This window comes from Bacillus sp. sid0103 (genome assembly GCF_019219025.1).
The window spans coordinates 1-57,671 of the sequence record NZ_JAHUWN010000009.1; the positions used below are offsets into that span (position 1 = coordinate 1).

Annotated in this window: 59 protein-coding genes, 1 other RNA gene and 1 other annotated feature (1 of these 61 running past the window's edge); of the genes, 8 read left to right on the plus strand and 52 right to left on the minus strand. The window is 39.3% G+C overall.

The window, feature by feature from the left end; genetic code table 11:
• Positions 1–138: 138 nt before the first annotated feature.
• From KW850_RS11555 to KW850_RS11590, 8 genes are read right to left on the minus strand one after another with little or no spacing between them, the layout of a single operon-like run.
• Complete coding sequence (locus KW850_RS11555) at positions 139–888, minus strand: class I SAM-dependent DNA methyltransferase (RefSeq protein WP_218347729.1); 750 nt, start codon at positions 886–888, stop codon at positions 139–141.
• The gene (rsfS, locus tag KW850_RS11560) at positions 885–1,241 is read right to left on the minus strand and encodes a ribosome silencing factor (RefSeq protein WP_218347730.1); all 357 of its coding nucleotides are present in this window, start codon (positions 1,239–1,241) and stop codon (positions 885–887) included. Before rsfS ends, KW850_RS11555 begins: the two co-directional genes overlap by 4 nt.
• 3 nt (positions 1,242–1,244) lie before the next feature.
• The gene (gene yqeK / locus KW850_RS11565) at positions 1,245–1,811 is read right to left on the minus strand and encodes a bis(5'-nucleosyl)-tetraphosphatase (symmetrical) YqeK (protein ID WP_218347731.1); all 567 of its coding nucleotides are present in this window, start codon (positions 1,809–1,811) and stop codon (positions 1,245–1,247) included.
• On the minus strand, positions 1,801–2,370 hold the full coding sequence (locus tag KW850_RS11570) for a nicotinate-nucleotide adenylyltransferase (RefSeq protein WP_218347732.1): 570 nt from the start codon (positions 2,368–2,370) through the stop codon (positions 1,801–1,803). Before KW850_RS11570 ends, yqeK begins: the two co-directional genes overlap by 11 nt.
• Positions 2,371–2,394: 24 nt before the next feature.
• Entirely contained in the window at positions 2,395–2,685 is a 291-nt protein-coding gene (gene yhbY / locus KW850_RS11575) for a ribosome assembly RNA-binding protein YhbY (protein WP_218347733.1), read from the minus strand.
• Positions 2,679–3,518 (minus strand): shikimate dehydrogenase, encoded by an 840-nt coding sequence (gene aroE, locus KW850_RS11580; RefSeq protein WP_218347734.1) that lies wholly within the window; start codon positions 3,516–3,518, stop codon positions 2,679–2,681. Before aroE ends, yhbY begins: the two co-directional genes overlap by 7 nt.
• A 33-nt stretch (positions 3,519–3,551) precedes the next feature.
• Complete coding sequence (gene yqeH, locus KW850_RS11585) at positions 3,552–4,658, minus strand: ribosome biogenesis GTPase YqeH (protein ID WP_218347735.1); 1,107 nt, start codon at positions 4,656–4,658, stop codon at positions 3,552–3,554.
• A 3-nt stretch (positions 4,659–4,661) separates the two neighbouring features.
• Positions 4,662–5,177, minus strand: coding sequence for a YqeG family HAD IIIA-type phosphatase (locus KW850_RS11590; RefSeq protein WP_218347736.1), 516 nt, complete (start codon positions 5,175–5,177; stop codon positions 4,662–4,664).
• 466 nt (positions 5,178–5,643) lie between these two features.
• On the opposite strand from KW850_RS11590, the gene KW850_RS11595 reads away from it, so the two are divergent.
• Positions 5,644–5,784, plus strand: coding sequence for a sporulation histidine kinase inhibitor Sda (locus KW850_RS11595; protein ID WP_088089055.1), 141 nt, complete (start codon positions 5,644–5,646; stop codon positions 5,782–5,784).
• 65 nt (positions 5,785–5,849) lie between these two features.
• Here KW850_RS11595 and KW850_RS11600 read toward each other — a convergent pair whose 3' ends face one another.
• Positions 5,850–6,635 carry a phosphatidylserine decarboxylase gene (locus KW850_RS11600; protein WP_218347738.1) on the minus strand — a complete coding sequence of 262 codons (786 nt, stop codon included), beginning with the start codon at positions 6,633–6,635 and terminating at the stop codon, positions 5,850–5,852.
• A 129-nt stretch (positions 6,636–6,764) separates the two neighbouring features.
• Between KW850_RS11600 and pssA the strand changes: the two genes are divergently transcribed.
• Positions 6,765–7,304 (plus strand): CDP-diacylglycerol--serine O-phosphatidyltransferase, encoded by a 540-nt coding sequence (gene pssA, locus KW850_RS11605; RefSeq protein ID WP_218347739.1) that lies wholly within the window; start codon positions 6,765–6,767, stop codon positions 7,302–7,304.
• 182 nt (positions 7,305–7,486) lie between these two features.
• Positions 7,487–8,200, plus strand: a complete 714-nt coding sequence (gene sigK, locus KW850_RS11610; protein ID WP_026563502.1) for an RNA polymerase sporulation sigma factor SigK — start codon at positions 7,487–7,489, stop codon at positions 8,198–8,200.
• A 42-nt stretch (positions 8,201–8,242) separates the two neighbouring features.
• On the opposite strand, the gene KW850_RS11615 is transcribed toward sigK, so the two are convergent.
• Complete coding sequence (locus KW850_RS11615) at positions 8,243–9,214, minus strand: F510_1955 family glycosylhydrolase (RefSeq protein WP_218347740.1); 972 nt, start codon at positions 9,212–9,214, stop codon at positions 8,243–8,245.
• A 35-nt stretch (positions 9,215–9,249) separates the two neighbouring features.
• On the minus strand, positions 9,250–9,930 hold the full coding sequence (locus KW850_RS11620; RefSeq protein ID WP_218347741.1) for a response regulator transcription factor: 681 nt from the start codon (positions 9,928–9,930) through the stop codon (positions 9,250–9,252).
• 181 nt (positions 9,931–10,111) lie between these two features.
• Here KW850_RS11620 and KW850_RS11625 point away from each other — a divergent pair, with 181 nt between their 5' ends.
• On the plus strand, positions 10,112–11,908 hold the full coding sequence (locus tag KW850_RS11625; RefSeq protein WP_218347742.1) for a M3 family oligoendopeptidase: 1,797 nt from the start codon (positions 10,112–10,114) through the stop codon (positions 11,906–11,908).
• A 454-nt stretch (positions 11,909–12,362) separates the two neighbouring features.
• Here KW850_RS11625 and KW850_RS11630 read toward each other — a convergent pair whose 3' ends face one another.
• The 6 genes from KW850_RS11630 to mtnN form a co-directional block, all read right to left on the minus strand.
• On the minus strand, positions 12,363–12,503 hold the full coding sequence (locus tag KW850_RS11630; RefSeq protein ID WP_218347743.1) for a YrzI family small protein: 141 nt from the start codon (positions 12,501–12,503) through the stop codon (positions 12,363–12,365).
• A 51-nt stretch (positions 12,504–12,554) separates the two neighbouring features.
• Positions 12,555–12,695 (minus strand): YrzI family small protein, encoded by a 141-nt coding sequence (locus KW850_RS11635; RefSeq protein ID WP_218347744.1) that lies wholly within the window; start codon positions 12,693–12,695, stop codon positions 12,555–12,557.
• Positions 12,696–12,739: 44 nt separating this feature from the next.
• Positions 12,740–12,880: a YrzI family small protein gene (locus tag KW850_RS11640; protein ID WP_218347745.1), complete on the minus strand. Its 141-nt coding sequence runs from the start codon at positions 12,878–12,880 to the stop codon at positions 12,740–12,742.
• Positions 12,881–13,375: 495 nt separating this feature from the next.
• Positions 13,376–14,512, minus strand: coding sequence for a bifunctional cystathionine gamma-lyase/homocysteine desulfhydrase (locus tag KW850_RS11645; protein WP_218347746.1), 1,137 nt, complete (start codon positions 14,510–14,512; stop codon positions 13,376–13,378).
• A gap of 1 nt (position 14,513) precedes the next feature.
• Positions 14,514–15,437, minus strand: a complete 924-nt coding sequence (locus KW850_RS11650) for a PLP-dependent cysteine synthase family protein (protein ID WP_218347747.1) — start codon at positions 15,435–15,437, stop codon at positions 14,514–14,516.
• A gap of 10 nt (positions 15,438–15,447) precedes the next feature.
• Positions 15,448–16,146: a 5'-methylthioadenosine/S-adenosylhomocysteine nucleosidase gene (mtnN, locus tag KW850_RS11655; RefSeq protein WP_218347748.1), complete on the minus strand. Its 699-nt coding sequence runs from the start codon at positions 16,144–16,146 to the stop codon at positions 15,448–15,450.
• Positions 16,147–16,463: 317 nt separating this feature from the next.
• Here mtnN and KW850_RS11660 point away from each other — a divergent pair, with 317 nt between their 5' ends.
• Complete coding sequence (locus tag KW850_RS11660; RefSeq protein ID WP_218347749.1) at positions 16,464–16,667, plus strand: DUF2536 family protein; 204 nt, start codon at positions 16,464–16,466, stop codon at positions 16,665–16,667.
• 49 nt (positions 16,668–16,716) lie between these two features.
• Here the strand turns inward: KW850_RS11660 and KW850_RS11665 are convergent, their stop codons facing one another.
• The 22 genes from KW850_RS11665 to cymR all read right to left on the minus strand — a co-directional run bounded on the left by KW850_RS11665 (position 16,717) and on the right by cymR (position 37,962).
• Positions 16,717–17,403 carry a YrrS family protein gene (locus tag KW850_RS11665; protein ID WP_218347750.1) on the minus strand — a complete coding sequence of 229 codons (687 nt, stop codon included), beginning with the start codon at positions 17,401–17,403 and terminating at the stop codon, positions 16,717–16,719.
• A gap of 115 nt (positions 17,404–17,518) precedes the next feature.
• Positions 17,519–19,279: a peptidoglycan D,D-transpeptidase FtsI family protein gene (locus KW850_RS11670; RefSeq protein ID WP_218347751.1), complete on the minus strand. Its 1,761-nt coding sequence runs from the start codon at positions 19,277–19,279 to the stop codon at positions 17,519–17,521.
• 88 nt (positions 19,280–19,367) lie between these two features.
• On the minus strand, positions 19,368–19,844 hold the full coding sequence (greA, locus tag KW850_RS11675; protein ID WP_218347752.1) for a transcription elongation factor GreA: 477 nt from the start codon (positions 19,842–19,844) through the stop codon (positions 19,368–19,370).
• A gap of 162 nt (positions 19,845–20,006) precedes the next feature.
• The gene (gene udk / locus KW850_RS11680) at positions 20,007–20,642 is read right to left on the minus strand and encodes a uridine kinase (RefSeq protein WP_218347753.1); all 636 of its coding nucleotides are present in this window, start codon (positions 20,640–20,642) and stop codon (positions 20,007–20,009) included.
• Position 20,643: 1 nt separating this feature from the next.
• A complete protein-coding gene (locus tag KW850_RS11685) occupies positions 20,644–21,915 on the minus strand; it encodes a peptidase U32 family protein (RefSeq protein WP_218347754.1) in 1,272 nt (423 codons plus the stop codon).
• A gap of 15 nt (positions 21,916–21,930) precedes the next feature.
• Positions 21,931–22,860, minus strand: a complete 930-nt coding sequence (locus KW850_RS11690) for a peptidase U32 family protein (protein ID WP_218347755.1) — start codon at positions 22,858–22,860, stop codon at positions 21,931–21,933.
• Complete coding sequence (locus tag KW850_RS11695; RefSeq protein ID WP_218347919.1) at positions 22,857–23,507, minus strand: O-methyltransferase; 651 nt, start codon at positions 23,505–23,507, stop codon at positions 22,857–22,859. The genes KW850_RS11690 and KW850_RS11695 overlap by 4 nt, the downstream gene beginning before the upstream one ends.
• A gap of 302 nt (positions 23,508–23,809) precedes the next feature.
• Positions 23,810–24,946 (minus strand): endolytic transglycosylase MltG, encoded by a 1,137-nt coding sequence (gene mltG, locus KW850_RS11700; protein ID WP_218347756.1) that lies wholly within the window; start codon positions 24,944–24,946, stop codon positions 23,810–23,812.
• A gap of 274 nt (positions 24,947–25,220) precedes the next feature.
• On the minus strand, positions 25,221–25,532 hold the full coding sequence (locus KW850_RS11705) for a DUF1292 domain-containing protein (protein ID WP_218347757.1): 312 nt from the start codon (positions 25,530–25,532) through the stop codon (positions 25,221–25,223).
• A 12-nt stretch (positions 25,533–25,544) separates the two neighbouring features.
• Positions 25,545–25,961, minus strand: a complete 417-nt coding sequence (ruvX, locus tag KW850_RS11710; RefSeq protein WP_218347758.1) for a Holliday junction resolvase RuvX — start codon at positions 25,959–25,961, stop codon at positions 25,545–25,547.
• 3 nt (positions 25,962–25,964) lie between these two features.
• The gene (locus KW850_RS11715) at positions 25,965–26,231 is read right to left on the minus strand and encodes an IreB family regulatory phosphoprotein (RefSeq protein WP_066257787.1); all 267 of its coding nucleotides are present in this window, start codon (positions 26,229–26,231) and stop codon (positions 25,965–25,967) included.
• A 141-nt stretch (positions 26,232–26,372) separates the two neighbouring features.
• The gene (gene alaS / locus KW850_RS11720; protein WP_218347759.1) at positions 26,373–29,009 is read right to left on the minus strand and encodes an alanine--tRNA ligase; all 2,637 of its coding nucleotides are present in this window, start codon (positions 29,007–29,009) and stop codon (positions 26,373–26,375) included.
• Positions 29,010–29,489: 480 nt separating this feature from the next.
• On the minus strand, positions 29,490–30,581 hold the full coding sequence (locus tag KW850_RS11725) for an AI-2E family transporter (RefSeq protein WP_218347760.1): 1,092 nt from the start codon (positions 30,579–30,581) through the stop codon (positions 29,490–29,492).
• 90 nt (positions 30,582–30,671) lie between these two features.
• Positions 30,672–30,806 carry a YrzQ family protein gene (locus tag KW850_RS11730; RefSeq protein WP_218347761.1) on the minus strand — a complete coding sequence of 45 codons (135 nt, stop codon included), beginning with the start codon at positions 30,804–30,806 and terminating at the stop codon, positions 30,672–30,674.
• Positions 30,807–30,889: 83 nt separating this feature from the next.
• Entirely contained in the window at positions 30,890–31,081 is a 192-nt protein-coding gene (locus tag KW850_RS11735; RefSeq protein ID WP_218347762.1) for a hypothetical protein, read from the minus strand.
• Between the two features lie 11 nt (positions 31,082–31,092).
• Positions 31,093–31,566: a PRC-barrel domain-containing protein gene (locus tag KW850_RS11740; RefSeq protein WP_218347763.1), complete on the minus strand. Its 474-nt coding sequence runs from the start codon at positions 31,564–31,566 to the stop codon at positions 31,093–31,095.
• Between the two features lie 33 nt (positions 31,567–31,599).
• The gene (recD2, locus tag KW850_RS11745; RefSeq protein WP_218347764.1) at positions 31,600–34,047 is read right to left on the minus strand and encodes an SF1B family DNA helicase RecD2; all 2,448 of its coding nucleotides are present in this window, start codon (positions 34,045–34,047) and stop codon (positions 31,600–31,602) included.
• Positions 34,048–34,080: 33 nt separating this feature from the next.
• Entirely contained in the window at positions 34,081–34,734 is a 654-nt protein-coding gene (locus KW850_RS11750) for a tetratricopeptide repeat protein (protein WP_218347765.1), read from the minus strand.
• Between the two features lie 273 nt (positions 34,735–35,007).
• On the minus strand, positions 35,008–36,126 hold the full coding sequence (mnmA, locus tag KW850_RS11755; protein WP_218347766.1) for a tRNA 2-thiouridine(34) synthase MnmA: 1,119 nt from the start codon (positions 36,124–36,126) through the stop codon (positions 35,008–35,010).
• A gap of 5 nt (positions 36,127–36,131) precedes the next feature.
• Entirely contained in the window at positions 36,132–36,329 is a 198-nt protein-coding gene (locus tag KW850_RS11760) for a hypothetical protein (protein WP_218347767.1), read from the minus strand.
• A 25-nt stretch (positions 36,330–36,354) separates the two neighbouring features.
• Positions 36,355–37,497, minus strand: coding sequence for a cysteine desulfurase family protein (locus KW850_RS11765; protein ID WP_218347768.1), 1,143 nt, complete (start codon positions 37,495–37,497; stop codon positions 36,355–36,357).
• Positions 37,498–37,542: 45 nt separating this feature from the next.
• Positions 37,543–37,962, minus strand: a complete 420-nt coding sequence (gene cymR / locus KW850_RS11770; RefSeq protein WP_218347769.1) for a cysteine metabolism transcriptional regulator CymR — start codon at positions 37,960–37,962, stop codon at positions 37,543–37,545.
• 340 nt (positions 37,963–38,302) lie between these two features.
• Here cymR and KW850_RS11775 point away from each other — a divergent pair, with 340 nt between their 5' ends.
• Positions 38,303–39,577: a replication-associated recombination protein A gene (locus tag KW850_RS11775; protein WP_218347770.1), complete on the plus strand. Its 1,275-nt coding sequence runs from the start codon at positions 38,303–38,305 to the stop codon at positions 39,575–39,577.
• Positions 39,578–39,629: 52 nt separating this feature from the next.
• On the opposite strand, the gene KW850_RS11780 is transcribed toward KW850_RS11775, so the two are convergent.
• Positions 39,630–40,574, minus strand: a complete 945-nt coding sequence (locus tag KW850_RS11780) for an ABC transporter permease (protein ID WP_218347771.1) — start codon at positions 40,572–40,574, stop codon at positions 39,630–39,632.
• Positions 40,567–41,496 (minus strand): ABC transporter ATP-binding protein, encoded by a 930-nt coding sequence (locus KW850_RS11785; protein WP_218347772.1) that lies wholly within the window; start codon positions 41,494–41,496, stop codon positions 40,567–40,569. The genes KW850_RS11780 and KW850_RS11785 overlap by 8 nt, the downstream gene beginning before the upstream one ends.
• A 219-nt stretch (positions 41,497–41,715) precedes the next feature.
• On the opposite strand from KW850_RS11785, the gene KW850_RS11790 reads away from it, so the two are divergent.
• On the plus strand, positions 41,716–42,624 hold the full coding sequence (locus KW850_RS11790) for a nuclease-related domain-containing protein (protein WP_218347773.1): 909 nt from the start codon (positions 41,716–41,718) through the stop codon (positions 42,622–42,624).
• Positions 42,625–43,089: 465 nt separating this feature from the next.
• Here KW850_RS11790 and KW850_RS11795 read toward each other — a convergent pair whose 3' ends face one another.
• The 5 genes from KW850_RS11795 to KW850_RS11815 all read right to left on the minus strand — a co-directional run bounded on the left by KW850_RS11795 (position 43,090) and on the right by KW850_RS11815 (position 47,910).
• Positions 43,090–43,857, minus strand: a complete 768-nt coding sequence (locus KW850_RS11795) for a tRNA threonylcarbamoyladenosine dehydratase (protein WP_218347774.1) — start codon at positions 43,855–43,857, stop codon at positions 43,090–43,092.
• A 161-nt stretch (positions 43,858–44,018) separates the two neighbouring features.
• A non-coding RNA gene (ssrS, locus tag KW850_RS11800) (6S RNA) lies at positions 44,019–44,216 on the minus strand.
• Positions 44,217–44,281: 65 nt separating this feature from the next.
• Positions 44,282–46,051, minus strand: coding sequence for an aspartate--tRNA ligase (gene aspS / locus KW850_RS11805; RefSeq protein ID WP_218347775.1), 1,770 nt, complete (start codon positions 46,049–46,051; stop codon positions 44,282–44,284).
• 13 nt (positions 46,052–46,064) lie between these two features.
• Positions 46,065–47,336 (minus strand): histidine--tRNA ligase, encoded by a 1,272-nt coding sequence (gene hisS / locus KW850_RS11810; RefSeq protein WP_218347776.1) that lies wholly within the window; start codon positions 47,334–47,336, stop codon positions 46,065–46,067.
• A 94-nt stretch (positions 47,337–47,430) separates the two neighbouring features.
• Positions 47,431–47,673 (minus strand) — a binding site (T-box leader).
• A gap of 60 nt (positions 47,674–47,733) precedes the next feature.
• Entirely contained in the window at positions 47,734–47,910 is a 177-nt protein-coding gene (locus tag KW850_RS11815; protein WP_218347777.1) for a hypothetical protein, read from the minus strand.
• 161 nt (positions 47,911–48,071) lie between these two features.
• On the opposite strand from KW850_RS11815, the gene KW850_RS11820 reads away from it, so the two are divergent.
• The gene (locus tag KW850_RS11820; protein WP_218347778.1) at positions 48,072–49,607 is read left to right on the plus strand and encodes an N-acetylmuramoyl-L-alanine amidase family protein; all 1,536 of its coding nucleotides are present in this window, start codon (positions 48,072–48,074) and stop codon (positions 49,605–49,607) included.
• Positions 49,608–49,657: 50 nt separating this feature from the next.
• Here KW850_RS11820 and dtd read toward each other — a convergent pair whose 3' ends face one another.
• From dtd to secDF, 6 genes are all read right to left on the minus strand, one after another.
• The gene (gene dtd, locus KW850_RS11825; protein WP_218347779.1) at positions 49,658–50,101 is read right to left on the minus strand and encodes a D-aminoacyl-tRNA deacylase; all 444 of its coding nucleotides are present in this window, start codon (positions 50,099–50,101) and stop codon (positions 49,658–49,660) included.
• A gap of 11 nt (positions 50,102–50,112) precedes the next feature.
• The gene (locus KW850_RS11830; protein ID WP_218347780.1) at positions 50,113–52,311 is read right to left on the minus strand and encodes a RelA/SpoT family protein; all 2,199 of its coding nucleotides are present in this window, start codon (positions 52,309–52,311) and stop codon (positions 50,113–50,115) included.
• 131 nt (positions 52,312–52,442) lie between these two features.
• Positions 52,443–52,631: a hypothetical protein gene (locus KW850_RS11835; protein ID WP_218347781.1), complete on the minus strand. Its 189-nt coding sequence runs from the start codon at positions 52,629–52,631 to the stop codon at positions 52,443–52,445.
• A 51-nt stretch (positions 52,632–52,682) separates the two neighbouring features.
• Positions 52,683–53,195, minus strand: a complete 513-nt coding sequence (locus KW850_RS11840) for an adenine phosphoribosyltransferase (protein ID WP_218347782.1) — start codon at positions 53,193–53,195, stop codon at positions 52,683–52,685.
• Positions 53,186–55,549, minus strand: coding sequence for a single-stranded-DNA-specific exonuclease RecJ (gene recJ, locus KW850_RS11845; protein WP_218347783.1), 2,364 nt, complete (start codon positions 55,547–55,549; stop codon positions 53,186–53,188). The genes KW850_RS11840 and recJ overlap by 10 nt, the downstream gene beginning before the upstream one ends.
• A 101-nt stretch (positions 55,550–55,650) precedes the next feature.
• Positions 55,651–57,671 carry the 3' portion of a protein translocase subunit SecDF gene (gene secDF, locus KW850_RS11850; protein WP_218347784.1) on the minus strand. The gene runs 244 nt beyond the window's last position, so 2,021 of the gene's 2,265 nt are visible here — the last part of the coding sequence; the start codon falls outside the window, past its right edge; the stop codon is at positions 55,651–55,653.

A 57,671-nucleotide genomic window follows, 5' to 3' on the forward strand; every position in this document is an offset into this window, starting at 1 on the left:
TCGAAGAGTACAATAATGATCGTTACCAGTGGGGATTAAATAGGATGACCCCGGTACAATACCGAGGTCACCTGTTAGTTGCATAGGCTCTTTATTAAACTGTCCATATTATGGGTTACAGTTCATTTTTAGATGGCTTTATTTGTATTTTCTCGCAGTAAAAAAGATCCGTTCTGATTGTGAGTGAGGTTCAACGTTTGCAAAATCAGCACTGACTTCCAGCAGGTCAAAACCAGCATCAATCAGCCAGTTTGAATATTGCTGGACTGGATATGTACGTTGAAAATGAAGTTCATCGAAGCGTTCATACGTTCCGGTCCGTTCATCTAAAACGAAAAAGCTTAACTCATGTTCGACACTATTCGGACTGTCTCCAGCGAAGCTATTCCAAATAAAGGATACCTCTTCCTCACTGGAAGCATATGTTTGATTGATAAATAGATGAGCAACTTTAAAAATGGAATGGACATCAAAGATGAGAATTCCATCATTGGCCAAATGCTGATAAACAGTTGAAAAAGTAGAAATGACTTCTTCCTCAGTTTGGAGATAATTAAACGAGTCACAAAAAATACCAATGACATCAAATTCTCCCTGACCTTCCAAGTCAGCCATATTTTGCTGGAAGAACGGGATTCTTACCCCTGCTTCCTCAGCTTTTGCCTGTGCTACTGCTAACATATCCTCAGATAGATCGATACCCGTTACTTGAAAACCGTCTCTGGCTAATCGGACAGATAATTCGCCCGTGCCACATGCCAAATCAAGTAAACGAGTACTTGCAACATTATATTTTACGCACCGATCTTTGACAAACTGGACCCACTCGTCATAGGGTGCATCCTTCATTAGTTCATCATAAAGATAAGCGAATTGTTGATAACTCATGTATTTAACTCACTGAGGATATCTTCCAATGGTGCATCGCCCCATAAACGCTCTAATTTGTAATAGCTTCTTTCATCACGATGAAAGACGTGGGCAACAACATCGCCAAGATCAATTAATATCCATCTGGCTTCATCAAAGCCCTCCAGCCTTTTTACCTCATAACCATGTTCTTGGGCTTTTTCTTTCATTTCTCTTGCAATCGCCTGAACTTGTTTATCGGAATTACCATGACAAATAATAAAGTAATCAGCAATGAGGGAAATCCCCTTCATATTTAAGGCAAGAATGTCTTCCGCTCGTTTGTCATCTGCGGCTTTTACGGCAATTTTTAGTAGTTCATGGTTATCCATTAATCAATCCTCCAGTTTTTTGAGTAGGTCATTGTACGTATAGAATGTATCAGGGTAAACAGTTTGATTCTTTTTCAATAAAAAGATAACGGTGTTTTTGATTGCCATAATTAAGGCTTTATCTAAACTTTCTTTAGCCACCTCTCTTACTTCTTCCACACCTGGAAAATGACGGCCTGGTTCAATGTAATCCGCCAAATATATTATTTTTTCTAGTAAGGTCATTCCTGGTCTTCCTGATGTATGATACCGAATGGCATTTAATACTTCGGAATCGGAAATGCCCGCTTCCTTTTCCACCAAGTACGTACCAGCAGGTGCATGCCACAATTCCGAATTGAAATGAAGTAGATCCTCAGGAAATCCCTGACTAGCAATAATTTCTTTCATTTCATCTTTTGGACGAAATTTTGCATAATCATGAAAAATGGCAGCTAACTCAGCTTTTTGTTCATCTCCGCCATATTGCTTAGCAAGTGCTATCGCTGTCTCGATTACTCCTAAAGTATGCTGATAGCGATGGTCGGTTAATTGTTCCTTAACAAGCTTTAATGCCACTTCACGTTCCATATAAATGCTTCTCCTCTATATATTGAATGACCGGATCAGGCAGTAAATACCGAATGGTCTGTCCGTTTTTTACCCTATCTCGAATCATACTAGATGATACCTCAATTGCTGGGACATCTATGTAATGGACAGGGTACTCCGTTTGACTGCTATATGCCGGTCTTTCTACTCCAACAAATTGGACAAGTTTAATAAGTTCGTCAATTTTATGCCATTTCGGCAGATACTCAATCATATCCGCGCCAATAATAAAGAAAAACTGATGGTCGGAATACTGAGCATTGATCATTTTCATCGTATCGACTGTATAAGAAGGGCCTTGTCTATGAAGTTCAATGGTTTCGACTCTAAATGCATCATTGCCTTGGATGGCTAATTCGAGCATTTGCAGGCGGTCTTCATTTTTGATCGATTCCGATTTTTTCTTATGAGGAGGCTCTTGGTTTGGCATAAACCAAATTTCATCTAGATGAAGGGTGGTAAGAACCTCATTTGCAATTAAAAGATGTCCGTAATGCGGAGGATCAAAAGTTCCTCCCAATATTCCCACCTTCTTCATGCTCTCGACTCCTTATCCTTTCGATTATGGAAGCTTGATTGTTTTCTTTTCGACAGACTCTTTGTATAGGACAATGGTATTCCCGATAAGTTGAACAATTTCTGCTCCAGTGCCCTCAGCTAACTGCTCAGCAACGACTGTTTTATCTTCTTCACAATTTTGCAAAACACTGACTTTAAAAAGTTCCCTTGCTTCCAGTGCATCTGCAATTTGCTTAATCATATTTTCGTTAACTCCCCCTTTACCTACTTGAAAAATAGGATCTAAATGGTGAGCTTTTGACCGTAAGAATCTTTTTTGCTTTCCTGTTAACATGATCTTCCTCCTAGTTGTTTTAACACATTATCTCTCATTCTTTCTACATCTGGGAAATTACCTGTCCATTTTTCAAAAGCAAGAGCTCCTTGATAAACAAACATATCTAATCCGTTTTGGATAATTGCTCCTTTTTGTTGCGCTTCTTTTAAAAATTGTGTTTCAAGCGGATTGTATATGATATCACAAAAGACTGAGTGATTCCTTATATTATTCAAAGAGATTGGCTGCTCATTAATTTTTGGGGACATGCCGATCAAGGTTGTTTGAATAACTAAATCATACTCCCCTATTGTTGCACTTGCCTTTTCAAACGAACAAGCTCTAGATGAAACGGAATATGGACATTCCTTGATTAATCCACTGGCATTCTCGATCGTGCGATTTGCAATGTCCAGTTTCAGAGGTTTTTCCTTTGCCAATGTAAAATAGATAGCTCTCGCTGCTCCGCCCGCTCCGATTATCAGAACTTTTTGACCTTCTATTTGAGGTAATATTGCATTTAACCCTTTTAAAAACCCAGGACCATCTGTGTTATAGCCAATTAATTGACCATTCTCATTTACAACTGTATTGACCGCACCGATCTTGGCGGCTAAATCATCTATACCATCCAGAAAGGGAATGATTTTGCTTTTATGCGGAACTGTAACATTAAATCCACCGACACCCACAGCTTTTAAACCCTTGACAGCATCATGTAAATACTCATCCTTAACATGAAATGGCAGATAGACCGCATCCATGTTATAAAAGGAAAATAAATCATTGAGCATAATTGGCGACATTGAATGTCCGATTGGATCCCCCAAAACAGCAAATAATTTCTTCACCAGTATTCCTCCCACCCATTAAGCATTCTCTATTTATATTAAGGATTTTCTAATTAGTGCTTGTACCCCTTTAGGCACATAGGCCGCAACCTTTGCACCAGGCTCATTTACTGTGATCCATCCTAGGCCCGAGAAAACAATATCAGTTTTTGCTTCTTTAATAATAAATTCCTGTTTCACAAGTTCTGGAAAGGAATCTAATTGATCCATACGAGGTGGGGTCAACATTTCACCCACATGTTTCTCATAAAGTTCATCGGCATTCTCAATTTTTGTCCTGTGAATATTTAATTCATTAGAAACATAACAAACAAATGATCTTCGACCGCCGCTAATATAATCGAAGCGGGCTAAACCGCCGAAGAACAATGTCTGTCCTTCATTTAATTGAAATACCTTAGGCTTGATTTCCTTTTTAGGTGTGATGATTTTTAAATCCCTCTTATCAACAAAATGAGCCATTTGATGATGGTTAATAATACCAGGGGAATCAATTAATGATTTTTCATCATCCAAAGGTATTTTGATAATATCCAAAGTCGTTCCCGGAAAATGGGAGGTGGTAATAACATCTGTTTCACCTGTTACCTCTTTAATGATTCGATTGATGAACGTAGATTTTCCTACATTTGTACAACCCACTACATAGACGTCTTTACCATTTCGATGTTCATCAATGGCCGCCGCGGTTTCTCGAACAAACAACCCCCTTGCTGCACTTACAAGGAATACATCTTCCGGCTTTAATCCAAGTTCTTTTGCCTCATGTTTCATCCAATGAATTAATTTGCTATGTTTCACAGACTTAGGTAACAAATCAACCTTATTTCCAACAAGCAAGACTTTATTACTGCCAACAAATCGATGTAACCCAGGGAGCCAACTGCCATTAAAGTCAAAAATATCGACAATCATAACAATTAAAGCATCTGACTTACCCATTTCATTTAATATTTTCAAGAAATCATCGTCTGTTAAGCTGACATCTTGAACCTCATTGTAATGCTTAAGACGAAAACAGCGCTGGCAAATAATCATTTCTTTTTCCAAGGCCGACGCTGGTGCATATCCTAGTTCCACTGGGTTTTCTGTTTGAACTTTTACTCCGCAACCCATACATAAATGTTGATGTTCACTCACACATTAATCCTCCCATTGAAGCATACCTTTTTTTCGAAACCAATTTAATATTCTTCTTTCGGCAAAACGGTTAAACTTTGTGAAAAAGCCGTCCGTCTGGGCAACAGGGACAACCAGGATGGTATGAAATCCACCCCGGTTCCCGCCAAGGACATCTGTCAGCAACTGATCTCCAATCACTACTGCCTCTTCTTTTTTAATTCCCATTTGAGAAATCGCTTTATGAAAAGCGACTGCAAATGGCTTCCTGGCCCTAAAAATAAACGGGATTTTCAGTGGATCCGAAAAAGCTTTGACTCGTTCTTCATTATTATTGGAAACAATTGTAACGAGAATATTATGTTTTTTAATTTCCTCAAACCATTTAATTAATGGAGGAGTAGCAAAGGGACGGTCCCACTCTACTAACGTATTATCTAAATCCGTAATAATCCCTTTAATACCCTTCGCTCTCAACTCTTGGGGGGATATATCAAGAATGCTTTTGACATGTTCATTCGGTAAAAAATGTTTTAACACTAAGTTTACACCTCATTGAGTTCTGAATACGTTTAAAATTTTTTCATGTACCATCATAACCAATTTTACCCTTTGTTTCAAAGATAAAAGAAATAAGTTTTAAACTTATTATTCATCAAAACATGATAATCCATGATTCATAAATAAAATTGTTGAATTCCATCCAGTCTAAATATATCAAAATTAGACCGTTATTAAAAAACAAAAAAATATTTTTCGACAAATTTCATCATTTCTAAACATTGTGGATAAAGTTATTAACATTATACCCATTGAATCATGCAGTTTTCATGATTTTATAAACAAAGTAATCACAACTTATCCACCAGATTATGTGGATAAATGGAACGATTGTTCTATAGGAATATATTTGGTAGATTTAGGGTACACCAATTGAACATACCATTTTATGTTTATATTTCCTATAATAGAACACTTTATTTTTAAATCGGAGGTGGAGTTTGCCGTGCGGAAACTATCAGATGAATTATTAATCGAGTCATATTTTAAAGCAAGAGAATTAAATTTAAGCCCAGATTTCATTGGACTTATTGAATCAGAAATGCTCCGACGTTCCTTATACCATAAAATAAAAATATCTTCTTAATTAATTCTGGCCCTCACTGGGCTTTTCTTTTTGCATAAATTCTTATGTGCTTGAAGTTGTCCTAATTACAACTTTCTAAAAACCCCAATCTTCTCTCCTACCCTAATCTCTTTTGGGGTATGAATGTTGGAATCCATTTGGAAGATATCTTTTTCAAATAACAGGACAACGGTAGAACCGAAACTAAAGTAAGCCATTTCTCCACCTTTCTCTAATTCAGATCCTTTGTGGGTGGTTTCAATCGAATTAACAAACATAGCTCCAACCTTTACAATTGCCACATGACCATAATCGGTTTTAACTTCAGTTATCACCCGATAATTCTTGGCAAGCGTCCGGACTCCATATTTTAATCCTAACTTATTGACTGGATAGGATTTTGAACCAAGTGTCCATTGCTTGGTGACGATTCCATTTACAGGGCTATGAATTCGATGATAATGACTTGGACTTAAATAAAGAATCATGTATGTACCATGTAGATACTTTGCTAACAACTCGCGATTTCCAAGCATTTCATCAATGGAATATGTCTTGCCTTTGACAAGAATGTCACTCGTCTCTGTAATCAGGCCAACATCTTCAATAACAGCATCAACAGGACTAACAACAGTGTCTTCGATTTTATCAATTACTCTTGCATCCTTTTTCAATGTCCTAACAAATAAATCATGAAGGGTTGGATATTCTGACAAGCCCTTCTCCATTTCTTCTTGTTTCAAATGATAGATCTTAGCGAAGGAAGGGACCATAAAACGACTGACAGAAGAACGAGCAAATCTTCTTAATATACCTGACGTCCACCTTCCATTTGTTAACTCAATCATTAGACGATAAAGACCTTGAATCATTGAACTACCCCCAAATAGTGTAAAAATACTCTTTACGAAAAGACATAAAACGCTTAAAATTAAATATTATAGAATAAATTAACAAAAATAAAATCCCTTTTGGCTTTAAAAAAAGGAGTGATGTGGAGCATGTTTTTGTTGGACGTACTTGATCAAACAATAAAAAAACTTAAATCGCAAACCGCAAATGTTATTACCTTAACAAACTTATCACTGGGAGGATTTGCAATTGTATTTGGGCTTCATGGAAATCTAAGATTAAGCCTGCTGTTAATTTTTATTGCGGCATTGGCTGACCGTTTTGATGGCATGATTGCTCGAAAATTTCATATCGAATCTGAATTAGGTAAGCAATTAGATTCCATGAGTGATATTATATCATTTGGCGTAGCACCTGCACTATTACTATATCAAGGAATTTTACATGAATTTGGCGGGCCTGGTTCATTTTTTACCGTTTTCTACATCGGTTGTGGTGCTTTCAGATTAGCACGCTTCAATATATCGGAAAGCAATGGATACTTTACTGGATTACCCATTACAGCTGCAGGATGCTTAGCGACCCTTAGCTTTTTAGTCATTCCTTATATTCCATCGCAATCATTCTTATTTATAACCATCATTCTATCATTCCTTATGGTAAGTCCATTTAAACTGAAAAAAGTCTAATATTTAAAGTAGAGAGCATTCAGCTGTGCCAAAGCTGGATGCTCTTTTTACAGGCAAGTTAAAGAGCTTTTCAACAAAAAATATTACCGCAAATAAAAATGTTTTTGGACAGACACAATTTCCCTTTTCTTTCATAGGAATTAATAATAGGCCAATGGCCAAAAAAACGGGGGTGAATGTGGATGTCTGGAATCTTAACAGCTCTCGGATATTTAATGAAGGAATTTTTATTTCTTGTTTCCTATGTTAAAAATAATGCCTTTCCTCAACCCCTATCTGCTGCAGAAGAAAGAAAATATCTTCGTTTAATGGCAGAAGGGGATTCACATGCTCGGAATATGTTAATAGAACACAATTTGAGATTGGTCGCGCATATAGTAAAGAAATTTGAGAACACCGGAGAAGACTCGGAAGATTTAATCTCAATTGGAACGATTGGTTTAATCAAGGCAATCGAGAGCTACTCAGAGGGGAAAGGAACAAAGCTGGCAACCTATGCTGCACGCTGTATTGAGAACGAGATTTTGATGCATTTACGAGCTCTTAAAAAAACAAAAAAAGATGTCTCCCTGCATGATCCAATCGGTCAAGATAAAGAAGGAAACGAAATCTCATTAATCGATGTGCTGAAATCAGAATCTGAAGATGTGATTGATACGATTCAGTTGAACATGGAGCTCGAGAAGGTCAAAAAGTATATTGAAGTTCTCGATGATCGAGAAAAGGAAGTCATTGTCGGGCGCTTCGGACTCGACCTGCAAAAAGAAAAAACGCAACGGGAGATTGCCAAAGAACTGGGCATATCAAGAAGCTATGTATCGAGAATTGAGAAACGGGCCTTAATGAAAATGTTCCATGAATTCTACCGGGCTGAAAAAGAGAAAAAGAAAAAATAAAAAAGCGGAAAGAAAATTTAGTAAAAAAAACAGAGCTGTGATCTATTTCAGCTCTGTTTTTCCATTCTGCATTAGATCATTCCATTTAACTCCGCCATCAATGGATTCATATACATCATTCTTATAGGTGGTGAAGGCTATTTGGTTCGGATCTTTTGGATTTACCGCTAAGTATGTAATCGGATTATCATAATCTAAGAATGGAATGGTGAGAATTTTTTGTTCGTCAGTTTCAGGATTGATTGTTTTTAATAAGATTTTTTTGTTTTCAACACTTGAAAATAAAAGTGTATCTCCACTAAATGTAAGTGCCGTCACCATGACTGGAATTGTGATCTGTTTCATCGTATTACCGTTGTCTTTAGAATAATAAATACCTGTCCGTGTAGACATCGCGATGGTATTCCCATTATTCGGATGAACGGCAATCAACCCAAAAGAATCAGCATTAAAATCTTTTAATGCACTTCTTTTCCACGTCTTTCCATTATCTATTGAATAATTTAGACCTTGACCAAGTTTCTTAGTAGGCTCTTCATTAATGACATAGAGACCCTTTCCTGAAAAACTTACTCCTACGAAATGAAAAAGTGACTGTCCGTAAAAGGATAATTTGCTAAGAGTTCGTCCTTTATCATTACTTTGAATCAAACCTAGCGGATCCTTTAGATTTAATCCTTTTTGCGGATGACCACTTGCAATAAAACCCGAGCTTACCGCTTGAAAGCCATAGTATTCATGGTGGTTCGTAGTCGTTTCATACCAATTTTTACTGTTATACATTTTTAAGCCTTCATCTGTCGCTGCATACAAAGCAAAATCATTTCCTGGATAGCCAATCCCAAGAATCTGACCCACATTTAATGATTTAGCCTGAACAATATCATAGGTAATATTTGCTTTCTGTTCCTGTTGTGAATTCTTTTGGTCCTGGCTTGTGTCTTGGCAGCCTGCGGCCACAAGCAGCATGATCCCTGTCAACATGGTAAGAAAGACTTTCATTGTAATCTTCACTTTTTTCCCTCCATACTAAACTATGAGGTATTCATTTATGAATCCTTATCCATCCACTTATACCCCAGTCCCCATACAGTTGTCAAATATTCGTCAACAGGAAATTCTGTTTTCCGTAGTTTATCACGTAAATTCCGAACATGTGAATCAATCGTCCGGTCTTCTGTTGGAGCGGCATATCCCCAAATGGTTGTCAGTAGATGTTCCCGTGTAAATACTATATTCCGATTTTTAAGTAAAAGCGCCAGTAAAGCAAATTCTTTGGGTGTCACTGGTATATGCTGATTCCGATAGGTTACAATGAACGAATCTTCATTCAATGCTAAACCATTAAAATCAATGAATCCTGCATGATCTATTCTTCTTCTTAAAACAGCATCAATTCTCGCTAGTAACTCCTCTTCATCAAATGGTTTTGAAATATAGTCATCCGCACCCATTTTTAACCCCTTAACAATATCACGTTTCTCACTGCGTGCAGTCAGCATGATAATGGGAATGTCCCAGTTTTTTCGAATTTCCTGACATGCTTGCCAGCCGTCCATTTCAGGCATCATCACATCTAAGAGGATAATGTCCGCTCTCTCTGCTTCTAAATATTGAATAGCCTGCTTTGCTGTGGTCATTTTAAGGCAGTTATTCCCCTTGGGAGTTAAATAAAGGGAAAGTAAATCTAACATTCTTGGTTCATTGTCAACGAGCAATATTTTTTTCACAATCTTCCACTCCCGCAAATATAAATCTTAAGTAAATTATACAATACACACCCATAGACAATTATGAAGATAATCGTAATTTATTTCCCATCCCTTTTATTCTTCGGAACGCGTAGTAAATAGAATTTTTCGAAAAATACTTATATAATATTAAAGTACATACATTAAGGGGGTACATAGAATGACAGCCACTCCATATTTGGAAGTTTGGGATCTGGACGTATTTTTTAAAGGAGGAAGTGAGTCCAAAGAATTTGCAGACCACTTAAACCTTACCTCAGAGTTAATTGAGCAATTCCAAGCAAAAGTAAACAACTGTACGCCGCTTAATTATCCAGAAGATTCAAAATACTTGAAAGAGTTACTTGAAGACTTTGAACAAGCTGCTAAAAAGCTTCGGCAAGCAGGTGCTTTCGTTGGATGTTTGCAGGCACAAAATACCGACGACAAGAAAGCATATAACCTGGAAGCGAAAGTAACAAGTTTAAGTGCTGCTTTTCAATCAGCTCTTAGTAAGTTTGATAGTTCATTGACAACAATTACGGATGAAGTTTGGATAGATCTTCTAGCTGATGAACAACTACAAGTACTTACTTACATATTAACGGAACGGCGTGAACGTGCAAAAGATAAGCTCTCTAAGGAAGAAGAAGCATTAATAAGTGTACTTGGTGTTGATGGTTATCATAGCTGGGGGCAGTTGTACGATCTCATCGTTGGAAAAATAAAAATCTCTTTTAACGAAAATGGAGAAGAGAAACTGCTATCTGTCGGGCAGGCCTTCAACAAATTTTCAAGTCACGACCGGGATGTCCGCACAGCGATTTTTAGGAATTGGGAAAAAGCTTGGGGAGAGCAGGCTGATCTTTTAGCCAAAACACTTAATCACCTTTCTGGTTTTCGTTTAAATGTTTACCAGAAAAGAGGCTGGGAAGATATATTGAAAGAGCCGCTCAGCATTAACCGCATGGAAAAGGGCACTCTGGAAACGATGTGGGCAGTTATTTCAGAAAATAAACAAATGCTTGTAAAGTATTTGGAGCGGAAAGCCTCGCTCTTAGGACTTAAAAAATTGAGTTGGTATGATTTAGACGCCCCTTATGGAAAAACGGCTTCAAAGGTCTCCTATCAAGCGGGTGCTAAATTTATCGAACAGAACTTCGCAGTCTTTGGAGAGAAAATGGCTTCCTTTGCCCGAAAGGCATTTGAGGAGCAATGGATTGAGGTGGAAGATCGACCTGGAAAAGCACCGGGCGGCTTTTGTACATTCTTTCCAGAAAGTAATCAATCCCGAATCTTCATGACTTATTCAGGCACACCTTCAAACGTGTCAACCTTAGCGCATGAACTCGGTCATGGGTTCCATACTTTTGCTATGAAGGGTGTCCATCATCTCAATCGCAATTATGCAATGAATGTTGCCGAAACGGCTTCAACCTTTGCTGAAATGATTGTTGCGGATGCAGCAGTGAAAAATGCGAAGGATGAAAAAGAAAAGCTCGTCCTTCTAGATGACAAAATCCAAAGAACTGTGGCCTTATTGATGAATATCCATGCCCGCTTCCTATTTGAAACACGGTTTTATGTGGAAAGAAAACAAGGACCTGTGACAGTGGAACGTTTGAATGAGTTAATGCTGGAGGCCCAAAAAGAGGCCTATAGCGATGCTTTAGAAGAGTACCACCCATTATTCTGGGCTTCGAAACTGCACTTCTTTATTACCGGTGTTCCGTTTTATAATTTCCCATATACATTTGGTTTTCTTTTTTCACTTGGTATCTATGCTCAAGCGTTAGAGGAGGGCAAAGGATATGAAGAAAAGTACATTGCCTTGTTAAGGGATACAGCCTCGATGTCTGTGGAAGACCTTGCAAAGAAACATTTACAAGTGGATTTAACTCAACCTGAATTCTGGGGGAAGGCTGTTCGAATTTGCCTTGATGATATTGAAGAATTCTTGAAATTAACAGATAAATAAGTAGAAAAAATGAAAGCATCGACCAATTAATTGGCCGATGCTTATATTTTATTCTACACTCAGTTCAGCTGAAATTACGCAGCCGATTGCTGCAGTAATGACGATAGCCATCACAACCATGAACATACTCTCCACCCCTTAGATAGATCCTGTTCTTTCTAATTTGAATTTATCATATTTTCACTGTACCTATCTGAAGGAAAATCGAACATTTTGTTAACAAACACTTACTGCTAATAGCAATTATTATTTACTCATGATGTCATTATGAACTTTTTTCTTTGATTTAAAGAATAGCGACAATAATAAGATATGCAGCGGCATCTTGTTACCTCCTAATTTTGATTCGTAGCTAGGTGGTATCCTTCATAACCCAGAAACTAGCACCCCGACCTTGCATTCGTAAAAACAACATATATAAAACCACCTTTCTTCTGTTTAGATTTTTTACTTATTACATACAACGGAACACGGATGCTTGACGGTCTTTGTTTTGTTCATAAAGCTTCTCAACCATTTCTTGATGAATAGCTTCTTCTGTACTTACTTTTCGTTTCTTAATTGTAATTGAAAAGAAGATAATATTGAGTGTCATTTCGGTTCACTTCCTTTATTTCAATAATTTAAATTAATTTAATATTCCCCATTACATATAACGGTACATCGCCATTTGCCTATCCTTGTTTTGCTCATAAAGCTTTTCAACCATTTCCTGGTTGGCCGCTTCTTGTAGACTGATCTCACGTTTTTTTAATGTAATTGAGAAGAAGAAAATATTAAGTGTCATTTCGGTTCACTTCCCTTATTTCACAATTTAGTTTAATTTTCCGATTACATAGATCGGTAAATTGCAATTTGCTTATCTTTGTTTTGCTCATAAAGCTTTTCAACCATTTCCTGGTTGGCCGCTTCTTGAAGACTGATTTCACGTTTTTTAAATGTAATGGTGAAGAAGAAAATATTTAGGGTCACGTGTTCCCACCTCCTTTAAATGATCTTTACATCTCTAGTCGCAACAAATTTAATTTATGCTGTACATATCCAAAATGCTCGTAAAAAGGGCACAAAAAGGCCGCAGAAGATTATCCCCTGCGGCTCAGTTATTTTTAGGCACAAAAATACCGCAAGAGGTCATTCTCCCTGCGGCATGGATATGTATGGTAACTTAACTTAAAAACTTAAAATTAAGCAATCCATTCCATTCGGGTCGAATGTTTGATATTGATATATTTAGTTGTAGATGCTGCCATCTTGCCAGTTAGTGCTGTGTACTTGCCAATTAATGCTAACATCATTTTCTTCGACCTCCTTTTGGAATAATTTACTTACTACGGTAATTATATCCACACACCAATACTTTGTAAACCATTTTAACAGAAATTTTTAAAATTAATTTAAACGCCTAAAAAACAAAATGGGTGTCAGGCACCATGTGAAGAATTCACATGGTGCCTGACACCTTAGGTGTTATGATTTCAATGCATTGTTTAAATCCTCAATGAGGTCTTCTGCGTCTTCTAGGCCCACTGAGATTCTTACTAGGCCATCTGTGATTCCAAGTTCTGCTCTTCGTTCTGCTGGTATGGAAGCATGTGTCATTCTTGCTGGAACTGATATCAAGCTTTCGACTGCTCCAAGGCTTTCTGCCAGTGTAAAATATTTGACCTTACTTAGTAATTTGTCAGCATTTTCGGCACTTCCAACATCAAATGAAACCATACCGCCAAAACCTCTTGTTTGCTTTTTAGCGATTTGATGATTTGGATGTGTTTCAAGTCCAGGGTAATAAACTTTTTTCACATTTTCGTGCCCTTGTAAAAATTCAACAATAGCTTTTGTGTTAGCTTCCATCTCTTCCAAGCGAACCCCTAATGTTCGAATTCCCCGGATTAACAGATAGGAATCTTGTGGACCTAAGATCCCTCCGGTCGAATTTTGAACAAAATGAAGATCTTCCGCTAGCTTTTCACTATTCACTACCGCTAAACCTGCTACGACATCACTGTGGCCGCCTAGATATTTTGTGGCACTATGCACAACGATATCCGCACCAAGTTCGATTGGATTTTGCCAATAAGGTGTTGAAAAAGTGTTATCGACAATCGTTAATAGGTTATGCTCTTTCGCAAGCTTCGCTACTGCCTCAATATCGGTAATCTTTAGCAGCGGGTTTGTAGGTGTTTCTAAATGGATCGCTTTCGTATTTGGTCTAATGGCACTTAAGATATTCTCTGGTTTACTTGTATCAACAAAAGTAGAATCAATTCCTAGGCGATTCAATACTTTGGTCATAACACGGAACGAGCCGCCGTACACATCATCTGTTAAAATCACATGATCTCCACTGTTAAACAGCATCATCACTGCTGTCATTGCTGCCATTCCAGAGCCAAAAGCAAATCCTGCTTTGCCACCTTCAAGCTCTTTGATCAATTCCTCAAGCGCATGCCTTGTTGGATTTCCAGTACGAGAATACTCATATCCCTTATGTCCGCCCACACCTTCTTGTTTATACGTACTTACTTGATATATCGGAAAGGTTACCGCTCCTGTTGCTGGGTCATTACTTATGCCGCCATGAATCAATTGTGTTTTTCTTTTCAAGCTAAATTCCTCCTTCAAAAATCTTCTTGCTTAAGTATCGTTCACTTCCGTCAGGGAAGATAATCACAATATTAGTGCCCGGCTTGGCCGTCTCCGCCTCTTTAAGTGCAGCATGAAAAGCCGCACCCGAAGAACTGCCCACAAGTAAGCCTTCCTTCATAGCTAATTCCTTTACAAGTCCAAAAGCAGACTTATCCGGTACTGTATGAATCGCATCAAAGTAGGCTGGATCCATATATCCTGGCAAAAATTCCATTCCAATTCCTTCAGTCATATGGGGACCTGATTCTCCACCGTTTAGAATAGACCCCTCCGGCTCAACAATGACCGTTTTCACTGCTTGCTTTTGATCCTTTAAGTAACGAGCAGTCCCCATAAAGGTCCCTCCTGTTCCTGCTCCGGCAACAAAGATATCAATTTGACCGTCCATTTGATCCCAGAGTTCCGGGCCAAGTGTTTTATAATACGTTTCCGGATTTGCAGGATTGCCAAATTGCTGCGGACAATATGAACCAGGGATTTCCTTCAGAAGCTGCTCAGCCTTGGCAATAGCACCTTTCATCCCCTGATCAGTAGGAGTGTGAACGATTTTTGCTCCTAGTGCTTTCATTAAATCTTGCTTTTCTATGCTAAACTTCTCAGGTACACAAACAATCACCTGTACTCCTTTGTTTATAGCAGCAAGCGCTAAACCAATCCCGGTATTCCCTGCAGTAGGCTCGATTAGGGTCCCACCTGGCTTCAATTTTCCAGTAGTAAACGCTTCCTGTAATAATTCGATTCCAAGGCGGTCTTTTACACTGCCACCTGGATTCATAAATTCCAATTTTGCAAAAAGACGAACGCCTTCAGGTACTTGAAAGGTTGAAATCTCGACAATCGGTGTATGCCCAATTAGCTCATGTACATTTTTGTAAACCTTCATGTCTTCACCTCTATGATCGTAAAGCTGCCACCATTTTCATCACAAGCGTTGCAGAATTAGTTGCCGCTTTATCAATAAATTGATCAAACGAAAGTTCGGATTCTTTTCCTGCTATATCTGAAAGGGAGCGAATAATCACGAAAGGAACGCCAAATCGATGGGCCACTTGCGCGATCGCAGCTGCTTCCATTTCGACAGCTTGCAGGTCTTTAAATTTCGAACGGACAAAATCAACGCGGACCGGGTCTTCCATAAATGAATCACCTGTGACAATTAGGCCTTTGACGATTTGGAAATTATCTAGTTCTTGTGCGGCAGTTTCGGCAGCCGATATTAATTTTTCATCTGCAATAAATGCAGCTGGAAGCTGCGGTACTTGACCATATTCATATCCAAATGCGGTTACATCTACATCATGGTGTCGGACCTCTGTTGAAATCACCGCATCCCCTACATTTAGTGAAGGATTAAAGCCACCTGCAGAACCGGTATTGATGATGCAATCAGGCTTATATTTTTCAAGCAGAATAGTAGTTGACATAGCTGCATTAACTTTACCAATCCCAGAGCGAAGCAATATGACATCCGCCTCATGCATTTTCCCAAAAGTAAATTCACATCCGGCGATGGATTCCTGTGTTTGATCCTCGATATTGTCTCTAAGTAACGTTACTTCTTCTTCCATTGCTCCGATGATTGCAATTTTCATATTTTGACCTCTTTCTTAATTATTTACGCCCTCAAATAAACATGTTGCTAAGGGTCGTAACAATTTCTGCTCATAATCTTCCTCGGATTCATATATCGTATCCGCAAACCCTATTCTACCTCTTTTGAAAAAAGCATGCCACAAAGAGCTGACTTCCTCTCTTGTATCCGTCTAGGTTTAATAACCAATCCTATAAGTATACTATGAATTAGAGAAAAACCTGTTCCCAATTTATCATAATTAACAAGGTTCTACACAATTTTATTGAGAGTATGCCATGAAAAGGCTAAAATATTAGCTAGTAGGAAGGTGATTTTATGAATTTTCAATTTGACCTAATAGAGGATAAAGTAGAGTTTTTCGAAGCCACTAATCTAAAGACTTTGCAGAAAAAGATAGAGTCTCAAATTGACGAAAATCGAGCAATACTGCTGTCCGTTCATTCCGTATCCCACCAAATGCATGTGATCGAAAATGGTCAAACATACTTTACCGCAGTCGTCCATTTTAAAAAGAAGTAAAACCATGCAAAAAAACCTCTCGTTATGATCGAGAGGTTTTACAATATCATTACTGGTTAATTTCAGCAAGCTCTTCTACCTTTGTTGGTTTCCAACCTTGGCCATCAACCCACTGAATATACACATTGTACTTTTGCTGTTTATCCTTTGAAGCAACTGTTGCAAACGATCCATTTGTTGTCGATCTATCTCTTCCCAGCCAATACACGGTCATATTACCTTGATCTAAACCAGTAGCATAGGAAATGGCATTCAACATTTCCTGCCAGTCAACAGATGATTGATCATAAACAGCTGTATGCTCGCCTGCTTGCGTTGTGCCAACTGGTTGCCATGATGGATTCTCGGTGACTTTAGTCACATTACCATTCCCGGTTCCTTCTGTTACCACTTCCTGTGATTTATCGGCTTCCTCTGGTACCGATGCATCATCCGTTGTTTTAGAATCCTCTGTGGCTGCAGTCTCTTCACTTTGTTGATCATCTTCGGCTGCAGCATCAGTGACACTGTCATTTTCAGTAGAGGTGACTTCTTCTGTCTTTTTCTGCTCTGTTTCCTTTTTTTCTTTTTGCTCTGTTTTAGTGGTTTCTTTTTTCGGTGAAGCATTGTCATTTCCAGTTGCAAAAATATTGTATGCTACAAAAATTATGAGCAGGAGCACAACGATGATTAAACTATTTAAGACGATATTGGTCTTTTTTCTTTTCGCACGATAACCTGAACGCGAATTAGTCAATTATATTCCCTCCTAAAATAAATATACAGTGGCTCTTCATGGTACTGGAGCCATCATTTATAGACTCTCAATATTCTAACATGATTTTAAGAGAACTTGAAGGAAAAACCTTTTCCTATTGCATCCCATGATCTTTTTTATACAATATTTTAACCATATCAGCAAATAACAAATTAACCCCGCCTTCCGAATCGACGACATCCAAATTCACTGCAACAAGGACATATTTGGGATTTTCATAAGGGAAATAACCTGCAAACCATTTATTATGGAGCTGCTGTCCAGCCTGAAATTTTCCTGTTTCTGCCGTACCTGATTTCCCTGCTACTTCGTAGGGTAAGTCCTTAAACCATCTTCCCGTTCCGTTCGGGTTCATTACTACTTCACGCAGTAATCTTTGTAGTTTCATCGCGGTATAGGGGGAGATGTGATCACCCTTTAGGTTCTCTTTTGGAAAATCAACCATCGTTGTCCCGTTCTTATACTCTATTTTTGAAACGGCTCTAACCATTGTCTTTACTCCACCTCTTGCGATGGTTGCCATCATATTTGCGACAGCTAGCGGGGTTGCCCGCACCTCATGCTGTCCAATTCCAGACATTGCGGCAAAATTTGCATCCTTTCTCGCGTCATCAGAAAGAAACACTCTGCCTTTATCTTCATCAGCAAGTTGCTTGAAGTCATTTGTATGATAAATATCTCCTTGCCAGCCTACCGAACCAATGAGCGACAATTTTGCGGCATAATCCTCTAGGAGATGCGGATTCATTTTTTGTAATTCAGCTGCTAGTTCACCGAATGTCCGATTACAGCTTCTCGCAAAGCTATTTGTAAAATCCAACATCCCATAATTATATTTTAATTCAGGTTTTCCATTGATTTTTTTACTACAATCAAACAAACGCGTAGCATTATCAAGCCCATGATCAATGGCAGCAGCTGCGACAACCGTTTTGAAAACGGAACCCATGATCTGCTGCTTTAACATCATATTTGTCATTCCACTACCATTGTATGGGTCATTTTTATTGATAGTAGGCCTCGAAACAAGGGAGAGGATACTATTATCCTGAATATTAAGGAGAACGAGGCCCCCTTTTTTGATTTGATACTGGTCAACTAAATCCTCCGCTTTTTGCTGCAGAGTCCTATCAAGGGTTGTCCGAATATTAACTGGATAAAAAGGATTGGCAGGATCGACATATTTAACATTAATACCAAACAGCGGTGCTCCGCCTCCATCGACGTGATAAACGAGCTTTGACTTTCCTTCAGGGATAAGGAACTCGTCAAAGCTTTCCTCCAGCCCTGACACACCAATCAAGGTTTTCTCCGCTAATTCCTTATCCGGATAACGTTTTTTTAATTCATTTGCATTTTCTCCTGTTAGCCCAATCAATTGTTCCGCCGGTATTTCTGATCGTTCAAACTTCTTCTCAATGGCAAAGACTCCAGGAATTTTTAAACCATTGATTCGATCCTTTTGTGAAGTGGTAAGTTCAAATGGTTCAGGGTCGCCATAGGCAAATGGCTTTTTCGCCCCATCCACGGCATGTTTAAGAACATGTACTGGAATACCAGAAATGGATGAAACCTTGTCAGCATCCCAGTCCATCTTTTTTAAAAAAGGAAAAAGAACTAGAACTGACACCTTTTTATGCGTAAGCATGGTACCGTTTCGGTCTAAAAAATTTCCTCTCCCATTATCAATAACTAGTTCTTGTGTCCTTTGTTTCACACTTTCTTCTAGTAAATTTACGTTATGTTTAGAAAAGGTCTCCGTCTCTATTAACTGAATTTGCATTAATCGTCCTAAAAGTAACAGAAACCCGGTAATAGAAATAATGAGCCACACAATAGCTCGTTTTCGCCACATAAAAAAACACCTCGTCAAAAGTTTTGACGAGGTTTACTTATTTCAATCAATTATTCACATGAAAGACCAAAAATAGTTATAAGTACAATTATTTAATACTTACAATTCGAACGCTCATTTCACCGCCAGGGGTTTGAACGGACACTTGATCGCCTACTTTTTTACCTAATAGGCTTTTGGCGATTGGTGAGTCATTTGAGATTTTCCCTTCAAATGGATCAGCTTCAGCGCTTCCAACAATGGAATACGTTTCTTCATCCCCATCTGGCAGTTCAACAAACGTAACTTGACTACCTAATGTAACAGAGTCGCTAGCCATAGCAGCCTCTGCAATAATCTTGGCATTGCGGATCATATTTTCTAAAGTTGTAATACGTCCTTCAACAAAAGCCTGTTCTTCTTTCGCAGAATCGTACTCAGAGTTTTCAGATAAATCTCCGAAACTTCTCGCAATTTTAATTCTTTCGACCACTTCTTTACGTTTCACTGATTTTAAGTATTCAAGTTCTTGGATAAGTTTTTCTTTACCTGCTTGCGTCATCGGAAATACTTTCTCTGTAGCCAAAACCCTCACTCCTTCTAGTCCTTAAGAATTGTGTATGTACTTTATGTAATACTATGCTATTCAGCACAATAGATAGTAGCGCGTCCTCTTTTAAAAGGGCGCGCGACAGAAATATTTCTCCAGTCTGAATTTATAATTTTAGACTATTCTTTTGCTATTGTTTCATAAAAATGACTTTTGTTCAAGAATTGTTTGAATTTTTGTGACCATTAAATCGATTGCCACATGGTTATGGCCGCCTTCAGGGATAATGATATCTGCATATCGCTTAGTTGGCTCGATAAATTGATTATGCATAGGACGCACAACATTGAGATATTGCTCTATAACGGAATCAAATGTCCGCCCGCGCTCGCTAATATCGCGAGTCAGACGGCGAATGATTCGTAAATCCGCATCGGTATCGACGTACAATTTAATGTCCATTAAATTCCGGAGCCGTTCGTCCTCAAGTACTAGGATTCCCTCCAAAATGATAACATCTTTCGGTGCCACAGGGATGACTTTGTCTGACCGTGTATGAATGGAATAGTCATAAACAGGTTTTTCGATTGTTTCATATCGTAAAAGTTTTTCAATATGTTCAATCAGTAAATCATTATCAAAAGCCAGAGGATGATCATAATTGGTTTTCAATCGTTCCTCATATGGTAAATTACTCTGGTCCTTATAATAATAATCCTGTTCAAGTACTAAAATGGAATGATCTTTCAACGTTTCATAAATGGATTTTGTTACACTGGTTTTTCCGGAGCCGGAGCCGCCGGTTACACCAATAACAACCGGTTTGCGGGTCATGCTAGTTCTCCTTTCGCATCATGTTGTTAGGGTAGACCGGTTTGTCCAATTTAAATTGTACAATTTGAAGTGGATGTCTTGCAGCATCCAGTTCATTACCTTTTTCATCCCATATATTATCAATTACATGTGTAAAGTTTTGAATTTCTGGTCCAAAAAATTCGACTTCGTCACCAGGTTTAAAATGGTTGCGCTGCTGGAGTGTAACCATTTGAGTTTCATGATTATAATCTAATACAAGACCTACAAATTCAAAATTTGTCTTCTTGCTATGATTACCAAACATTTGCTCTTTATACCCAGGAACACCTTCAAAAAATGCTGGTGCTGTTTCACGATTCGCACACTTATCAAGCTCTGTTAACCATTCCTTTTTAATGACAAAGTTCTCAGGATCGGCGCAATAGGCATCGATTACCTTACGATAAACGCTGACAACTGTTGCAATATAATGGATTGATTTCATCCGGCCTTCAATTTTTAAACTATCGATACCTAGTTCAATCATTTGCGGGATAGCTTGAATTAAGTTAAGATCTTTCGGGCTCATTGCAAATGGAGCGTCTCCTTCTTCATAAAGAGCCACTTCTGTATTGCTGCCTTCAAGTTGGTAAAGATCATAATCCCAGCGGCATGATTGACAGCAGCCACCACGGTTAGAATCCCTTGCCGTCATATGGTTGCTTAATGTGCAACGGCCAGAATAAGCGATACACATTGCACCATGAATAAAGGTTTCAATCTCCACATCAACTTTTTCTTTCATTTCTCTAATTTCTTCAGCACTTACCTCACGTGCTAAAACAACGCGTTCTGCCCCGGACTCTTTCCAGAACTGGGCTGCTTTCCAGTTAGAAAGTGATTGCTGTGTACTAATATGAATTTCAATCTCCGGTGCAAGACGGCGGCAGGTTTCAATAATTAACGGGTCTGCAACAATAATTCCTGCAATCCCTGTTTCCTTCAAGCCAAGGATATACTCCTCTAAACCATCCATATTTTCATTATGGGCAAAAATATTGGTCGTTACATAAATCTTTGCCCCATATTCTCTCGCAAACTCTACCCCTTCTTTCATTTCTTCGAAGGTAAAGTTATCTGCATTAGATCGAAGTCCATATTCCTGTCCACCGATAAACACCGCATCTGCACCATAATGGACAGCAATTTTTAATTTTTCAAGATTTCCAGCTGGAGCAAGGAGTTCCGGCTTCTTAACAATGACACGTTTTCCGTCGATAATTTCAGAAATCTTATCTTTAACTGTATTCATAGTTGAACCCCCTCCTTAATAAACTGTCTCTTTGAAAAAGAATCCTGTATCTAATAAACGATTTTCCGGCTGAATGGCTTCAATTTCAGCTAATAGTTCGTCCTTTTTATCTTCATAAGCATCTGGATCTTCGCTGAACAAATCAATCGCAGCACGGTAAGCCTTAGTAACAGCAAGAATATATTCTGAGCTTTTTAAAATTCCATCTATTTTAAATGAGTCTACTCCCGCTTCAAGCATCTCTTGCAGTTCATCAATGATACACATATCATTTGGACTCATGATATGTGTTCCATTTTCATCTTCAAAAATAGGATATTTATTTTCACGCTCTTTATCATGAAGGAACATGTTTTTTCCCATTTTTCGATTTTCGATTTCCAATACTTTTCCTTGGTATTCGTAATAATTCCCTAACAAGGAGCGTTTTGATTGGAACATACAGCTCATCCCATGAACTTGAACTTCGATTTCCACTTCTGCATTTTCTTTCGTTTCAATAATAGCGTCCATATTGATTTCTCGTGCTAATACCGCTCTTTTAGCACCTTTTTTACCCCAATAGTTGCATGTAAACCAGTTGGTACCAGTTGTCTCAGTACTCCAATGCATTTTCATATCTGGTGCAATTTCTCTTACGGTCATTAATACGGCCGGATCACCGAAAATAATCGCATCTGCCTTAGCGTCCGAGACAAATTTAATATAGCCATCCAATTCATCAATTTTCTCATTATGAAAAATTGCATTCATAGCCACATAAACTTTTTTACATTTTGAATGTGCTAGTTCAATAGCCTTTTGAACATCTTGACGAGTAAATTCTCCAGCAAGTCGTAAGCCGTAGCGTTGTTCACCGACCACAAACGCATCTGCACCTGCATCAATTAATGGCAAGATATCATTGACTGTTAAGGGAGTTACAAGTAATTCTGGTTTTTTCATTTTCTCTCACCTCTTCTTTTGCTTATAGCAACCCCATCCCCTACGGGTAGAATGACAGAATCATAATCAGGATGGCTCATTATCCAGTGGTTAAATTCATCAATTTTTTTAACAAGATTACGAATTCTCTTAGTTTCAATTTCCTGTTCTGCAACCAAACCTTTAAATAAAACATTATCCGTAATGATCATGCCATCATCTTTAAGATATTTAGCATACATCTCGAAAAACTTTTTATATTGACCTTTTGCAGCATCTATAAAAATGGCGTCGAATAAGGCATGTTCTTTAACAACATCTTCAACTTCTAGCGCATCACCTTTAATTAAAGTAATTTGATGACTGTGCTCCGAACGTTGAATAAATTGTTCAGCCGCCTCGATCCGTTCAAGATCACGTTCGATTGTAACAATATCGGCATGTGGCAGCGCATTGGCCATCCGTAATGCTGAATAACCAATCGCTGTTCCGACCTCAAGTATTCGATCTGAACGGTGAATCCGCAATAATTGAAGCATGGTTTCTATGCCCGACAGTTCCATAATAGGGACATGATGCACACTCGCATAATTCTCCATTTCTGTTAATAACGGATTTCGCTCAGAAATAAGACCTTCAATATAAGAATGCAGCTTTTCATTTAACAAGCTGCCCTCACCTCTATCCTTAAATAAGAATTGCATCGAAGATAGCAATTCTCTAAGTAAAATACTTTTATTATCTCTAACCAAAATGGTCTTTAGACATGAAAAAATAGCGTTCACAGTAATCTTTAGCATTAACGGGCAATTTTCCCGTCATCATGCATTCCAAGCAGCAGCTGCTTAGGTTACCTTTACTGTGAGTTACGCTATGGATCATTTATTAAACACTTGAATTATTTTATCATAAAACATCCGCAAGTTTCAATACAAAAACGAGGGAAAAGATGTTCCCCTCGTTTAAACCATTATTTTTTACTAGTAATATGCTTTGCTTTTTCTTTATTATGTTCTTCAAGTGTTTTTGTAAAAATAACATCTCCGTCCGCAGTAGCTAGAAAGTAATAAAAGTCTGTGTCCGCAGGTTCAAGTGATGCTTCAATTGAAGACTTTCCGGCACTCGCAATTGGACCAGGGGGTAAACCAGTATTTTGGTATGTGTTATATGGAGAATCCACTTCTAGATCCTTGTATAATACCCTGGCCTTGTGTTTCCCTTGCGCATAAAGAACGGTTGGATCTGTTTGGAGCATCATTCCCTTTTTGATGCGGTTATAAAAAACACTTGCGATTGTTTTACGGTCAGCTTTTTCCGTTGCTTCCTCTTCTACTAATGAGGCCATAGTCAATAGTTGATGAACGGAAAGCTTTTTCTTTTCACTTTTTTCTGCATATCCAGATAAAACTGTCCTTGTTTTCGTAAGCATTGCAGCAACCATTTCCTCAACAGACGGATTCTTTTTGTAAAAAGGATAGGTTGCAGGGTATAAATAACCTTCAAGCGGATATTTAACCGACGAATTTAGGATTTCTTCTGTTAATATATCAGGGTACTTAGCCATTAGTGTTTTAATAAATTCTTTGTCGTTTAATTTAATAAACACATCATTTTCATTCTGTTTAGTTGCTTTTGCCATTATCGCAGCAATTTCCTTCAGTTGTCTTCCTTCAGGAATCGTTATTTTAAAACTGGCTTGCGCCAGTACTTTTCCAGTTTTTAGGCGGCTGACGATTTCAGGGACATCCATAGAAGGACTTAGTTGATACTCGCCTGCCATAAATCCAGCTTCATTTTTTAACTTGACATAATATTTAAAAACCTTTGCACTTTTTATGATCCCTTTTGATTCTAATCTTTCAGCAATCCCTGTTACGGATGAACCCATCGGAATATCTACCTGTTTTAATTTCTTACTATCGGCGTCCACAGGCTTAAGCGCTGATTCAATATAGAAATATCCTCCGCCACTAATTAAGACAATAAATAATAGCAATAAAACAGTAATAATTAAAACGATCTTTCTGACAACTTTTGCTTCCTTTTGGTGTTCAAGCATTTTTTTGCGAATAACATCTTTTTTTGTATCTGTTTTCTCTGTTGTCATATGACTCCCCCTTCCCTATAGACCATGGAATGATTGACTAGGTTGGTAATATACTAATGTATTTCAAAAAAATAGACATCTTAATTATTTCAGCACATAGTAAGAAAAATGTCAATTTATCAATAAAATTGTCAGATGTTATCAGAAAAAGGTTCTGTTTAACTTGCTTGTTGATTTCCTCTACAGGCGCTTCGCTCCAATCAACATAGTGCCAAATCAACAATGAAACATAGCAAAAAAAAACCGGCCAATGAATCAGCCGGTTTATCCTATTCTATTCTTCGTCTTCTTGATCCTCGTTGAAGGTATTAAAAACTTCTTCAACCATATCCCATTCTTCTTCGGTTTCAATTTGCATTAACGGACCATATCCGCCGTCTTCTGTAGGAATATAGGCGTAGACGTGAATGTCGACATCCTCTTCTTCATCATCAAAAGAGCCTACTGGATAAAAGAATACATATGATTTTTCGAACTCTTCAGAATCAAAAGTAAAAAGTACTTCATGTAATTGCTCATTACCATTTTCGTCTACAAGTGTTATAAATTGATCTTCTTCATGTTCATGGTCGTGTTCGTTTACCATTTCTTCACCTCATTAATTTTTACTATCTAGATAGCCTTGCAGAATCATGACTGCTGCCATCTTATCAATTACTTTTTTCCGTTTTTTCCGACTTACGTCGGCTTCAAGTAAAACGCGCTCTGCTGCCATTGTTGTAAGACGCTCGTCCCATAAGATAGCAGGGACTGCAAATCTTTGTTCAACTTCAGTTGCGTATTGCATACTCGCTTCTGCACGCGGTCCAATTGTCCCGTTCATGTTTTTCGGCAGGCCGATGACAACTTTCTCTACTTGATACTCTTTTATTAATTGACCAATTTCCTCAAAACCAAACTCATTTTTTTCTTCATTGATTTTGAGAGTGGTGAGGCCCTGTGCAGTCCAGCCAAATTCATCGCTTAACGCAACACCGACTGTCTTCGTGCCTACATCTAATCCCAATACGCGCATTCATTAACCCTCTCGCTGTTGTTTAAGATAGGACTTTACTAATTCCTCAATAATTTCATCACGTTCAAGCTTGCGAATAATATTGCGGGCATCACGATGACGAGGAATATAGGCGGGGTCTCCTGATAATAGATAACCAACGATTTGGTTGATCGGATTGTAGCCTTTTTCCTGCAAAGCTTCATACACCTGAAGAAGAACATCGTTTATATCATGTTCAAATGGTTCTTCAGGAAAATTAAATCGCATCGTTTTGTCAAATGAGCTCATTGCATGCACCTCGCTTTTTATTAGAGGAGAAATGTTCTAATGTCTAGCTACAGCGCCTAGGAAAAAATGAACTACTTTTTTCCCTGGACAAGGCGCTCCGCTTTTCTAGTTACCTACATTTTACACTACTTTATTTTATTATCAAATGGATTTTACCCATTCCTCTACGAATTGAAGCGCTGCATCGAGCTTTTCTGGGTCTTTACCACCAGCTTGAGCCATGTCAGGACGGCCGCCGCCGCCGCCGCCGCAACGAGAAGCAACTTCTTTAATCAGTTTTCCTGCATGGTATCCTTTTTCAATTAGGTCCTTCGTTACTGCAGCAATTAAGTTAACCTTTCCTTCGTGTGCACTTCCCAAAACAATCACGACGGATCCAAGCTTTTGCTTCAAGTCATCAGCCATATTTCTTAGGTTGTTCATATCAGCACCTTGAACATTCGCCGCTAACACCGTTACTCCATCGATTTCTTTTACTTTAGAAACGAGGTTTCCAGCTTCGATATTTCCAAGTTTTGTTGCAAGAGATTCGTTTTCTCTATGAAGTTGTTTAATTTCAAGCATTAAACTATCAATGCGGTTCACGATATCTTTTGGATTGGTTTTTAGTTTCTCAGCAGCATCCTTTAACAAGCCTACCTGCTCATTTAGTGACTTGTATGCAGATTCACCAGTTACTGCTTCAATACGTCTCGTTCCAGCACCAATTCCGCCTTCAGAGATAATTTTAAATAATCCAATCACAGAGGTATTTGGAACATGGCATCCACCGCAAAGTTCAAGGCTGTAATCACCAACTCTTACTACACGGACAATATCACCATATTTTTCACCAAATAGAGCCATAGCTCCCATTGCTTTCGCTTCAGCAATGGGTTTTAAGCTGATGTCGAGTTCGATATTTTTCCAGATCTTTTCGTTAACGATTTTTTCAACTTGTTCCAGTTCTTCTGGTTTAATTTGGCCAAAATGCGAAAAGTCAAATCGGAGACGATCAGGTTCGACAAGGGAACCTGCTTGATTAACGTGCTCGCCAAGTACGTCTTTTAAGGCTTGGTGTAACAAATGTGTAGCTGTATGGTTTTTAATAATCTTGACACGATTTTCCGCATCCACCACCGCAGTCACTTTGTCGTTCGTCTTAATTGTTCCAGCTTTAACAATAACTTGATGAAGGTTTTGACCATTAGGTGCTTTCTGAACATCCTTAACTGCTACGGTGCTTCCTTCACCTTCTATCACGCCACGGTCGGCAATTTGTCCGCCGCTCTCGGCATAGAATGGTGTCACATCAAGAATTAATTGTACTTCCTCACCACTAGAAGCCGTTTCAACTAGTTCACCATTTTTAATAATTGCAACCACGGATGAATTCGTTTGGAGTTCATTGTAACCAACAAATTTACTTTCAACCTTAACATCTCGAAGGACCCCGCCTTGTACCTGCATTGAATCGACATCTTGTCTAGCTGCACGGGCACGTTCACGCTGCTGCTCCATTTCTACCTCAAAGCCAGCATGATCAACCTTCATCCCTTCCTCTTCAGCATATTCTTCAGTTAATTCGACAGGGAATCCATATGTGTCGTAAAGTCGGAAAATATCAGCACCTGTGATTGTGTCACTGCCTTTTTCTTTTTCCTTCTTAATCACATTTGCTAAAATCGCTAAGCCTTCATGGAGAGTCTCATGGAAGCGTTCTTCCTCACTCTTGATGACTTTTTGTATGAAATCTGTTTTGTCCTTTACTTCTGGATAGAAATCATCCATGATTTCGCCAACAACTGGAACGAGTTCATGCATGAATGGACGATTAATATTAATTTGTTTTGCATATCGAACAGCTCTGCGAAGCAGACGGCGAAGCACATATCCGCGACCTTCGTTAGAAGGTAGAGCCCCATCGCCGACAGCAAAAGCAACTGTCCGAATATGGTCAGCTATTACTTTGAATGCAACATCGATTTCTTTGTTTTGGCCGTATTTCTCACCAGAAATCTCTTCTGTAGCTCGAATAATCGGAATAAATAAATCTGTATCAAAATTGGTAGGGACATTTTGAACAACAGAAGCCATACGTTCTAATCCCATCCCTGTATCAATATTTTTCTTTGGCAGCGGAGTATACGTGCCATCTGGATTATGGTTGAATTGAGAAAATACCAAGTTCCAGACTTCAAGATAGCGGTCATTTTCACCGCCGGGATAAAGCTCAGGGTCTGTTGGATCGTTTCCATATTCGGGCCCGCGGTCATAAAAAATTTCTGTATTTGGACCACTTGGACCTTCCCCTATATCCCAGAAATTCCCCTCAAGTCGGATAATTCGTTCTTCTGGGATACCAATCGTGTTATGCCAAATATCAAATGCTTCGTTGTCCTCAGGATGGATTGTAACCGAAAGTAATTCTTGATCCCAGCCAATCCATTTTTCTGACGTTAAAAACTCCCATGCCCATTCAATCGCTTCCACCTTGAAATACTCACCAATGGAAAAGTTACCGAGCATCTCAAAGAAGGTATGGTGACGTGCTGTCTTCCCTACATTCTCAATGTCGTTGGTTCTAATTGATTTCTGAGCATTTGTAATTCTCGGATTCTCTGGAACAACCCGGCCATCAAAATATTTCTTTAAAGTTGCGACACCGCTGTTAATCCATAATAATGATGGATCATCATGGGGCACAAGAGATGCACTTGGTTCAATCGTGTGTCCTTTTTCTTTGCTAAAAAACTCTAAAAACATAGAACGAATTTGTGAGCCTGTTAAATTTTTCATTATGTAGACCTCCTTTATTTTTTGAAAAGCGGAAGCGCCCGTTAGCAGCGTATGGACTAGACTGCTCCGACTAAGATACAGGAAACACGGAGAGCGATAGCGATCCGATGTTGACTTATCATAGGGGGGAGATGGCTTGCTCACTGGCCGCGGGCGTTGGAGCCAGACTATAAAAAAGCATACAAAAAAGCCCTCATCCCCAAAAACAGGGACGAGAGCTCATCTCGCGGTACCACCCTGATTACGGATACACACTTCCGTATCCATCTCTCAAAATCCCTTAACGCGGGAAACGGCAGTGGTTAGCTGCACTCCAGATTAGCTTTCTGTCGTCCTTCATCTAGAGCTTCTTTCAGCCAAGGAAGCTCCTCTCTTCTACGCAAATGCGTTATAGATGGTCTACAACATACTCTATCCTTCAACATTTTCATACAAGTATTCTATATCACGAATTATAGCCACCGGAAAAAAGTTTGTCAATCAATCTTCCGCTAATGTGTGAGGTTCTTTTGCTTTTCTCCTGATAAAATGATTTTTTGCGTGGATAATCGCTACTTTTATCACAACTAGGACTGGTACTGCCAAGATTAGTCCCAGGATTCCCCCAACCTCTCCCCCAGCTGTTAACGCCAACATAATAATTAAAGGGTGCATATGAAGACTTTTCCCAACAATCATAGGAGATAAGATGTTTCCTTCAAGAAATTGAAGCCCAAAAACAATGACTAGTGTAATCAATACTAATTTTACCGATGATGTGGCAGCAATGATGACGGCTGGGACGGCCCCAATTATCGGTCCAAAATAGGGAATGACATTGGTGACACCAACAATTAGGCCTAATATTAACGGGTATTTTAAATGAAACAACCAAAACAAAAGGGCAGAGACACCGCCAATGATGAAACAAACCAAAAGCTGTCCCCTGATATAACTGCCAAGCGATTCATCGACATCTTTAAGGAAGAGTGTCCCTTTTTTCCGCCACTGCTTAGGTGTTATATACCAGAGTGTCCGTTTGATTAATGGAAAATCCTTTAACATATAAAAGGCAATGAATGGAATAATCATCATGATAAGTGCCGAATTGAGGAACCTAATTAATATATTGACGATAACTGTCAAGAGGGAGTCCAACTTCTTTTCAAATGCATCAATACCTTCATCAATTCTCGATTGCAAACCGTCTGGCCATTTTTTGGTGTTTGATTCAAGTGTTGCAATCCAACCCCTATATTGCTCCGCTAAAACGGGTGCACTGTCGGAGAGGTCTTTTAATTGGTCAATCATCGCCGGTACACCTTTATAGACGCCTAGGCCAATTCCTCCAAAAAATAGAATATAAATGAGAAAAATTGCAAGCCCTCGATGCAGCCCCTTTTGATGCAATTTCTCCACAATCGGATGAAGCAAATAGGTAATAAATCCTCCAATCGCAAAGGGGAGAATGATAATGACCAACACCCTAAGGATTGGCAGCCATACAAAACGAATTTTGAGAAAAACATAAATGGCAATTAATAAAAGGAGTACAAAACCGATACGGTAATACCATTTCATTCGAATTTCCACGCCTCCGAGCCTCCTTCAGGTTAGTTTTAGAGACCCTTGGTGGAATTATGCATTCAAAAAATCCCCCTCAGGTTCGAGGGGGATTTCATTCTAGAATAAAGCCCGTTTTACTTTCTTTGTCATTCTCTTCATATTGCGGGCTGACATCATATTATTTCTTGTGGCCACATTATACGCAGCCATCCCAGCACCAAAAGCAATCATAGTCGTCATCATTTTATTCATACGTTTCACCTCTTTAATAGACGTTAAATAAGTTTCAAACTAACTTTGATAACTTTATCGCTTAGCGCTTCCGCTTTTCTCTCTTAAAGGGTGTAACGACGTTCTTCTTCTTCAAACAAATCATCCAAGGAACTTAGTGACCCGTCTTCTTCGACTTGATGAGTACTGATAAGGCCTTTGTTTACTGAAAGTTCGATAAAGCAATTCCAGCAGTAATACTGGTTGATACCAATTTTACCGATATCCTTGCTTTGACAATTGGGACACTTAAACATGAAAAGACACCTCACGTATTATTTACATCTACGATAATGGCATCCTTTCCGATTGCTAAGGGCTTCCCGGATTGAATGACTTGTTTGCCTTCCGTAAGATCCGAAAAGAAGCCATCCGTGATTTCGTACCCTATGATTGTGCCCAATTCTTCCTGAAAATATACATCTTTTAATAAACCCAGGGATTCTCCACTTTTCGAAAGCATCATCATCCCGTCAATTGAATGTTGATGGGTAAATGTATATTCTGGATCTTTCAGCTTTTCTAAAGAGCTGGTATCCTTAATCATTACCCCATCTGCACCGAAGGAAGCCACTTGTTGGATATCCAAAAATAAGGATTGTTTGAAAAAAACGCCTTTTTTTACCAATAAGCCATTCACCTTGCCTGTGCTAGAAATACATAAATCACTAACTTCACCCATTTTTTGACCGCTTTTTGTATCAAAAACAGGCTGGCCTTTCAATAAGGAAAATGTCCGCAAAGAGTGTCCCACCTCCTGTGAACATTTCTAGTGTTAGTCAATCTCCATGAAATCATAAGGTGTAACGTTTTCCATGCCAACCATTGGATTGGCCCGCATGATTTCTTCTTCGTAGGAGACTGAAATTTGTTTATCACCATCAGTATTCTCTGCTTTAGGTGTGGTTTGTTCATGCCTTCCGCTCACATCTGGTTTTACTGCAATAGACTCTTGTAATTTTTGACATAAGGTTGTTTGACGGGAAAGTTCATCCGCTCTTTCGATACCCATTTTAAGAGCATCTACCTCACCGCAAAGGATCAGGGATTGTTTACTTCTTGTAATCGCGGTATAAATCAAATTCCGGCGTAACATTCGATAATAGCTTCTTGTCACGGGCAGGATGACAATGGGAAATTCACTCCCCTGCGATTTATGGACGGAACAACAATAGGCGTGAGTGATTTGATTTAAGTCCTGTCGCGTATATTCGACTTCATTGCCTTCAAAGGAAATATAAATCATATCCTGTTTTTCAGTGTTTTCTTTCGCATAGATAATCGAAATAATTTCGCCAATATCCCCGTTAAAAACATTGCTCTCTGGTTGATTCACCAATTGGAGAACCTTATCGCCAATTCGATATTTGACCTCACCAAATGCAATTTCCTTTCTCTTACCATCCGGGTTTGGATTAAAAATTTCCTGCAATAACACATTTAAACGATCAATTCCAGCAGGCCCCCTGTACATGGGTGCTAATACTTGAATATCCTTTGCCGAATAGCCTTTATTTTTGGCATTAAGGGCAACTTTCTCTACTACCTGTGTAACCTGTGCAGTGGAGCATTTAATAAACGAACGGTCTGCTTGCTTCACGGTGATATCCGCAGGCAAATAACCTTTTTTAATCTCGTGCGCTAGTTCAATAATCGAAGAGCCTTCTGCTTGACGGTAGATATCCGTTAAGCGTACGGTTGGGATTCGTCCAGATGTCAGCAAATCTTTTAAGACCTGGCCCGGTCCTACCGATGGTAATTGATCTTCATCACCTACCATGATCACCTGAATATTTTCTGGCAGCGCCTTAAACAATTGATTAGCGAGCCAAATATCAAGCATGGAGGTTTCATCTACGATGATAATTTTCCCTTCCAACGGGCTCGTATCATCGCGGTCAAACCCTTCTGTGCCATTAAATCCCAAAAGACGGTGGATCGTCACCGCTGGCAGTCCAGTGGATTCACTCATCCTTTTGGCAGCTCTTCCTGTCGGGGCAGCCAAAAGGAAAGGGAAAGGCTCACCTTTTTTCTGGTAATCCTTCGGCTCTAAGGAACATCCATGCAATTCTGCATAAAGTTCAACAATTCCTTTGATAACAGTTGTTTTTCCTGTTCCAGGTCCACCAGTTAACATCAACATCGGTGACATTAACGCTGTTTGGATAGCCTCTCGCTGTGTTGGAGCATACTGTACTCCCAGCCGTTCCTCTAAACTCCCTAATGCGAGGAGAAATTCAGATTCTGGAAATTGATCCTTATATTCCGTTTGTGCAAGGATCCGGTGGATATTCGTTACAAGCCCCTTTTCAGCAAAATATAAGGTGGGCAAATACACGCGTTTCTCTTCACCAATTAATTTACCCTCTTCTTGCAGCTTGATGACTTCATTAGAAATATCTATGTATTCGATTTGATCTCGCTTGTTCTCTTCTAAAAGTGCTTTTACTTGTTCTAATAAGTCCTCAGCCTTTATAAATACATGACCCGTCTGCATGCTTTCATTTTCAAGGATGTAGAGACAGGCGGCTTTAATTCGGTCGGGATGGTTTCCTGAAATCCCAAGTTGGTATCCCAACTCATCAGCCCGGCCAAAGCCGATGCCTTCGATATCTTCCACAAGCTTATAGGGATTCTTTTGCATAATTTCAAGCGTTTCATCTTTATATGCTTGATAAATTCGCATTGAAATCTGAGGTCCAAACCCATATTGATTTAAGGCAACCATGACTTGCTCAAGTCCTTGATGTTCCATCAATGTATCGTAAAGCATTTTTGCTTTTTCAGGAGGGAGCTTTGGAATGGAGTCAAGTAAACTCGGTTGATTGAGAATTTTGGAGATGGCATTTTCTCCTAAGGTTTCAACGATGTTTTCAGCAGTCTTTTTCCCAATCCCTTTAAACATTTCCCCCGATAAATAGTTGATTACCCCTTGTTTTGATTGGGGCATGTCCTTGCGGAAATGATTGGTATGAAATTGAAGACCAAACTTGGGATGATCCTTGAATTCCCCAAAAAAGATATAGGTTTCTTGTTCATGAATTTTGGGAAAATATCCGGTGACCACTGCTTCTTTGTCCTCATAGGAATGATTGGTTTCATCGACTCTTATCCGTAAAACGGTGTAAAGGTTTTGTTCATTGTGAAAAATGGTGACTATCGGTCTACCCTTAACAAATTTCCCTTGCTCGGCAAATAAATCCAACGTGTCTTGCTTTTCCATTTGGCACCCTCCCTTCTTGAAAAATAAGGATGATTATTGATTGTTTTCTAATAATTTTTTCGCATGACCTGCAAGCAGGTGATCCGGTTGAATGGCGAGAGCTTTATGGAACATTTCTAATGCTTTGGCCGGTTCGTCTTGAAATGCATAAGTAACACCTAAATTATAATAGGCGTCGGAATGATTAGGATCGAGCTCTATACACTTTTCAAATTGAATGAGCGCTTCAGGAATAAATTCTAACTGGGCAAGACATAATCCGTACTGAAAACGGGCCTCTGCATCGTTTTCATTTAGTTCCACACTTCTTTGTAAATAAGGAAGCGCAAATTTCCCTTGCTCCAACTGAACAAGCGTCAGCCCCAACATAAAGTAATTATCACTGGACTGAAGCCCCTTTTTCATGGCTGTTTCGAACATATTTTTAGCTTCGGGGAAAAGGTCCTTGCTAAATAACAAAGTTCCTATACTATAATAAGCTGCAGCAGCATTCTCATCTATTTTAATTGCCTTTTGATAAAAATTAAGCGCCTTTTCGTCGTCGCCCACCGCGGAAAGAACATTTCCGAAATTAATATAGGCAACAGGGTCGTTTGGGTTTTCTTGAATGGCTTCATTAAAGGCCTTTGCCGCCTCTTCCAAGTTGCCTTCCTGCATGTATTGTACACCTAATTGGTTTTTATCCATTATTACCACTCCAATCTAAGAGAAAGTATATCATATTTCATCAAAAAATAATTTCAAGTGCAGTAAGTGGTTTGAGCAATTTTCTGTTAGGTTGAAGTGAACAGGGGATTCCGCCGATTTTGGGAGGAATTCCGCCGATTGCAAAGGGAATTCCGCCAAATTGGATATTGATTCCGCCATCCTTTGAAGGAATTCCGCCGTCTATGTTATTTATTCCGCCAAACAGATTTTCTCACAAAAAAACCTGACTCCATGAGAGGAATCAGGTTACTATTATCCAACATATGTTAAACGTTCACCATTTTTAAAGACTTTATCAATAGTCCCACCGCCTAGACATTCGTCACCATTGTAAAAAACAACAGCTTGTCCTGGCGTGATGGCACGAATCGGTTCATCGAAAATAACCTCAACCTGGGCATCCTCCAACAGACGCACGGTTACGTTATTATCTTCCTGACGATAGCGGAATTTTGCGGTGCATTTAAATTCGGCTGGTTGCTCACGGTTCGACACCCAGCTGACTCCGACAGCGGTAATGGAGTCTGAATAGAGTTTTTCATTATGAAAACCTTGGCCTACATACAGGATATTTCTTTCTAAATCCTTACCGATGGCAAACCATGGTTCACCGGACCCGCCAATCCCTAGTCCATGCCGTTGCCCAATCGTATGATACATTAAGCCCTCGTGTTTCCCTTTGACTTCACCATCGAAGGTCTCCATGTTCCCTGGCTGAGCCGGCAAATATTGTCCTAAGAACTCTTTAAAATTCCGTTCTCCTATAAAACAAATCCCAGTGCTATCTTTTTTAGTAGCAGTAGCAAGGTTTGCTTCTTTAGCAATCTCCCGAACTCTTGGTTTTTCAAGATTACCAATCGGGAACATTACCTTACTTAATTGATCTTGGGTCAGTTGGTTCAAGAAATACGTTTGATCCTTATTTTCATCTAGACCGCGGAGCATTTTATATTCTCCATCACGAAATTCTACTTGTGCATAGTGACCGGTAGCTAAATAGTCCGCCCCTAAATTCATTGCATGCTCGAGGAAAGCTTTAAATTTAATTTCCTTATTGCACATTACATCCGGATTAGGGGTCCGTCCTGCTTTATATTCATCAAGGAAATAGGTAAATACCTTATCCCAATATTGTTTTTCAAAATTAACTGCATAATATGGAATGCCGATTTGGTTACAAACACGAATGACATCCTCATAATCTTCTGTTGCTGTACAAAAACCGGTGTCATCCGTGTCATCCCAGTTTTTCATAAATATGCCGATAACATCATATCCTTGCTGCTTCAACAAAAGTGCTGCCACAGAAGAATCTACACCACCCGACATTCCTACAACCACTCTTATATTTTTCGGATCTTTTTTCTCCATGATTTTCACCTCTCTTTTGCCCAAGGGTCTGTTAAACTTGCCTGTTGATTTCCGCTCCAAGCGCGTGAGGTTCGCGGGCGGTCCTGGGAGCCTCCTCGTCGCTGTGCTCCTGCGCGGTCTCGCCTGCCCCGTCCTCCAGCAGGAGTTTTCGCGCCTGGAACGTAGATCAACTGGGTGCCAAAATCAACTATAGGCTTTAACATAGCCTTGCCAAAAATAACATTCGATTTATTTTTTCAAACGTGAAACAATTCTTGCCGTTTCTTCAGCTGCCTTTACTACGTTGTCAGTAGTGGTATTATAGCCAAAGCTAAAACGGATGGAATTGGTTAAACGCTCTGATTGTTTTCCAAACATGGCAACAAGCACGTGGGATGGTTCAATGGAGCCCGCTGTACAGGCTGAACCGCTTGATACAGCAATTCCTGCTAAATCGAGATTGACTAGCATTGCTTCCACACTTGTCCCAGGAAAGCTTAAGTTTAATACATGCGGCAAGGATTTTTCAAGTAATCCGTTTATGTCAAATTCTACATCTAGTTCACGTAGCCGTTCGATCAACGTTCGCTTCAATCCCATAAATTGCTCACACTTGGCTTCCCGATGTTCATTTGAAATTAACACAGCTTCATGAAACCCAACAATGGCAGCAATATTTTCTGTCCCTGCACGTCTTTTTCTTTCTTGCTCACCACCGAAGGATCGTGGTGAGAGTTTTACAGTCGATCTTGAATATAGGAAGCCTGTTCCTTTTGGTCCATTGATTTTATGAGCAGACACTGATAACAAATCAATAAAACTTTGATCGACATCAATTTTTTCAACTCCATAGGCCTGGACCGCATCGGTATGGAAGATAGCTTGATGATCCTTTAATAACTGTCCAATTTCGTTAATAGGTTGAAGCGTCCCTACCTCGTTATTTCCATACATAATGGAAACTAAAATGGTATCTTCCCTTAAGGCTGAACGTAATTCATCCAAAGAAATTTGCCCTTTTTCATCAACATGTAAATAGGTGACTTCATAACCCATTTTTTCTAATCTTTGACAAGCGTGAAGAACTGCATGATGTTCCACTTTAGAGGTGATGATATGTTTGCCATTATGCTGATAGGTTTCAGCCACTCCAAATAACGCCATATTATCTGCTTCTGTTCCACCACTTGTAAAAATAATCTCGTTTTCCTTTGCGCCAATGCTGCCCGCTAAAACGGAGCGTGCTTGATCAATTAAATGACGGGCTTCCCTTCCATATGAATGGATACTGGAAGGATTTCCGAAAGTTGATTGCATTACCTCGATCATTTTATCAATAACCTTTGGATGCATAGGCGATGTTGCAGCATGGTCGAGATAGATTCGTTCCACAATTACACCTTCTATCAAAATAATTCTCAATGTTACTTTTTTACCCTAAATATAAAACATATATCCTTCTGGCTCTTCATCATTACTATGATTCGCTAAATCTTCTAGCGTAGTGTTTTCTAAAACGTCCTTAATCGCATCACGAATGCGAATCCACAATTCCCGCTTGGCAGGTTCTTCATCTTCAATCCCTTCAACCGGTGTAATCGGTCCTTCGAGAACACGAATTACATCTCCAGCTGTTATTTTTGATGGAGCATCAGTTAAGATATAGCCGCCGTATGCTCCACGAATGCTTTTTACTAACCCTGCATTACGCAATGGCGCAATTAATTGTTCTAAATAATGTTCAGATAGATCATTCGCTTGTGCAATCGTTTTTAATGAAGTTGGACCCTCACCGTGTTTTTTGGCAAGTTCAATCATAATCGTTAAGCCATAGCGCCCTTTTGTTGAAATTTTCATATCGCACCTCTATTTCATATAATATCTATTTATTAAGAAAATGACGTTCTTAGCTGTACCTACAATGGAACCACAATTAAGTTTATAAAACTATCCTAACATAATAAAGGCAGTGTGAGCAGAGCTAGGCTTCACCAATTTTAAGTGAAATGACTATTTTCACTCAAACTGGATTTACCGATTCGTCTTGCGACGCTCCGCCCCTTTTCTACAAAATCCATAGTAATTTGATAGGCATTAAGATTATATCATATTCTTCTTTAATATGCTTTTTCAACAGAAAATGATAAAGTAAGGCTATATTAAGTCAGATTGTGATTAAATTTTGGAGAGATGTAATATGCAGCAGCAAAAGCCTTTAGCATTCCGAATGCGGCCTAGAACGATCGAAGAAGTTGTCGGGCAGCAGCATTTGGTTGGCGATGGAAAAATAATTTCAAGAATGGTAAAAGCGAAACAGCTGACCTCGATGATATTATATGGACCGCCTGGCATTGGCAAAACGTCCATTGCCAGTGCGATTGCAGGCAGCACTAAATATGCCTTTCGAACTCTTAATGCTGTTACAAATAATAAAAAAGATATGGAAATTGTTGCAGCAGAAGCAAAAATGTCGGGAAAAGTGATTTTGCTTCTCGATGAAGTCCATCGTTTAGATAAAGGGAAGCAGGATTTTTTATTACCATATCTAGAAAACGGAATGATTGTATTAATTGGCGCTACCACTAGTAATCCATATCATGCCATTAATCCTGCTATCCGGAGCCGCTGTCAGATTTTTGAGTTAAAGCCGTTAACTCCTGATGAAGTGATACAAGCATTAAATCGGGCCCTATTGGATGAGGAGCGGGGATTAGGGAAAATCAAAGTGGAGATTGCAGAGGAAGCATTACTACATTTTGCCCAAGGATCAAATGGAGATGTAAGGAGTTCTTTAAACGCATTAGAATTAGCCGTATTATCCACGGATAAAGGTGAAAATGGCATCATACATATCAATGTGGAAACAGCTGAAGAATGTTTGCAAAAAAAGAGCCTCGTTGCTGATAAAGACGGGGATGGGCATTATGATGTCCTATCTGCTTTTCAAAAGTCGATTCGCGGAAGCGACGTCAATGCCGCTCTACATTATTTAGGGCGATTAATCGAGGCTGGGGACCTGCCAAGTATCAGTCGAAGATTAATTGTGATCGCCTATGAAGATGTCGGGTTAGCTAATCCACAAGCTGGAGCCCGCACATTAGCAGCGATTGAAACAGCAGAAAGAATTGGCTTTCCCGAGGCAAGAATACCCCTAGCAAACGCTGTGATAGAATTATGCCTGTCACCAAAATCTAACTCGGCAGTCCTAGCTATACAGTCTGCACTCGAAGATATCCAAAAAGGCATCGTCGGCGAAGTACCTGACCATCTCAAGGATGCTCATTACAAAGGGGCAAAAGAACTTGGCAGAGGAATCGGCTACAAATATCCTCATGACTACGAAAATGGCTGGGTCCCACAACAATACTTGCCCGACAAACTAAAACACAAACAATACTACCAACCCAAAAAAACAGGAAAATTCGAACAAGCTCTCGCCATCGTCTACGAAAAGTTAACAAGAAAAAAATAGGTGTCAGGCACCATGTGAAAAATTCACATGGTGCCTGACACCCTTTTCTTTTTTATGAGGCTACATCTCGTTTTTTGAAAACAACGAATGCCGATATTTGGAAAACAGCAAAATAGATGAGCAGCATGATGACTGAGAAGGACATTGACATTCCTTGAACCATTGGTGCTCCTTCTACATACTGCATTAGGTTTGTGTTGGCAAATAAGATGTATTTAGCCCAGCTAAATTTCAGGGACAACAATACAGTAAATTGGGCACCAGTAAACAATAAAAACAAGGATAAGCCGATTGCTAAGGAACTGTTCCTGAATACGGATGAAATCATGAAAGCCATTGTCGCTAACATTATCGTGTCAATCGAACTTAATCCATAATAGACCAGCAAATGGACAATAATCGGTTGTTCGGTTACCTGGCCATTAGCATAATTCAAATATGGAACCGGATGGTCTGGCAATCCAAAAAGAATGGCACCAATCAGGGTTGAGAAAACAAAGAGAATTGCCAGCATCAACACAGCAAACAATAGGACAGTCAAATATTTCGAGGTCAAAATTTTGCTCCGGTTTATCGGTCGAATTAATAACAATTTGATTGTTCCCCAGTTGAATTCACTTGCAACAATTCCAGCTGAAATGATAATGGTAAAAAGGCCTGCAAGGATAATAAGTTGAGATGTATCTTTTACAAACGTCCAGACATTATATTTTTCATTGAAGGGAATATGATGCTTGATACGGTAGTCATTAATGGCGATTTCTTCCTTGAAATATTGCTTCTCGAGCTTTGAATTGCTTTGCTTCATCTGCTTTTTCAACGCTTCATTTTCCTGTTGTAATGTTTGTTCCCAGTTTTTATCTAGGCTGAAATCCTTTTCCTGGTATTTGTGAAAAATCCCAAAGATGGATGTGATGACAATAAGAATCGCAATCATTACATAGGTGCCAGGGCGTTTAAAAATTTTCATCCACTCATTTTTAATTAAATTAACCACGATTAGGCACCCCCTTATCAGCTGTCAATTCAAGGAAGCGATCCTCTAACGTCTTCGCAACTTCTCTAATCATAAAAACTTGAATATCCTCACTAACAAACGTTTTAATTAACAACGGAATTTGTTCTTTTGGCATTTCAACTGTTATCCCATTCCTTGACCGATTTGCCCGGACATTAGGATAGTGAACTTCAATCAAATTCAAGGCTTTATCTGCCGGGACTACTTCTAGTTCATAGGTCATTCCAGCAGCTCCGTGAACAAGCTCTTGGACAAGCTGGACATCAATCAAACGGCCATTTTGAATAATGCCAATTCGGTCACACATCATTTCCATTTCTGAAAGCAGATGGCTTGAAACAATAACGGCCAAATTTTTTTCACGGGCTAGGAGGCGGACATAGTCACGGATTTCTCGAATGCCTGCCGGATCTAATCCATTTGTAGGTTCATCGAGAATTAAAACTTGAGGGTCATGCAATAGACATTGAGCCAATCCTAATCTTTGTCTCATTCCCAAGGAATAGGTTTTTACTTTATCGTGAATTCTGTCAGATAGACCTACAAGTTCCACAATCTCGGCTATCTTCTCTTTTGAGATACCATTTGCCATCCTTGCATAGTGAATTAAATTTTGATACCCTGTCAAAAATTTATACATTTCTGGGTTCTCTACAATTGCACCGATATGACGAACTGCGTCTTCGAAACTAGTTTTTATACTAGAACCGCCAACCTCAATATCCCCTGAAGTGATGGCCATTAACCCTACAATCATTCGAATCGTCGTTGTTTTACCAGCTCCATTTGGGCCTAAAAAGCCAAAGACCTCTCCTTTGTTAACTTGAAAGCTTATGTTATCTATGATAGTGCGGCCTTTAATTACCTTCGTTACATTTTTCAATTCAACAATAGTTTCCAAACTCTCTCTCCTCTCTATGTATCGTTATCTAGTTTATCTTATTGCAGAAAAATTTTCCTCCTTATAACTTCCTAAATAATTGATTAACTGGTTAATTTAGACTCTCAATAATGATGGTTTCGGCAAATTTCAACAAAATATTCATACACTTCTCGCGGAACGTTACCTATTTTTTTGTAAGATATGATTAGAGTTCTAATTAATGAAAGGAAGTGGACCATGCTATTAAAATCTCGATCTGAGTCTGTTGAATTAAAAATTATGAGATCATTAAGCATACAAAGCAATTTATCTCCAAAAGAAAGGAAGTACTATTTTAAGCTTGAAAAAGGCTACCAGGGTGAATTAATGTTTGATCTGTTAACCGAAAAACTCCAAAGTGATATGTTAGTAATAAACGATTTGTGCCTAGAAATGAACGACACAATGTTCCAAATTGATACCGTAATAATTGCTCAAGATACAATTTATCCTTTTGAAGTAAAAAACTATACCGGGAATTATTTTTATGACTCTGAAGGTTTTCATAAAATTTCTGGGCCCGATATAACTAATCCATTAGACCAGATAAAACGCTGTAAACTATTACTCCGCCAGTTACTTCATAATCTTGGATATAAAATATCCATTGAACCGTTCGTCATCTTTATTAACCCCGAGTTTACATTATATCAAGCGCCACTTAACCAGCCGATTATTTATCCAACTCAGATTAATGGTTTTATGAAAGAATTTGATATGACACCATCAAAGCTAAATGACAGGCACAAAAAGTTAGCTGACCGATTAATATCTCTGCATTCAAATGAATCACCCTATTCCAGCCGATTACCTACTTATGAATATCGAAAACTGACGAAGGGGATCGTTCATACAAAATGCGACTCATTTATGGTTTCTGGTGGAGAAAAGGTTGTTGTATGTGAAAAATGTGGAGATGTGGAAGATATCGAATCAGCAGTGCTGCGCTGCGTGGAAGAACTAAAATTTCTTTTTCCTGATCTAAAAATTACTACTGGTTTGGTTTATGAATGGTGTAAGGTGATTAAGTCAAAGAAGATGATTAGGAGGATATTAATGAATAATTATAAAGCAATAGGTTATGGTCGATGGTTCTATTATGAATGAATTGTGAATGGTGTTTGTTAGAGTCATTAATCTTCTGTTTTGGTCACTTAGTATTTTCTAAGTGATCATTTTATATTTCTCTTATACCATTCAGACAATTAGAACCTCACTACGTTACCCTCTTATCCTTTTTTCACAGCTTCGGGCACGTAACACCACCCTACGTTACCCTCTCACCCTTTTTTTACTGGTTCTGGCACGTAACTCCATCCTACGTTACCCTCTCACCCTTTTTTTACTGGTTCGGGCACGTACGACCTTCCTATGTTACCCTCTCACCCTTTTTTCACTGGTTCGGGCACGTACGATCTTCCTATGTTACCCTCCCATCTTCCTTTACAGTAGTTCGGGCACGTAACAACACCCTACGTTACCCTCTCACCCTTTTTTTCACAGTTTCGGGCTCTTACGACCTTGTAGTAAAAGAAAAACCCCAAACCAAAAGGTTCAGGGCCCGATAAACACTTATTTTTCATCCGATACACGTTGAATTTTGATGCTGCTTAATAACTGCCGCACCACATAGCTTGCCATGATTAGACCGGCAGCTGATGGAACAAAGGCATTAGATGCTGGCGGCATTTGGGCTTTGCGGATGGGTGCATTTTCATTTCCTACTTCTTTTTTAATATCTTCGCGAATCACAATTGGGCTTTCATCGGAAAAAACAACCGGAATACCTTTGTGGATTCTTTCTTTACGCAGTTTCGTACGGATGACTTTCGCAATCGGATCCGTATGGGTCTTTGAAATATCGGCAATTTTAAAACGGGTCGGGTCCATTTTATTGGCTGCCCCCATACTTGAGATAATCGGGATATTTCTTTTTAGGCATTCCTTCATTAAATGAATTTTATAAACGATTGTATCAGAAGCATCGACGACGAAATCTAATTTGTGACTAAAAATTTGTTCATATGTCTCTTCGGTATAAAACATTTTTAAAGAAATGACTTCACAATCTGGATTAATATCTCTAATCCGCTCCTCCATAATTTCTACTTTCGGTCTTCCAACTGTGGAGAGAAGGGCAATCAGTTGGCGGTTGATATTGGTAATATCGACATCGTCTTTATCTATTAAAATTAACCGGCCTACTCCAGAACGGGCTAACGCTTCAGCAGCAAAAGAACCTACTCCACCGATTCCTAAAACAGCGACCGTACTATTTTTCATAATATCAAGGCCCTCTTTACCGATGGCAAGTTCGTTACGTGAAAATTGATGCAGCATTATGTTCACTCCAATTTATTAAATTCATTACGTTTCTTTTTCCCGATTAAAAATATATCATACACTCCATCAAAAACAAGTATCTTGATAGGAATTATAGTATTCAAAGCGAAATAAAACCTCCTGTTACAGCCAGGAGGTTGATGGTAAGCAGATAGAAAAAGAGTCCCAATGATGCCGTCACTTTCAATTCCCTAGTTTTGATCCCGCATTTAGCAGGTGGGTGTCCTGTTCCCGAAATTGTAAGTCCCCTAACCCGCAGTAGGGTGAGGCATTTACGCATTCAGGAAACTCTAGACTCCCGAAGAAATAATGTTCGGTCAAAACTTCAGGCAACGCAACGTACATTTCAGGACTCTTTTTGTTGCTCTTATAATAGCATATTAGAAATCGGGATTCAAGGAATCACGAAAGCGATTTCCTGCTATTTTTTTACATTAAGTGACAAATTTAATTCCTTTAATTGAGCCTCGGAAACTTCACCTGGAGCATCTGTTAACAAGCAGCTAGCACTTGCAGTTTTCGGGAATGCAATAGTATCTCTTAAGTTGGTGCTGCCAGCAAGAAGCATAACCATTCGGTCTAATCCTAGTGCAATACCGCCATGTGGAGGTGTACCGTATTCAAATGCATTCAATAAGAAACCGAATTGCTCATTTGCCTGTTCAGGTGTAAAGCCAAGAATGTTAAACATCTTTTCTTGGATCGGCCGTTCAAAAATACGGAGTGAGCCGCCACCTAACTCATATCCATTTAAGACAATGTCATAAGCTTGCGCACGTACTTTGGAAGGATCAGAATCTAAATATTCAAGGTCTTCCCTAAACGGCATCGTAAATGGATGGTGGGCAGCGTAATAACGGCCTTCTTCTTCATCATACTCAAGTAACGGCCAGTCAGTTACCCATAAGAAATTGAACAAACTAGGATCAATTAAATTTAAATCTTTCGCAAGCTTTTGTCGAAGGGCGCCTAAAGCATCGGCAACAACCTTTTTCTTATCGGCAACAAATAGAAGTAAGTCTCCTTCAGCCGCTTCAAGTGTCGCTCTAAGGGCTTGTGCGTCCTCTTCAGAGAAGAATTTAGCGATTGGACCCTTTAGCCCTTCAGCGTCTACTTTAAGCCAAGCAAGCCCCTTCGCGCCGTATACAGCCACGAACTCGGTTAAGGCATCAATGTCTTTGCGTGAGTAGTTGTCGGCTGCACCTTTCACATTGATTGCTTTTACTTGACCGCCATTTGCCACTGCTGAAGCAAACACTTTAAAGCCAGAATCCTTGACGATTTCGGAAAGGTCAACAAGCTCTAATCCAAAACGAGTGTCAGGTTTATCAGAACCATAGCGGCTCATGGCTTCGTCATAGGTCATTCGCGGAAAAGCGTCAGGCAGGTCAACACCCTTCACTTCTTTCATTAACTTTGTCATCATTTTTTCCATCATGCCCATGATATCTTCTTGGCTTAAAAAGCTTGTTTCGATATCGATTTGGGTAAATTCTGGCTGACGGTCTGCACGTAAATCCTCATCGCGGAAGCAGCGTGCAATTTGATAATAGCGTTCAATTCCGCCCACCATAAGCAACTGTTTAAACAACTGTGGTGATTGCGGTAAGGCATAGAATTCACCAGGATGAACACGGCTTGGAACCAAATAATCACGTGCTCCCTCAGGAGTGCTTTTCGTCAAAATTGGTGTCTCAATATCTAAGAAGCCTTCACCATCAAGAAAATCTCTGATTTGCTTTGTCACTTGATGACGCATCTTTAAGGTTTCAAAAATAACGGGACGACGGAAATCTAGGTAGCGGTATTTTAAACGGACATCTTCTGACGCATCTGTTTTATCAGAGATCATAAACGGCGGTGTTTTTGCCTCATTTATAATTGTTACTTTTTCCGCCTGTACCTCAATTTTCCCAGTTTTTAAATTTTCATTGACGGTCGCCACATCGCGCGCTACAACAGTACCAACAATATCTAAAACAAACTCATTACGGATTTTTTCAGCAATTTGCAATGCTTCTTTCGATAAATCAGGATTAAAAACTACTTGTACAACCCCTGAACGGTCGCGAAGATCAATAAAAATTAATCCCCCAAGGTCGCGTCTTTTTTGGACCCAGCCTTTCAATGTTACCTTTTCACCGACAGCTGATTCAGGAACTTCCCCACAAAAATATGATCTGCCAAACATAATTATCCTCCTCTTATTCCTGCAACTCTTTAAATTGTGTAATAAAAGCTGCTAAATCAATTTCTACTTGCTCACCTGTAGCCATATTTTTTACATTGATTTTATTGTTTTTAAGTTCCTCATCACCTAAAACAGCTACAAACTTAGCTTTTAGACGATCAGCTGCTTTAAATTGAGCTTTAATTTTTCGATCCAAATAATCTCTTTCTGCTGAAAAACCTGCTCGTCGTAGCTGCTGTAACAATCCAACGGTATAATCTTTTGCTTCTTCCCCGAGTGCAGCAAGGTAACAATCAATGCCTTCGTTGACCGCAAGCTCAATCCCTTCTGCTTGAAGAGCCGCAATGAAGCGTTCAATACTTAACGCAAAGCCGATACCTGGTGTCTCAGGTCCGCCAATTTCTTCTGCTAAACCATTATAACGACCGCCACCGCATAATGTGGTGATGGCCCCAAATCCCTCGGCATTACTCATAATTTCAAATGCCGTGTGATTGTAATAATCGAGCCCGCGGACTAAGTTGGCATCGACCTCAAAAGGAATATCCAATTGGGTTAAATATTTCTGTAATTTTTCAAAATAATCTTTTGAAAAATCATTTAGGAATTCAAGAATCGATGGTGCTGTTCTCATCAATTCATGCTCGCGGTCCTGCTTACAATCCAAGATTCGGAGCGGATTTTTTTCAAGGCGATTTTGACAGTCATGACAAAATTCACCGATTCTTGGTTTGAAGTGATTGACAAGCGCTTCACGGTGGGCATTCCTACTTTCTTTATCTCCAAGGCTATTAATAATCAGTTTCAGCTTTTTTAAGCCCATTTCTTTATACAAGTTCATTGCGAGCGAAATGACTTCTGCATCAATGGCAGGATCATTACTGCCTAATGCTTCAATGCCAAATTGGACAAATTGACGAAAGCGGCCTGCTTGCGGACGTTCATATCTGAACATGGGTCCCATATAATACAGCTTCACTGGTTGATTGGCGAGCCCAAACATTTTCTTCTCCACATAAGAACGAACTACCGCTGCGGTACCTTCTGGTCTTAGTGTGAGACTACGTTTGCCCCGGTCTTCAAATGTGTACATTTCCTTCTGAACAATATCAGTACTATCGCCAACGCCTCTTGAAAAAAGATCGGTATGTTCGAATATTGGCGTGCGAATCTCTTTATATTGATATTTCTCACATAGTTCACGAGCTTTTGCTTCAATCAGTTGCCACTTTTCTACCTCACCAGGCAGAATGTCTTGCGTTCCTCGTGGAATGCTAATGGACATAGTGGAAAACCTCCTTATTTTTTCTTATGTAAATAGACAGGACACTCCCGCATTTTCTTTAAAAAACAAAAAACTCCCATCCCTTGTATGAAATACAAGGGACGAGAGTTTGATTTATCCCGCGGTGCCACCCTAGTTGAAGGCATAAAACAATATGCACTTCCTCTTTAACAGTTAACGCCTGCTACGTTCATCTCCTACTAGAGGGAAACCTTTTTCAGAGAGAAGCCTACGGAGTGTTCCTTCATTAAGTTTCATGTAGAAATGCTTTCAGCCCGGGACATTTCCTCTCTTTTCATGAATTTGCTTAATTACTATGCTCCATCATTGGTATATCACAATATGTCATTTTATTTAATTAATATTACGGAGCATTGCTGGTATTGTCAATAGCCATTTATGATCTTTCTAGATGTTTTTTTAACTTTCTGACATCACCAATCGTTATTCCAAATTCTGATGCAAGTTCAAACGAGTTTGTATGCTGTTCCTTTTGAATAAAATCATGAAAATCAACACCGAAAAGTCGTCCATCCATTGATTGGATGTTCATTCCTTTTTCACTTGCTCTCATTCCTAATCACCTCAGCCTTTTCTTCGATATTGATAGTATCTCCACCATTAGTGAAAAACTTGCATATGGATAAGTATTTCTCACCAAATTGGACAAAATTAGCAATTAAGGAATGATTTTCAGCTTTTTATACGCTAAAATAAATAGAAAAGGAGGTTGTTATGCTCAAAAAATTTAGTTTATTGCTATTATCTATTATTCTTATTTTTGGCGCTTTCATGCCTCAAGGGAAAAGTGTGGCATCGACGGGATCGATTACGATTTCCAGTGATTTTATCAATGTTCGCGGCGGTCCTGGCCTTAGCTACCCCCTTATAAAAACGGTAAATCGGGGTGAAAAGTATCCGATTGTGAATGAACAAGGTGATTGGATTGAAATTCAATTAGCATTTGGTCAAACAGGATGGCTAGTTAATTGGCTAGTCACCAAAGAAACAGATTCAAATAATATGGATGTCCTAACAAATTCCACAGTAAAAAATACTACAGGTATTGTAAACGGTGATACCTTAAATATGCGCAAAGAACCATCCACATCAAGTCCCGTTATTGGAAAACTTACCAATGGGACAAGTATAAATATTTATTCACAGCAAAATAATTGGTTGGAAGTTGGTTTTTCTAATTTAAGGGGATGGGTTCTTTCTGAGTTTATTGACAGCCAATCAACAGGTACCCCATCATCAGTTCCCCAGAAGAATCGCTACACTGGAACGGTAACAGCTAACAGTCTTAGTGTCCGCTCAAGCGCTTCATTAAATTCAAACCTTATTGGTTCTGTTACCATGGGACAGAGTTTTACGATTGTAGAAGAAAAGAATAATTGGGCAAAAATAGAATTTAAGTCTGGTAGTTTCGGATGGGTAGCCGGTTGGTTTCTTGAGAAAAAAGCTTTGGAATCCCACATTGGACAAGCCGTGAAGGAAAGTATCATTACGATTGTACATAACGGCACAAATATCCGCAAAGGACCAGATGTCCAAACAGATGTTGTCGAGCGTGCCAATCAAGGAGGTACTTATTCCGTTCAACGGGTCATCAACGACTGGTATGAGATTAAATTAAAAAATGGACAAACAGGATATATTGCCGGCTGGCTTGTTTCTATAAACGGAACCAAACCACAGATTCAAAAGCCTGGTGCCGAAGAATATCTTAAGAATAAAACGATTGTTCTTGACCCAGGACATGGCGGCACTGATAAAGGGGCAACAGGAGTTAGCGGAACGTATGAGAAAGATCTTACTCTCCGAACTGCGCAGCTTTTAGCAGATAAATTAACAACCGCAGGAGCTGCTGTTTACATCACGAGAAAAAATGACTCTTATTTACAACTTGCCTCTCGAGTGAACTTAGCACGTACTTACAATGCGGATGCCTATATCAGCCTCCATTACGACAGCAATTTAGACCCAAGTGCCCGGGGAATGACTGGCTATTTTTATCATTCCTATCAACAAGCCTTGGCTGAATCAGTTTTCGCTTCCACAATTGGGCAAACGAAAATGAAAAGTCGCGGTGTTCGTTTTGGCGATTTCTATGTGATTCGTGAAAATAGTCAAAAAGCTGTTTTATTGGAGCTTGGCTATTTAAGCAATCCACAAGAAGAAATGACCATAAAATCACGAGGGTTCCAAGAAAATGCCACTGATGGTGTTTATGATGGATTAGCCAGATATTTTAAAGAATACCCATAAAGGCACTAGGTAAAAAAAGGCTTAGCACTTATTTAAGTGCCAAGCCTTTTTTATGATTTACTTTCTAAAATCAACGTCACCGGACCGTCATTAATTAGTTCGACATCCATCATGGCACCGAATCTGCCGGTTTCCACACGGATACCTTTTTCACGCAGCAAGTTATTAAAAACCTCATAAAGTTCAACCGCTTGTTCTGGGCGTGCGGCATCCATGAAGTTTGGTCTTCTTCCCTTTCGGCAATCACCGTAAAGTGTAAATTGCGATACAGAGAGAATTTCACCACCAACATCCAATAAAGACAGATTCATTTTTCCATCTTCATCTTCAAAAATACGGAGATTGACAATTTTATCAGCAAGATAAGCGGCGTCTTCTACTTTGTCATTATGGGTCACACCGACAAGTAAGACTAGCCCCTTTGTAATTTGACCTGTTACTTCCCCGGCAACAGTTACGCTGGCACTTTTACTTCGTTGAACTACTACACGCATTTCGATACTCCTTAATTCATCATACGACGTACAGAATAAATATCTGGGATCTGTTTAATTCGCTCGACCACTTTTTGCAAGTGGGCCACATTGTGGATGGCAATCGACATGTTAATCGTGGCCATTTTATTTCGATCCGTTTTACCAGAAACAGCCGAGATATTTGTTTTCGTTTCATTTACCGCTTGAAGTACCTCATTCAGAATCCCTCTCCGGTCGTATCCACTAATTTCAATATCAACATTATATTCTTTCCGGTCATTTAAAGAAGATTCCCATTCGACCGGAATTAACCTTGATTGAGCATCATTTGAGTCGATATTCGTGCAATCTGAGCGATGTACGGATACCCCACGACCCTTGGTAATAAAACCAACAATCTCATCTCCTGGCACTGGGTTACAGCATCGAGATAATCGAATGAGTAAATTATCAATGCCAGAAACACGGACACCGGATTCTCGCTTTTTCGTCGCTGGGAAGGTTTTTAGGTCCGTGATTGCATTCGTAATATTCGAACTTTGTTCTTGATCTCTCTTTTTGCGCCATTTCTCAGTTAGACGGTTGGCCACTTGTAAGGCAGTTACACCATTATAACCAACCGCTGCATACATATCTTCATCACTGGAAAAATTAAACTTCTCGGCAACCTTTTTCAGATTGTCCGACGTTAATATTTCTTTAATATCGAATTCCATATTACGGATTTCTTTTTCTACCAACTCTTTACCTTTATCTACATTTTCATCACGGCGCTGCTTCTTAAAGAAGGCCCGAATTTTGTTTTTCGCTTGCGAAGTTTGCGCGAGCTTCAACCAATCCTGACTTGGACCATAAGAATGTTTCGATGTAAGGATTTCGATAATATCTCCAGTTTTGAGTCGATAGTCAAGGGTAACCATTTTGCCATTCACTTTTGCACCTATCGTCTTATTGCCGATTTCAGAATGAATACGATAAGCAAAATCAATAGGAACAGAACCAGATGGCAACTCGATCACATCACCTTTTGGCGTAAAAACAAACACCATATCGGAAAATAGGTCAATTTTCAATGACTCCATAAACTCTTCCGCATTGGCGGTATCATTTTGAAACTCAAGGATTTCTCTAAACCAGGTCAATTTTTGTTCGAAAGAAGTTGTTTCGTTAATCGCTTCTTTCCCCTCTTTATACGCCCAGTGAGCAGCAACCCCGAATTCTGCAATCCGATGCATCTCATTCGTTCTAATTTGAACCTCAAGCGGGTCTCCTTTTGGACCGATTACGGTTGTATGCAAGGATTGATACATATTGGGCTTCGGCATTGCAATATAATCCTTAAAACGGCCCGGCATCGGCTTCCAGCAAGTGTGAATAATCCCTAAGACAGCATAGCAATCTTTAATGCTGTTAACGACGATGCGAACAGCTAGCAGATCATAAATTTCGCTGAACTGCTTATTTTGCAAAGCCATTTTTCGGTAGATGCTATAAATATGTTTAGGACGTCCAGAAAGTTCAGCTTTTATGGCCACTTCTCCCATTCGGTTCTTTACTTCTTCAATAACATCCTCCAAATATTGCTCACGTTCGGCTCGCTTCTTTTTCATTAAGTTTACAATTCGATAATATTGCTGCGGATTTAAATATCTTAATGCTGTATCTTCTAGTTCCCATTTAATCTTAGAGATACCAAGACGATGTGCCAAAGGTGCAAAAATTTCAAGTGTTTCGTTTGAAATCCGACGCTGCTTTTCTAAAGGAAGATGTTTAAGCGTCCTCATATTATGCAAACGGTCGGCAAGCTTAATAAGAATAACTCGGATATCCTGAGCCATGGCCACAAACATTTTTCTGTGGTTCTCCGCTTGCTGTTCCTCATGAGATTTGTATTTAATTTTCCCTAATTTTGTTACGCCGTCGACAAGCATCGCCACTTCGTCATTAAAAGCTGTTTCAATATCCTTTAAGGATACATTTGTATCTTCAACGACGTCGTGAAGAAAACCAGCAGCGACCGTGGCAGGATCCATCTCCAAGTCTGCTAAAATGCCAGCAACCTGGATGGGATGAATAATGTAGGGCTCTCCCGATTTTCTATATTGTTCACGATGAGCATGTTTTGCGAATTCGTAGGCATTTTTCACCAATTCAACATGATCCTCATTTAAGTAGTTCCGAGTCTTGTCGATGACTTGGTCGGCTGTCAACACTAAATCATTCGCCATGAAATCACCTTTATTTTCGTCTCAATTTATTTATATAAATGTCATTCACAAAAAATTTGTTCTTTAATATGAATGATTGTTACTATTATCGAAAAAAATAGCCAAGATGTAAAGGGATTGAGTTGTTTTTTTTATTCTATCGCTCTGATAAACTTGCCTGTTGATTTCCGTTCCAGGCGCTTCGCTTTCCGCGGGCGGTCCGGGGAACCTCCTCGTCGCTGCGCTCCTGCGGGGTCTCCCCTGCCCCGTCCTCCCGCAGGAGTCTTCGCGCCTTCCACTCCAATCAACAGGGTGCCAAAATCAACAATAAGCTTTAACATAGCCTATTATATAAAGAGAGCACTCGCCTCTCGAGTGCCCTCATCAATGGTTTAATAATGCATCAATGTTAAAACATCATAACCATCAAGTTTTTTTCTACCTTCTAAATAGCTTAACTCAACTAAGAAAGCGATACCAGCAACTACGCCGCCAAGTTGTTCCACTAATTGAATCGTAGCGTCGATGGTGCCACCAGTGGCTAACAGGTCATCAGTGATAAGGACACGTTGGCCCGGCTTGATCGCATCTTTATGGATTGTTAGTGTATCTTTCCCATATTCAAGGCCATAACCCACTTTAATGGTTTCCCTTGGAAGCTTACCTTCTTTACGGACTGGGGCAAAACCAATGCCTAAAGCGTATGCCACTGGACAGCCAATTATGAAACCACGGGCTTCAGGTCCAACGATAATATCAATCTTACGTTCTTTGGCGTATGCAACGATTTGGTCTGTTGCATATTTATATGCTTCACCATTATTCATTAAAGGAGTAATATCTTTAAATTTAATTCCTTCTTTTGGCCAGTCAGGCACGATTGTAATAAAATCCTTTAAGTCCACTCTGTAATTGCCTCCTCAATTTCAACCGACTCTTGAATGACTTGATCGAACCAGCATTTTAATTCTTGAAAGGAAGAAAATAATAACTCTCTTTCAAGCTCATATTGTGCTTGTTTAAGTTGATAGGTTCTAGAGTCTGTTAAGTCACGCTTTTGCGCTTCAGTTTTTAAAGTTATAAATCCATTGTTTATTGTAACAAAATCTAGGTCAGAAAACACCTTTGACATAAAGTTTATGGTCTCCTGTGACCAACCTCGGTGTTTAGCAAGGACATCGCCATCACGTTTTAGATCAATTGGCCCTTTCTTTAAGAGAAAAGCATAAAACCATTTAAAATGATCACGGGTCGGAACGGTGCTGAAGAAATCACTGGACTCTTTATAGAAATAGGCATAAATCCTCGCCGGTTGTTTCCCTTTAAATAACCACTTAAGGATTTCTTTTGATGTTGGAAAATCAATCAAAACAATATTTTCCATACTTCCATTAAAAGCTTTGGCTTCACCGATATCTTGTATCAGAATCGTATCGGGCATCAAAATAGGATTTATTTTTTCAAGGTGTTCTTTATTGAAAATAATAAATTTCCTTTTTTCTGCCGGTACTGTATGAGAAAGACTGTTGATTCGCTTCTGGCCGCGATAGTCAAATAATTGCCATGACTCTACTGCGATATCATGGATGAAAATTTGTGGTTTACGTATATTGTTCCATTCGTTAACAGATAATTCTCCGATTAATGAAATTTTTGATGCAGGTGAGATATGGTCTACCAAGTGGCCTAACCCAAAGCCAACCCCATCCAGATTCGCATCTTTTTCATTCACAAGCAGCTTTAAATGATTTTGCTCACTGCCTATTTTTCTGATATTGGTAATGTCAACATTATTGATTAACACCTTTGGCTTAGGGTTGTCCATGCCAAAAGGAGCTAATAGGCTCATTTCATCTAATACGGATAAATTGACATGTTCAAGTTGTATTTCCTCATCAAGAAATGTCACCGGTACAAAATCTTCATCGGTAAGCTGCTCTTCTGCCAATATATTTAATCTTGTGCGAAGTTCAGCAACATCCTCTAGTTTTAAGGTCATACCGGCTGCCATTGGGTGCCCCCCAAAGTGAGGCAAAATTTCACGGCAGGTTGATAAATTTTTAAAGAGGTCAAATCCAGCAATACTACGGGCAGAACCCTTTGCGACTCCCTTTTCAGGGTCAAAATTTAAAACGATCACCGGCCGGTAATACTTTTCAACCAGCCTTGAGGCAACAATACCGATGACACCGGCATTCCAGCCTTCTTTACCGATGACAAGGACTTTATTTGTCTCGATTGGGAAATGCTGTTCAACCTCTTCCATCGCCTCAGTTGTAATCGCATTGACAATTGACTGTCTTGACTTATTAAGGGCATCCATTTCCTCCGCCAAGTTCTCTGCTTCGATTGGATCATCAGTTAAGATAAGCTGTACGGCAAGGTCAGCATCTTCTAAACGACCCACAGCATTAATCCTTGGTGCGAGGGTAAAACCAATTGTTTCTTCATTTATTGACATGGGATCAACCCCTGCCAGTTTCAATATGGCTTTAAGGCCAATATTTTTGGTTGTTTTTAAATTTTCGAGTCCTTTTTTGGCGATTAGGCGATTCTCATCTTTTAGAGAAACTAAATCCGCTATCGTCCCAATTACAGCAATTTCCAACAAATGCTCTGGTACTTTTCCGTAAAGGGCATGGGCTAATTTAAAGGCTACACCCACTCCAGCCAACTCACGAAACGGATAGGTACTATCTGGGAGCTTTGGATGAATTATGGCAAGCGCCGTTGGTAAAACTGGGCCTGGCTCATGATGATCTGTAATAATAAGATCTAGTCCAAGCTCTTTGGCAATGTTTGCTTCATGGACGGCTGATATTCCAGTATCCACCGTAATAATTAAATTTATTCCGTTTTCCGCTGCTTGACGGAAGGCAGTCTCATTCGGACCATATCCTTCAGTGAAGCGGTTTGGGATATAAAATTGTACATTTGCTCCAAGTTCACGCAGCGTGATCATTAATACCGATGTACTGCTTACTCCATCTGCATCGTAATCACCGAAAATAAGAATCTGCTCTTGTTGTTCGATGGCTTGATGAATTCTATTAACTGCAATGTCCATTCCTTTTAAAAGAAAAGGATCGTGAAACTCTTCCTTTCCAAATAAAAAATACCGCGCAGATTCAACGGTATCAAAGCCACGTTTGACAAGCAGTGAAGCGACAAGAGGCGTAATATTTAATTCAGTTTCTAGCTTTTTGATAAGTTGCTCATCGGATTTACGAACAATCCATCTTGTTTTGGAACTTAACATGTGTATGTTCACCCCTCAGACCTTCTCATTATACAGGAGTGTGGTAAAGGATTCAATCAAAAGAAAAGCGGACGCCCCCATAAGGATCGTCCGCTCTTATATTATACTTGTGGTTGATCAGAGTATTTTCTTTTCTCTTTTACCGTTTTAATAACGCCCTTCTTCTTCAACTCTTTACATTTGAACACATACCATAAAGAACCTGCGACAAAGACGGAGGAATATACACCGACAATTAATCCAACGAATAAGGCGATGGAGAAATTGCGAATTGATGGGCTTCCAAAAATCATTAAGCATACTGTCGTAATGAGAACTGTTAAAACGGTGTTAAATGACCGAGTTAACGTTTGACGAATACTTACATTTACCACATCAGCAATATCCTGAACTGTTTTAAGCCGTTTTTTCTTTTGCATATTTTCGCGAACCCTATCGAAAGTAACAATTGTATCATGGTTTGAGTAACCAATAATGGTCAAAATCGCGGCGATAAAGTTTAAATCTACTTCAAGTCTTGTAATACTAAAAATAGCAATCATAAAAAATGCATCATGAAGGATGGCAGCAATCGCTGCAATTGCCATATAAGCTTCAAATCGAATGGAAACGTAGAGTATAATACCAATTGATGCAATTAAGACAGCAAAAAAGGCATTTTTCGCTAGTTCTTTTCCAACAGTCGGAGAAACGGTGCTGACATTCGGCTCAAAGCCAAATTGCTTTTTAAAATCTGCTTTTAAAGTAGCAATTTCATTTTTTGACAGTACCCCAATCATACGGACTGCCCCAATTTGCTTTTGATCACCAGAAATAACGACATCATCTGGAGTTAAATGTAGTTTGGTAAATGCATTTTCAACCTGGGTAGTTGTTAACGGTGTTTTGGATTGAACCTCTACTCGCGTTCCGCTTGAAAAATCAATTCCTAAATTCATACGGAAAATAGCGATAATGATTATACCCGCAACAATGAGAACTCCCGACAACATGAATACTTTTTTCCTAAGTTTAACAAAATCAATTTTATCAAAACGAGTAGGAAGGTCGATTGTATCAACGTTATCGTTAATGGATTTAATTTGTGATGGGCGTACAGAAAACCATCCTGGTTTGTTATTTAATAAACCGCTGTGGACCCAAAGCCCAAGTAATAGTCGTGCACCATAAACATTCGTGAGAAAGCTCATAAGAACACTCACGATTAACATAGTTGCAAACCCTTTTACAGAGCTTGTCCCGTAAAAGAATAGTACGCATGCAGTTAAGATTGTCGTTAAGTTTGCATCAAGAATGGCTGTAAAAGCATGCTGCTCACCAGCTTGGAACGCTGATTTAATACTTCTGCCGACTTTTAATTCTTCTCTTATCCGTTCATACGTAATGATGTTGGCGTCGACAGCCATACCAACCCCGAGAATAATCGCAGCAATTCCCGGTAAAGTCAGGACCCCGTTCATCCAATCGAAAATTAAGATGACGAGATAAATATAAATCGATAAAGTAATGGTGGCAATGAGACCTGGAAAACGATAATAGAAAACCATAAACAAATAAATAATGATGACACCAATGATTCCAGCTATAACTGTATCATGTAATGCCTGTTCCCCGAACTTTGCTCCGACGGAAGTAGAGTACACCTCTTTAAGCTTAACCGGTAAAGACCCAGCATTTAAAAGAGAAGACAAGGTTTGAGCCTCTTTCGCTGTGAAACTGCCGACAATCGAAACTGTATTCTGATTAAATATTTGTTTTACGGTTGGAGCTGATAAGTATTTTGGGTTCTCTTTTGTTACTTCCTTTTTAAACGAGTCTTTTCCTTCTTCAAAATCAAGCCAAATAACAAGAACATTATTTGGAGCCATGTTCATAATTTGTTCGGACACCTTACGGAATTTATCAGCGCTCTTTAATGTAAGGGAAACGCTTGGGGCTCCATTTTCATCAAAGGTCTGCTTAGCACCGCCTTGTTTTAAGTCAGAACCATCCATCATCAATTTGTCGTTGGCATCTCGGAAAGTTAGATTTGCCTGAGTGGATAGAATTTCACGAGCTTTATTCTGGTCAGTCACCCCGGCAAGTTGAACACGAACTCGGTTCTTTCCTTCAATTTGAATGT

What these genes read in the sequence shown, in the direction of transcription:
- KW850_RS11670 (WP_218347751.1), bottom strand. Translation starts at nt 19,279, where the DNA reads ATGTGGCGAAAACGAGCTATTGTGTGGCTCATTATTTCTATTACCGGG.
- KW850_RS11790 (WP_218347773.1), top strand. Translation starts at nt 41,716, where the DNA reads ATGCTATTAAAATCTCGATCTGAGTCTGTTGAATTAAAAATTATGAGA.
- rsfS (WP_218347730.1), bottom strand. Translation starts at nt 1,241, where the DNA reads ATGGATAACCATGAACTACTAAAAATTGCCGTAAAAGCCGCAGATGAC.
- mltG (WP_218347756.1), bottom strand. Translation starts at nt 24,946, where the DNA reads ATGACAACAGAGAAAACAGATACAAAAAAAGATGTTATTCGCAAAAAA.
- KW850_RS11600 (WP_218347738.1), bottom strand. Translation starts at nt 6,635, where the DNA reads ATGATTCAAGGTCTTTATCGTCTAATGATTGAGTTAACAAATGGAAGG.
- aspS (WP_218347775.1), bottom strand. Translation starts at nt 46,051, where the DNA reads ATGTTTGGCAGATCATATTTTTGTGGGGAAGTTCCTGAATCAGCTGTC.
- KW850_RS11760 (WP_218347767.1), bottom strand. Translation starts at nt 36,329, where the DNA reads ATGTTAAAGCCTATAGTTGATTTTGGCACCCAGTTGATCTACGTTCCA.
- recJ (WP_218347783.1), bottom strand. Translation starts at nt 55,549, where the DNA reads ATGTTAAGTTCCAAAACAAGATGGATTGTTCGTAAATCCGATGAGCAA.
- KW850_RS11775 (WP_218347770.1), top strand. Translation starts at nt 38,303, where the DNA reads ATGCAGCAGCAAAAGCCTTTAGCATTCCGAATGCGGCCTAGAACGATC.
- KW850_RS11705 (WP_218347757.1), bottom strand. Translation starts at nt 25,532, where the DNA reads ATGGTAAACGAACACGACCATGAACATGAAGAAGATCAATTTATAACA.
- KW850_RS11820 (WP_218347778.1), top strand. Translation starts at nt 48,072, where the DNA reads ATGCTCAAAAAATTTAGTTTATTGCTATTATCTATTATTCTTATTTTT.
- KW850_RS11555 (WP_218347729.1), bottom strand. Translation starts at nt 888, where the DNA reads ATGAGTTATCAACAATTCGCTTATCTTTATGATGAACTAATGAAGGAT.
- hisS (WP_218347776.1), bottom strand. Translation starts at nt 47,336, where the DNA reads ATGTCCATTAGCATTCCACGAGGAACGCAAGACATTCTGCCTGGTGAG.
- KW850_RS11685 (WP_218347754.1), bottom strand. Translation starts at nt 21,915, where the DNA reads ATGAATACAGTTAAAGATAAGATTTCTGAAATTATCGACGGAAAACGT.
- KW850_RS11750 (WP_218347765.1), bottom strand. Translation starts at nt 34,734, where the DNA reads ATGGATAAAAACCAATTAGGTGTACAATACATGCAGGAAGGCAACTTG.
- KW850_RS11715 (WP_066257787.1), bottom strand. Translation starts at nt 26,231, where the DNA reads ATGAGCTCATTTGACAAAACGATGCGATTTAATTTTCCTGAAGAACCA.
- udk (WP_218347753.1), bottom strand. Translation starts at nt 20,642, where the DNA reads ATGACCCGCAAACCGGTTGTTATTGGTGTAACCGGCGGCTCCGGCTCC.
- cymR (WP_218347769.1), bottom strand. Translation starts at nt 37,962, where the DNA reads ATGAAAATTTCAACAAAAGGGCGCTATGGCTTAACGATTATGATTGAA.
- mnmA (WP_218347766.1), bottom strand. Translation starts at nt 36,126, where the DNA reads ATGGAGAAAAAAGATCCGAAAAATATAAGAGTGGTTGTAGGAATGTCG.
- KW850_RS11690 (WP_218347755.1), bottom strand. Translation starts at nt 22,860, where the DNA reads ATGAAAAAACCAGAATTACTTGTAACTCCCTTAACAGTCAATGATATC.
- sigK (WP_026563502.1), top strand. Translation starts at nt 7,487, where the DNA reads ATGTCTGGAATCTTAACAGCTCTCGGATATTTAATGAAGGAATTTTTA.
- alaS (WP_218347759.1), bottom strand. Translation starts at nt 29,009, where the DNA reads ATGAAAAATTTAACAGGCTCACAAATTCGTTCTATGTTTTTAGAGTTT.
- pssA (WP_218347739.1), top strand. Translation starts at nt 6,765, where the DNA reads ATGTTTTTGTTGGACGTACTTGATCAAACAATAAAAAAACTTAAATCG.
- KW850_RS11635 (WP_218347744.1), bottom strand. Translation starts at nt 12,695, where the DNA reads ATGACACTTAATATTTTCTTCTTCTCAATTACATTAAAAAAACGTGAG.
- KW850_RS11660 (WP_218347749.1), top strand. Translation starts at nt 16,464, where the DNA reads ATGAATTTTCAATTTGACCTAATAGAGGATAAAGTAGAGTTTTTCGAA.
- mtnN (WP_218347748.1), bottom strand. Translation starts at nt 16,146, where the DNA reads ATGAAAATTGCAATCATCGGAGCAATGGAAGAAGAAGTAACGTTACTT.
- yhbY (WP_218347733.1), bottom strand. Translation starts at nt 2,685, where the DNA reads ATGTTAACAGGAAAGCAAAAAAGATTCTTACGGTCAAAAGCTCACCAT.
- KW850_RS11815 (WP_218347777.1), bottom strand. Translation starts at nt 47,910, where the DNA reads ATGAGAGCAAGTGAAAAAGGAATGAACATCCAATCAATGGATGGACGA.
- dtd (WP_218347779.1), bottom strand. Translation starts at nt 50,101, where the DNA reads ATGCGTGTAGTAGTTCAACGAAGTAAAAGTGCCAGCGTAACTGTTGCC.
- recD2 (WP_218347764.1), bottom strand. Translation starts at nt 34,047, where the DNA reads ATGGAAAAGCAAGACACGTTGGATTTATTTGCCGAGCAAGGGAAATTT.
- KW850_RS11630 (WP_218347743.1), bottom strand. Translation starts at nt 12,503, where the DNA reads ATGACACTCAATATTATCTTCTTTTCAATTACAATTAAGAAACGAAAA.
- yqeK (WP_218347731.1), bottom strand. Translation starts at nt 1,811, where the DNA reads ATGGAACGTGAAGTGGCATTAAAGCTTGTTAAGGAACAATTAACCGAC.
- KW850_RS11730 (WP_218347761.1), bottom strand. Translation starts at nt 30,806, where the DNA reads ATGAATAAAATGATGACGACTATGATTGCTTTTGGTGCTGGGATGGCT.
- KW850_RS11835 (WP_218347781.1), bottom strand. Translation starts at nt 52,631, where the DNA reads ATGTTAAAGCTTATTGTTGATTTTGGCACCCTGTTGATTGGAGTGGAA.
- KW850_RS11650 (WP_218347747.1), bottom strand. Translation starts at nt 15,437, where the DNA reads ATGAAGGTTTACAAAAATGTACATGAGCTAATTGGGCATACACCGATT.
- KW850_RS11570 (WP_218347732.1), bottom strand. Translation starts at nt 2,370, where the DNA reads ATGAAGAAGGTGGGAATATTGGGAGGAACTTTTGATCCTCCGCATTAC.
- KW850_RS11625 (WP_218347742.1), top strand. Translation starts at nt 10,112, where the DNA reads ATGACAGCCACTCCATATTTGGAAGTTTGGGATCTGGACGTATTTTTT.
- KW850_RS11830 (WP_218347780.1), bottom strand. Translation starts at nt 52,311, where the DNA reads ATGGCGAATGATTTAGTGTTGACAGCCGACCAAGTCATCGACAAGACT.
- ruvX (WP_218347758.1), bottom strand. Translation starts at nt 25,961, where the DNA reads ATGCGCGTATTGGGATTAGATGTAGGCACGAAGACAGTCGGTGTTGCG.
- KW850_RS11795 (WP_218347774.1), bottom strand. Translation starts at nt 43,857, where the DNA reads ATGCTGCATCAATTTTCACGTAACGAACTTGCCATCGGTAAAGAGGGC.
- KW850_RS11735 (WP_218347762.1), bottom strand. Translation starts at nt 31,081, where the DNA reads ATGTTTAAGTGTCCCAATTGTCAAAGCAAGGATATCGGTAAAATTGGT.